This window comes from Micromonospora sp. bgisy143 (assembly GCF_057708145.1).
In genome coordinates this window covers 56,601-98,563 of sequence record NZ_JBYIRN010000024.1, presented here as the reverse complement: position 1 = coordinate 98,563, position 41,963 = coordinate 56,601, and the positions used below count along the sequence as shown (strand labels likewise).

Here is a 41,963-nt window from a genome sequence, read left to right as displayed (position 1 = left end):
CCGGACTCCGCCTCGACTCGACCGCCCTCATGAAACGGGCCCTGGGCACGCCCGTCGGCGCACCCACCGGACGAACGAAGGGGCGGCCCGTAGGACCGCCCCTTGCTCGTCACCAGGTCTGCCTCAGCGGGTGCCGCCCACCCGGGTCTCCACCCGCTGGAGCGCGATCCGGTAGTCGTCGTTGGCCGCGTACATGGCCGCGGCGATCCGCAGGTGCCGCAGCGCGTCGGTGTGCCGGTTCAGCCGCTCCAGCGTCCGGCCCAGGACGTGGTGCGCGTAGTGGTCGCTCGGGTCCCGGTCGACGAGCTCCCGCAGCTGCTCCTCGGCCCGGTTGAGCTGGGCCGACTGGAAGTACGCCCGGGCCAGCAACTGCCGGACGGCCGCGTTGCCGGGTTCGGCGTCCACGATCGGCTCCAGCAGTCGGGCCGCTCCGCTCGGGTCACCGGCTTCGAAGAACATGGTCGCCCGCCGGTAGTCCGCCAGAAGATCCATCTGCCCACCTCCTCGGGTCGCGCCGTCACCTGTTCCGACGCTGGCACAACACTCGGCGTTTGGCGACTGTTCCCCGAGTCGAAATAGGGTCAGGTACGGGCGTCGCGCCGCCCGGCGGACAGCTCCCAGGCCCGGACGCCACCGACGATCCCGGCCGTGTTCGGCACCACCACCACGTCGTCGCCCATCCGGGCGAGCTGCTCCGGCCGGATCAGCCGGGAGTTGCCCCCACCCAGGTAGAGCCGGTCCCACCGGAACACCGGGCGCAGCCCGTCCACCACCTGCCGGATGCGGCGGGACCAGAAGGCGTCGCCGAGCCGCCGCCGCTCCGGCTCACCCACGTACGTGTCGTAGGTCGTCCCCCAGCGGACCGGCGCGTGCGACAGCTCCAGGTGCGGCGCGAGGACGCCCCCGTCGAAGAGGGCGCTGCCCAACCCCGTCCCCAACGTCAACACCAGTTCACAGCCGGTGCCGGCAACCACACCCGCCCCGTGCACCTCGGCGTCGTTGAGCACCAGCGCCGGCACTCCGAACGCGTCGGCCAACGCGCCCCGCGCGTCCCAGCCGGACCACTCGGCCAGCAGGTCCGGGTCGACCCGGGACCGGGGTCCGCTGCGGGTGACGTAGTGCGGGGTCGCCACCACGACCCCGTGTCGGATCATGCCGGGTACGCCGACGGTCAGCCGGTCGGCCGTGGGCAGTCGCCCACCGAGCTCCAGCAGGGTCCGCACGAACAGGGCGGGCGGCAACGGGTACGGGGTCGGCACCCGCAGCGGTCGGGCGCGCATCGTGCCGGCCTCGTCGAGCACCGACGCCTTGATGCCGCCGCCACCGCAGTCGATCGCCAGTGTGGTCACCACGTCATGGAGTCTGCCCGCTGGCGGCCGGTCTCATGCGGGCGGCCCGATAGGCTGCCGTCCTGATGAGCGCCACGATGATCGTCAAGGACCTGGCCGCCGGGCACGGCGACCGCCCCCTCTTCTCCGGGCTGGACCTGGTGGTCGCCCCGGGCGACGTGGTCGGCCTGGTCGGGCCGAACGGGGCCGGCAAGTCGACGCTGCTGCGTACCCTCGCGGGGTTGTTGCCGGTCGAGGCCGGCAGCGTCCGACTCAGCCCGCCCACCGCGACCGTCGGGCACCTGCCGCAGGAGCCGGAGCGGCGGCCGGGCGAGACGGTACGGGAGTTCCTGGCCCGCCGGACCGGGGTGACCGCCGCGCAGGCGGCGCTGGACGCGGCTACCGAGGCGCTGACCGCCGGGACGGCGGGCGCCGACGACGCGTACGGGGACGCGTTGGAGCGCTGGCTCGCCCTGGGCGGCGCGGACCTCGACGAACGCGCCGAACAGGTGAGTGCCGATCTGGGGCTCACGGTCGACCTGGACCACCCGATGACCGGGCTCTCCGGCGGCCAGGCGGCCCGGGCGGGGTTGGCGTCGCTGCTGCTCAGCCGGTACGACGTCTTCCTGCTCGACGAGCCGACGAACGACCTGGACCTGGCCGGGCTGGAGCGGCTGGAGGAGTTCGTCACCGGGCTGCGGGCCGGCACGGTGCTGGTCAGCCACGACCGGGAGTTCCTGACCCGCACGGTGACCCGGGTGCTGGAGCTGGATCTGCCGCAGCAGCAGGTCAACCACTACGGCGGCGGCTACGCGGCCTACCTCGAGGAGCGCGAGGTGGCGCGGCGGCACGCCCGCGCCGACTTCGAGGAGTACGCCGAGACGAAGGCCGGCCTGGAGGCGCGGGCGCGTACCCAGCGCTCCTGGATGGAGAAGGGCGTGAAGAACGCCCGCCGCAAGGCCACCGACAACGACAAGATCGGCCGCAAGTTCCGCAGCGCGGCCACCGAGAAGCAGGCCGCCAAGGCGAAGCAGACCGAGCGCCTGATCGAACGGCTCGAGGTGGTCGAGGAGCCCCGCAAGGAGTGGGAGCTGCGGATGGAGATCGCCGCCGCGCCCCGCGCCGGAGCGGTCGTGGCCACCCTGCGCAACGCGGTGGTACGCCGGGGCGGCTTCACGCTCGGGCCGGTCGACCTCCAGATCGACTGGGCGGACCGGGTGGCGGTGACCGGGGCGAACGGTTCGGGCAAGTCCACCCTGTTGGCGGCGCTGCTGGGTCGGCTGCCGCTGGACGAGGGGACCGCCTCGCTCGGGCCGGGCGTGGTGGTCGGTGAGGTGGACCAGGCGCGCGGGTTGTTCCTCGGCGACGCGCCGCTGATCGACGCGTTCCACGCGGCCGTACCGCAGATGTCGCCGGCGGACGCGCGGACGCTGCTGGCCAAGTTCGGCCTGCGCGCGGCGCACGTCCCGCGGCCGGCGGCGACTCTCTCGCCCGGCGAGCGCACCCGCGCGGCGCTGGCTCTGCTCCAGGGGCGTGGGGTCAACCTGCTGGTGCTGGACGAGCCCACCAACCACCTGGACCTGCCCGCCATCGAACAGCTCGAATCGGCGCTGGCCAGCTACCCCGGAACGCTGCTGCTGGTCACCCACGACCGGCGGATGCTGGCCGCCGTCGAGACCAACCGGCGGCTGCGGGTGGACGCCGGGCGGATCGCCGAGGATTGATCCCGGCGCGCGGCCCGGCGCGGGGTGAGAATGACGCCATGCTCAAGTGGGAGTACGCCCTGCTGGTCCGCCGCCGCCAGGCGGCGACCAACGACCTCGGCTGGGAGGTCGTCTTCGTCTGGTACGGCCCGGACGGCTCGATGGTCGACGTGACGCCGTACGGCGACACGGCGCTGGCCCACCTCAACCGGGCCGGCGACCAGGGCTGGGAACTGGTCGCGATGAGCGAGGACCCGTCGCTGCCCGGCAACCACGAACTGCACCGGTACCACCTCAAGCGGCCGAAGCCCGCCGCTCCCCCGCCCCGCCAGCGGATACGGGGAGGTCGCCGGACGCTGTCGGGCTGACCTACAGCGCTGGACCGGAGCGCGGGTCGTGGACCCGGGCGGCGGCACTCCGATGAGCGTGATGACTCTGCGGCATCTTGATGCCCGACAGTCATCACGCTCGACAGGGTGGATGCCTCCGGACGCCCCAACACGCCCGCCGTCGGTCGCGCGACCGCGAAACGGGGGAATACCGGGCGCGTAGCCGGGTAACGCGCGGCGGGAGGTGGCCCGAATGGTCGCTTTGGCACAGACTCCGCCCTCGGCCGACCGGCTGCGGTTGATCGACGAATCCCTCGCCCAGGCGTGGGCGGACCAGGTCCGGCACGACGACCGGCTACGGAGCCTGGCCGTCGAGGTGCGGTTCGACCGGGGGGTCGCCCACCTCACCGGCGAGGTGGCCGAGCCGGCCGACCTCCGGCTGGTACGGGACCTGGTGGGACGGCTGGCCGGCGTCTACGGCGTCTGGTGCCGGGTCGGCGTCAACGGACGGGCCCCGGTGGTGGTGGACCTGGGCTGCGGCCCGACCAAGCAGTGGTCGGGCAACCTCGGGCTGGACATCTATCCCGCGCCGGGGGTGGACGCGGTGGCGGACCTCTCCGGCTCGCTGCCGCTGGCCGACGACTCGGTGGACGTGCTGTTCGCGGTACACATCCTGGAACACCTGATCGACTTCCTGCCGCTGGTGGACGAGTGCCACCGGGTGCTCCGGCCCGGGGGCGTCCTGCACGTCATGAGCCCGTGGTGGGGGCACGTCAACGCGGTGGCCGACCCGACCCACGTACGGCTGATGGACGTGCAGACCTTCAAGGGGATCTGCCAGCTCCGGCCGCCGGGCACCCCGCGCTGGTACCCGCTGCACGCCGGGTGCGACGGCGCGTCGATCTTCGCCGACCTGACGCCCCTCCCGGCCGACGCCGAGCCCGCGCCGAACTTCCACCTGGCCCGCTTCTTCGACTAGGGCTTGGTGGATTCGCGTAGTTCCAGGCGGTACGCGGCCTTGACCGCGCGGGCGGGGGCAGCGCGGTCACCGTCGAGGCGATCGGCGAGGAGCTCGACGGCCAGCCGGGCGATCTGCTCCTTGTCGGGGGCGACGGTGCTCAGCGTGGGGACCGAGAACCGGCCGTCCTCGATGTCGTCGAAGCCGACCACCGCCACGTCCTCGGGAACCCGCAGACCCGCCTCGTGCAGGGCCCGCAGCGCGCCCAGGGCGAGCGTGTCGTTGAAGCAGAAGACGGCGTCGGGGCGTACCCCCGCGGTGAGCAGGCCGCGCATCGCGGCCGCGCCGTCGGCGCGGTGCCAGGCCGTCGCGGACGCCACGAGGGCTTCGTCGTAGGCCAGGCCGGCAGCCCGCAGCGCCTCGGCGTAGCCGGCCAGGCGGAGGCGCGCGCTGGCGCCCTCGTCGGTACGCTGCGCGCCGATCGCCGCGATCCGGCGGCGGCCGAGCCGGATCAGGTGGTCGGTGATCTCCCGGGCGGCGGTGACGTTGTCGATCACCACGCGATCGGCGGGACCGTGGTCGACGCGCTCGCCGAGCAGCACCATCGGGGTGCCGTCGAGGCTGGCCAGATCCTCCGCCGTGAGCGCCAGCGGGCTGAAGATGAGCCCGTCGATCAGATGGTCGGTGATGCCGGAGGCGACGACACGCTCCTGCTCGCGCCGGCCGCCGGTCTGGTCGATGAGCACGGTCCAGCCGTACGCGGCGGCGGCGGTGACGACGTGCCGGGCGAGTTCGGCGAAGTACGGGATGTCGAGTTCCGGCACCGCCAGGGCGATCACCCCGGTACGCCCTTTGCGCAGGTGACGGGCGGAGAGGTTGGGCCGGTAGTTCAGCTCGGCGATGGCCTCCTCGACCCGGGCCCGGGTGTCCGGACGGACGTGCACATACCCGTTCACCACGTTGGAGACGGTCTTCACCGAGACGCCGGCCCGCTCGGCCACGTCCTTGAGCCTGTGTCGCACCCCGCAACCTCCCCGATGTAACCCAGCGCACCATACCTCGTCATCAGCTCTTTACAACGTTGCCTACAACGTTGTAGAAACGGGGGACACCGGGTGGGCGGTGACTGCGGTCACCCGGTTCCGGCACCCAGGAAAGGTGGCACCCCTTGCGGACCGCGCAGTTGACGATCGATCCGGCCTTCGCGATCGGCCCGGCCGACCGACGTCTCTTCGGCTCGTTCGTCGAGCACATGGGGCGGTGCGTCTACGGCGGCATCTACGAGCCCGGTCACCCCGACGCCGACTCCCGCGGCCTGCGGCGGGACGTCCTGGAGCTGACCCGCGAGCTGGGCGTCTCGGTCGTCCGCTACCCCGGCGGCAACTTCGTCTCCGGCTACCGCTGGGAGGACGGCGTCGGCCCGGTCGGCGACCGGCCGCGCCGGCTCGACCTGGCCTGGAAGACGGTCGAGACCAACGCGTTCGGCCTGCACGAGTTCATGACCTGGGCCGACGAGGCCGGCGTCGAGCCGATGATGGCCGTCAACCTCGGCACCCGCGGCGTGCAGGAGGCACTCGACCTGCTGGAGTACGCCAACCACCCGGGCGGTACGGCCCTGTCGGACCTGCGGCGCAAGAACGGCGCGGAGGACCCCTTCGGCGTACGGCTCTGGTGCCTCGGCAACGAGATGGACGGGCCCTGGCAGGTCGGCCACAAGACCGCCGACGAGTACGGCCGGGTCGCCGCCGAGGCCGCCCGCGCCATGAAGATGATCGACCCGTCGATCAGCCTGGTCGCCTGCGGCAGCTCCAACCGGCGGATGCCCACGTTCGCCGCGTGGGAGGCGACCGTGCTGGAGCACACCTACGAGCACGTCGACTACATCTCGGCGCACACCTACTACGACCCGTCCGACGGCGATCAGGCCAGCATCCTGGCCTCGGCCGTCGACATGGACAACTTCATCACCGAGGTCGTCGCGACCGCCGACCACGTGGCCGCCAAGCAGCGGCACCGCCGCAAGCTGAAGATCTCGTTCGACGAGTGGAACGTCTGGTACGAGTCCCGCCTCCAGGCCGACCTGGACCGGCGGGGCTGGGTCGAGGCGCCCGCGCTGATCGAGGACGACTTCACGGCGGTGGACGCGGTGGTGGTCGGCGACCTGCTGATCACCCTGCTCCGGCACGCCGACCGGGTCGGGGTGGCCGCCCAGGCCCAACTCGCCAACGTGATCGCGCCGATCCGCACTCGCAACGGCGGTCCGGCCTGGCGACAGAGCATCTTCCACCCGTTCGCACTGACCGCCCGGCACGCCCGGGGCACCGTGCTGCGCACCGAGCCGGTGTCGCCGCGCTACGACACGAAGAAGTACGGGGACGTGCCGGTGCTGGACACCGTCGCCGTCCACGACGAGGAGACCGGTGAGCTGACCGTCTTCGCGACGAACCGTGACACGACGGACCTCGCGGTGGACATCGACCTGCGCGGCCTGCCAGGACTGTCCGGTTACTCCTTCCAGAGCATCGCCGCCGGGTCCGACCCGTCGGCGACGAACACCGAGGCCGAGCCCGACCGGGTGACGCCACGGGACATGCCCACCCCCACCCCCGACGGCGGCCGGTGCACCGTGCGCCTGCCCGCCGTGTCCTGGAACGTGCTGCGCTTCGGCCCGGCTCACGCCTGAGGGCGTACCGGGTCCGAGCAGGCACAATTCATACCGTCCCCCTCCAAGGAGAGATAAAGCATGATCCAGAACGACATGAGCCGGCGACGCCTGCTCGGCCTCGGTCTCGGAATCGGCGCGGCGGCCTCGCTGACCCTCGCCGGCTGTGGTGGAGGCGACAGCGCCTCCGGTCCGGCCGCCGGCAACGGCGGCAAGGAGTACACCGGCCCCAAGGTCGACCTGAAGCTGTGGAACGGGTTCACCGGCGGCGACGGCGACATCTTCAAGGCGCTGGTCAACCAGTTCAACACCGAGCACAAGAACATCGCGGTGTCGGTGGCCACGTACCAGTGGGAGGACTACTACAACAAGCTCCCCGGCGCGGCCTCCAGCGGCAACGGCCCGGACATCGCGGTCATGCACATGGACCAGCTCGCCACCTTCGCCGCCCGTGGCGTGATCACCGAGCTGGACGACGTGGCCAAGAACCTGGAGCTCTCCGAGGGAGACTTCGCCCCGACCGTGTGGAAGGGCGGGCTCTACAACAACAAGCGGTACGGCATCCCGCTGGACATGCACCCGCTGGGCTTCTACTACAACAAGGCCGTCATGCAGAAGGCCGGCCTCGACCCGAACAAGCCGCCGGCGACGAAGGACGACTACACGGCGGCCCTGGTCGAGCTGAAGAAGGCCGGCGTGCAGGGCTTCTGGGTCAGCCCGTTCCAGTTCACCGGCGGCATGACCTTCTACTCGGTGCTCAACCAGTGGGGCGCCACGCTCTTCGACGCCGAGGTGACCAAGGCGACCTTCAACTCCGACCCGGCGGTCGAGGCGTGCACCTGGCTGGTCGACATGATCAAGCAGGGCTACTCGCCGGCCAACGTCGGCCAGGACGCCGACTACCTGGCGTTCAAGAGCGGCAAGAACGCCTTCACCTGGAACGGCATCTGGCAGATCAACGACCTCAAGAAGAGCCCCGAGGTGCAGTGGGGCGTCGCGCCGCTCCCGCAGATCGGCAGCAAGCCGGCGGCCTGGGCCAACTCGCACAACTTCACCATCGTGAAGCAGCGGGCCAACGACGCCAACAAGGTCTCCGGCGCGAAGGTCTTCATCAACTGGCTGAGCCAGCACTCGCTGGACTGGGCCAAGGGCGGTCAGGTCCCGGCCCGCAAGGAGGTCCGTGAGGGCGCCGAGTTCAAGGCGCTGCCGGAGATCTCGTCGCTCGCCCCCGAGCTGGAGTACGCGGCCTTCCCGCCGGCCGCCCCGGGCCTGGGCGAGGTCATGACGACCTTCTACAACTCCTTCAACGAAGCCGCGCTGGGCAAGAAGTCGCCCAAGCAGGCGCTCGACGACGGTGTGGCGAAGGCCAACAAGCAGCTCGAGGACAACCGCAAGAAGTACGGGAGCTGATCACCCGTGGCGGACGTGATCGAGGTCGGGGCGGCGCGCGGTGACGCGCCGCCCCCGGCGGCCACCGCAGCCCGCCGGGGCGCCTCGCCGCGCCGGACCGGACGGGCGACGCCATACCTGTTCCTCGCCCCGTACCTGGTCCTGTTCGGGGTCTTCGGCCTGCTGCCGATCGTCCTGGGCCTGTGGCTGAGCGTGCACCAGTGGGACTTCCAGCTCCCCAACCGGCCGTTCGTCGGGTTGGACAACTACAAGCAGCTCTTCTCCAGCGACTCCGCCGTCTACGGCGACTGGTGGCAGAGCGTACGGGCCACCGCGATCTTCACGGTGCTGTCGGTTCCGCTGCTGGTGGTCGTACCCCTGGGGTTGGCTCTGCTGTTGAACCGCTCCTTCCCCGGCCGGACCTTCTTCCGGGCGATCTACTTCGCCCCGTACGTGCTGGGCGTGGCGGTGATCGGCCTGCTCTGGCGGTTCCTGCTCGACGCCAACCTGGGCCTGGTCAACCGGCTCCTGGGCGTGGTCGGGTTGCCGTCGGACACCCCCTGGGTGACGAACATGCCCTGGGCGTGGATCTCCCTGGTCGGGGTGACGGTCTGGTGGACCTCCGGCTTCAACGCGGTGATCTACCTGGCCGGCCTGCAGGACATCTCGCCGGAGCTGTACGAGGCGGCCCGGGTGGACGGCGCGACCGCCTGGCAGCGGTTCCGCAACGTCACCCTGCCCGGCCTGCGGCCCGTCCTGCTCTTCGTGATCACCACGACCGTGCTCGCCTCGGCGAACATGTTCGGCCAGTCCTTCCTGATCACCCAGGGGACGCCCGGCACGGAGACCCGCACGGTGGTGTGGTTCATCGTCGAGGAGGGCCTGCGCAACAACAACGCCGGCCGGGCCGCCGCGATGAGCATCGTGTTCGCCCTGATGCTGGCGGTCGTGAGCATCGCCAACTTCCGCCTCTTCCGCTACCGGGAAGACTGAGGGGACCGCCATGACGACGCCCACGCGGACGACCCGCGGTGCCGCCACCGGCCGGGTCGCGCTCTACGCCACCCTGGTCGCGCTGGCCCTGATCTTCCTGGTCCCGCTGGCGTGGATGGTCATCACCTCGCTGAAGACCTACACCGCCGCCCAGCAGATCCCGCCGAGCTGGCTGCCGAACCCGCTCTCCGGGTACGGCTACCAGCAGATCCTCAACAACTCGGCGAACCCGGTGCTGCGCTGGTTCCTCAACAGCATGGTGGCCGCCACGCTGCACGCGCTGCTGGTGCTGGTGACCGCCTCGATGGCCGCGTACGCCCTGGCCCGACTGAAGTTCGCCGGGCGCGGGGTGAGCTTCGCGCTGATCGTCGGGACGCTGTTCATCCCGCCGACCTCCTTGATCATCCCGAACTTCCTGATCGTCGACCAGCTCAACTGGATCGACACCCTCGCCGTGATCGTGGTGCCCGGCGCGGCCAGCGCGTTCGGGGTCTTCTTCCTGCGGCAGTTCTTCCTGTCGCTGCCGAACGAGTTGGAGGAGGCCGCCACCCTCGACGGCGCCAACCAGTGGCAGATCTTCTACAAGGTGGTGCTGCCGCTCTCCAAGCCGGCGCTGGCCACCCTGGCCGTGCTGTCGTTCCTGACCAACTGGAACGACTTCCTGTGGCCCATCTTCGTGCTGTTCAGCCCGGAGAAGTTGACCCTGCCGCCGGGCCTGGGCCTGCTCCAGGGCTCGTACGTCACGGACTACCCGGTGATCATGGCGGGTGCGGTGCTGGCGAGCCTGCCGGTGCTGATCCTGTTCGTGCTCGCGCAGCGGCACATCATCCAGGGCGTCTCCCGCAGCGGCCTCAAGGGATGACGCGGGCAACCACCCGGCGACGCGGCGCGGCGGCGATCACCCTCGCCGCCGCGCTGCTCGTCGCGGGCTGCACGGACGACTCCGAATCCACCTCCACGAGCGGCGGGAGCGACGCCAGCATGTTCACCAACCCGGTCGTCAAGACCGACGCCCCCGACCCGCAGGCGATCCAGGTGGGCGACACCTGGTACCTGTTCCACACCAACTCGCAGGGCCACAACGTCCCGGTGCGCACCTCCTCGAACCTGGTCGACTGGACGGAGGCCGAGGACGCCCTGCCGACGCTGCCGGACTGGGCGGACCCCGGCAAGACCTGGGCGCCCGAGGTCATCCAGCTCGCGCCGGAGAAGTTCCTGCTCTACTACACGGTCGCCGGCCGCGAGTCCGGTCGCCAGTGCGTCGGGCGGGCGGTGGCCACCGCGCCACAGGGCCCGTACTCCGACGACGCGGCCGGCCCGCTGATCTGCCAGGCCGAGTTGGGCGGGGCGATCGACGCGAGCCCGTTCCGGGACACCGATGGCAGCCTGTGGCTGCTGTGGAAGAACGACGGCAACGCGATCGGCGTGGACACCTGGATCTGGGTCCAGCGCCTCGCCGACGACGGTCTGACCCTGGTCGGTGAGCCGACCAAGCTGCTCAAGCAGACCGAGCCGTGGGAGGGCACCCTGATCGAGGGGCCCTTCTTCCACCGTCAGGACGGTCGGTTGTACCTGTTCTTCGCCGCCAACGCGTACGACCGTGCCGAGTACGCCGAGGGCTACGCGGTCTGCGAGAGTCCCACCGGCCCGTGCGTGAAGGCCACCGAGAATCCGATCCTGAAGAGCACCGACGCCGCCTCCGGTCCCGGGCACGCCTCGATGGTGGTCAAGGACGGCCGGACGTGGCTGCTGTACCACGCCTGGCCGCCCGGCCAGGAGGGCAGCACCGACCCGGGCCGGCAGGTGTGGCTCGACGAGGTGACCTGGGACGACGGCAAGCCGGTGGTCAAGGGTCCGACCGGTACGCCGCAGCCCCGCCCCTGACCTGTTCGTGCCCAGGGGCGCTCGGGCCCCTGGGCACTAACGGTCAGGCGCTCGGCCGGCGCTGCTCCGGCGCAACGGACGATCAGGCGCTCGGCTGGCGCTGCTCCGGCGCTACGGCCGGTTCGTGGCGGGCGAGCCGGTTACGGCGGTAGCCGTAGCCGAAGTAGATGATCGCGCCGAGCAGCATCCAGGCCAGGAACCGCAGCCAGGTCTCCACGGACAGGTTGAGCATCAGGTAGAAGCAGGCGACCGCCGAGACGATCGGCAGCACCGGCGAGAACGGCACCCGGAACGGCCGCTCCAGGTCCGGACGCTTGCGGCGCAGGATCGGCACGGCGATCGAGACCAGCACGAACGCGCAGAGCGCGCCGATGCTGACCAGGTCGGCCAGGGCGGACAGCGGCAGGAAGCCGGCCAGCAGCGCGACCGCGACCGTCATGATCGCCGAGATCCGGTACGGGGTGCCCCAGCGCGGGTGCACCTTCGCGATCGCGGGCGGGATCAGCCCGTCCCGGGCGATGGCGAAGCCGATCCGGCCCATCGCCACCAGGTCGACCAGGATGACGCTGGTCAGGCCGGCGACCGCCGCGATGGAGACGAGTACCGCGGCCCAACCGGCGCCGACCGACTCGAAGGCCGAGGCGATCGGGGCGCCCCGGTCGATCTCGGTGTACGGCACCATGCCGACGACCACCAGCGAGACGCCGATGTAGAGCACGGTGGAGATCAGCAGCGTACCGAGCAGGCCCAGGGTGAGGTCCCGCTTGGGCTTGCGGGTCTCCTCGCCCAGGTTGGCGACGGCCTCGAAGCCGGTGTACGCGAAGAAGACCACCGCCGCGGCGCTGAGCACCCCGACGAAGCCGAAGACCGACGGCTCCAACCCGAACAGCGCCTGGGTGACCGGCTGTTTGATGCCGTCGTCGCCGCTGCCGGCGGGCTCGGCCGGCGGGATGAACGGGGTGAGGTTGGCGGCCTTGACGAAGAACAGGCCGGCGACCACCACGAAGACGCAGATCGCGACCTTGACCAGCACCAGCAGGTTGGTGATCCGGGCCGATTCCCGGATGCCGACGATGGCGACGACGCCGAGGATCAGCACGATGGCGATGGCGCCGACGTTGACCACGCTGCCCTCCTCGCCGAACCACCGGGTCGGCAGGTCGAGCAGTTCGGCCAGGTAACCGGACCAGCCACGGGCCACCACCGCCGCGCCGAGCGCGAACTCCAGGAGCAGGTCCCAGCCGATGATCCAGGCGACGATCTCGCCCATCGTGGCGTACGCGTAGGTGTAGGCGCTGCCGGCGGTCGGCACGCTGGAGGCCAGCTCGGCGTAGCAGAGGGCGGCGAGCAGGGCCACCACGCCGGCGATGGCGAAGGAGATCACCACGCCGGGCCCGGCGCTGTCGCGCGCCTCGATGCCGGTGAGCGTGAAGATGCCGGTGCCGATCACGATGCCGATACCGAAGCCGGTGAGGTCGAGAGCGCCGAGTCGCCTCTTGAGTCCGACTCTGCCGTCGCTGCCGTCCGCCTCACCCTGGGCTATCACGTCCTTGATCGGTTTGGTTCGCAGCACGGACATGCGCTCACCCCTTCACACCGTGCGACCACCACCGTGGCGGCCGGTGACCGGCGTTGCTACCCAGCGGAACGAATGGTCAACCACGAACACTTGCGGCGAGGACGCGATTGTGAAAATTTCCTTCTGTACGCAGATAGGCAGCGGCGAATCTTGCCGCATGCAGATCACATCGGGAGCCCCAACGAAGGGACATACCGCATGAAAGCACTCCGTCTCACCGCCGCCGGCCTGACTGCGGTCCTGCTCGGCTCACTAGCACCCGTTGCCCCCGCGAACGCCTCCGCCTCCTCCTCGACCGCCGCCTGCGTCACCAACCCGGCCACCCCCAAGCGACAGTTCCGGGCCATGTGGATCTCGTCGGTGGTCAACATCGACTGGCCCAGCAAGGCCTCCCAGACCAGCCCGGACCGGATCGCCGCCCAGCAGGCCGAGTACCGCGACCTGCTCGACCTCGCCGAGCGGCTGCACCACAACGCGGTCGTCGTGCAGGTCCGGCCCACGGCGGACGCACTCTGGCCCTCGACGTACGAGCCGTGGTCGGAGTACCTGACCGGGGTCCGCGGCCAGGACCCCGGGTGGGACCCGCTGGCCTTCCTCGTCGCGGAGTCGCACCGGCGCAACCTCGAATTCCACGCCTGGTTCAACCCGTACCGGGTCTCCATGCCGGCGCCCGGCGGCGCCGGCGCCGACCTCGACCAGCTCGCGCCCGGGCATCCGGCCCGGCAGCACCCGGACTGGACCTTCGCGTATCCGCCGGCCGGCGTCGCCGGCAGCCGGCTCTACTACAACCCCGGAATTCCCGAGGTACGCGAGTTCGTCCAGACCGCGATGATGGACGCGGTCCAGCGGTACGACATCGACGGCGTCCACTTCGACGACTACTTCTACCCGTACCCCAGCGGCAGCTACCAGGTGCCCGACGACGCCACCTTCGCGGCGTACAACCGGGGCCTCACCGACCGGGTTGACTGGCGGCGGGACAACATCAACCTGCTGATCCAGGAGATGAACGGCAAGATCAAGGCGGCGAAGCCGTGGGTGAAGTTCGGGGTCAGCCCGTTCGGCATCTGGCGCAACGTCAGCGCCGACCCGCTCGGCTCGGACACCACCGGCAGCCAGTCGTACGACATCATCTCCGCCGACACCCGCAAGTGGATCAAGCAGGAGTGGATCGACTACGTCGTGCCGCAGCTCTACTGGTACATCGGCCAGTACCCGGCGGCCGACTACGCGCGACTCGTGCCGTGGTGGGCCGAGACGGTGCGCGGCACCCGGGTGCAGCTCTACATCGGCCAGGCCGACTACAAGAGCGGCGACCCGGCGTACGGGCCCTACTGGCAGAACCCGCGTGAGCTGTCCGACCACCTGACGCTGAACCGGGCGTACCCCGAGGTGCTGGGCAACGTGCACTTCTCCGCCGTCCAGGTACGCGCCAACCGGCTCGGCGCGACCGACACCTACGCGGCCGAGCACTACTCGCGCCCCGCCCTCGTACCGGCCATGCCCCACCTGCCGGCGAAGCCGCTGCTCCCGCCGGTCGTCACCGGGGTCACCCGGCAGGCCGACGGGGTACGGCTGACCTGGCGTCAACCCGCCGACGGCAAGGGCCCGCTGGGCACCGCCACGTCGTACGCGATCTACCGGTTCGACGGGACCACCCTGCCCGGCCGGTGCGCCACCGCGGACGCCACCGCACTTGTCGACACCGTCCGGGCCACCCCCGGCGGCGCACAGTCCTGGGTGGACACGTCGGCCGAGCCCGGCCGGCGCTACACGTACCAGCTGACCGCGCTGGACCGGACGGCGAACGAGAGCCCGGCCGGGCCGCCGGCCTTCCTGCTGCGCTGACCAGGCCCGTTGAATGCCCCGGGCGCACCCACGCCCGGGGCATTCGTCTGTTTCGACGCATGTCACCGATAGTTGGCGCGGCGCATACCGGGACGCTGATCCGTTGATCGACACTTGTCGACATCCGGTGACCAGCCGGTAACTTCCGTCCCACCGCACACCCCGCGGAGGTAAACCGTGCCCCGACGTCTCGTCACCCTGTTCGCCTCGGGCGCGCTCGCGCTGCTCGCCACCCTCGCCCCCGCCTCCCCCGCCGTAGCCGCCGTCACCCCCGCACAGAAGTTGTCCGTGCTGTCCAGCTGGACCCAGACCAGCGCGTCCAGCTACAACTCCTGGAACAGCGCCCGCCTGAACCGGGCCCCCTGGGCCGAGTACAACTTCGTCTGGTCCACCGACTACTGCTCGTCCAGCCCGGACAATCCGCTCGGCTTCACCTTCAACCTGGGCTGCTACCGGCACGACTTCGGCTACCGCAACTACAAGGCGGTCGGCCAGTTCTCCGCCAACAAGGCCCGCCTCGACAACGCCTTCTACGCGGACCTGAAGCGGGTCTGCGCCACGTACAACGCCGTCGTCCGCCCCGCCTGTTACAGCCTGGCCTGGACCTACTACCAGGCGGTCCACGTCTTCGGCTCGGTAGCCGCCGTCCAACAGTCCGACATCGACCGAGCCGCCCGAATGAAGGCCCAAGCCGAGTCCCAAGCCCGCGCCAACTCCCCCGCCCGCGCCTAACCCGACCCGACCCGACCCCCATCCACCCCGTTGATCATGGAGTTATTGCCCGGTCCACCGGCGTGTCGTGGCAATAACTCCATGATCGCCAAGCGACGACCGGGGGGTTGGGGTGGGGGTGGGGGGGTTAGGCGTGTTCGGTTTTGGTGGCGGGGTGTTGGGGTGGGGTGGGGTGGGACAGGTCGGTGCTGAAGCGGGTCGAGTCCGCGGCCAGGTCCGGGTGTTCCACGTCGAGCGCGAGCGCGACGGCCTCGTCCAGGCTCAACTCGCCACCCTCCCCGTACGCGTCGTCGAACGCCACATCACCCATCATCATCCGCAGCTCCGCCTGCTGGTCGGCCCAATAGCCGCCGTAGATGCCCGGCGTCGCCCGCATGCTCGCCCGGGTGACCTGCGCCGCCCCGAACAGCCGCGCGGCGGTCGACCGGTCCCCACCGAGCGCGCACCGGACCGCGATCGCGTTCAGGGTGTCGCAGGCCCCGCCGTGGTAGCCGTGCCCCATCCGTGAGCGCAACGCCGCGAGCAGGTGCTCGTGCGCGGCGATCACGTCACCCCGGGCCAACGCGACCATCCCGAGCAGCATGTCCACCGAACGCCGGCCCCGCTCGACCGGACGGGCGGCCTCCACCGGACGCGCCGCGCCCAGCAGGTCCGCCGCCTCCTCCAGCGCGCCCCGCCGCCAGAGCAGCTCGGCCAGGCTGAACACCGCGAACAGCGCCTCGCCCACCACGTCCTGCCCGTGCGCCCAGTCGATGACCTCCCGACAGACCCGCTCGGCCTCGAAGAACTGGCCCATGTCCACGAGTGGCGCGGCCCGGCCGGCGAGCACCCGGGCCAGCAGACCGGCGTCACCGGCCTGCCGGGCGGCGGCCTCCGCCCGCTGCGAGTACCGCAACTCCTCAGCGAACTCGCCGTCGGCGCCGGCGTGCAGCGAGTGCATGTGGTACGCCGCCGCCAGCTCCGCGTCCGGGATACGCTCGCCCGTCTCGGCGATCCGTCCGTACAGCCGGAACAGCCAGAGCCGGCCCTCGCGCGCCAGCCCACGCTCGCGCCACCACTGGTCCAGCCCGTTCGTGAGACGCAGACCGGCGCGGGCGCTGCCCCCGGTGGCACACCACCGCAGCGCGGCCCGCAGCTCGTCGGCCAGCGGATCGAGGGTGTAGAGCGACAGCGTCACCGGTCGTCCGTCCGGGCCGAGGTGCGCCCGTTCCAGGGCGTGTGCCGACCAGGCCACGTGCCGGTCCCGGGCGGCCTGTTCCTCACCCGCCTCGGCCAGCCGCCGGGCCGCGTACGCCCGGATCGGGTCGAGCATCCGGTACGAGCTGCCGGCGGCCCGCGGCTCGGCCAACACCATCGACTTGTCCACCAGCACCGACAGCGGATCCAGCGGGTCGTCGCCGAGCAGCCACTCCACCGTCGGCAGGTCCACCGGCCCGGCGAAGACCGCCATCCAGCGCAACAGCCGTGCGGCCCGGGGCCCCAACGTCCGGTACGACCAGGTGACGGTGGCCTGCATGGTCAGGTGTCGTTCGGTGGCCGACCGCTGCACGGCTCTGCTCGCCGGGGTCGGCGGCGGCGTGCCGATCGCCGCGGCCACCAGGTCCACGGTGTCCTGCTGGTTGCCGGACCAGCCGCGCTCCACCGGCGGTGGCTCCGGGTCCTCCCGGCCGGCGTCCAGCGTCCCGAGGACGTCGTCCAGCCGTTCGGCGAGCTGACCCACGGAGAGCACCCGCAGCCGGGCGGCCGCCAACTCGATGGCGAGCGGCAGCCCGTCCAACCGTTGCACCACCCGGCGCAGGTCGGCCGACTCGGCCGGGTCCGGCTGCCGGCCGCCACGGGCCGCCGCCGTCCGGTCCAGCAGCAGCGCGACCGCATCGCTCTCCGCGCCGTCGGCGCGCGGATCGACCGAGAGCGGCGGGATCCGCCACACCACCTCGCCGGGCAGGCTGAACGACTCGCGGCTGGTCGCCAGCACCCGTACGCCGCCCCCGCCGGAGAGCAGCCGCGAGATGACCTCACCGCAGGCGGCCGGTTGCGAGTCGCAGGTGTCCAGCACGACGAGCATCCGGCGGGCCGCCGCGTACTCGACAAGCGTGTCCAGCATCGGGCGGCCCGGCTCGGGCCGCAGCCCGAGCACCGCGGCGATCGCGAACGCCACCAACCCCGGGTCGGTCACCGAGGCGATGTCGACGAACCACACCCCGTCGGGGTACGCCTCGACGACGCCGGCGGCCAACTCCACGGCGAGTCGGGTCTTCCCCGCGCCGCCCGCACCCAGCACCGTGACCAGCCGGTGCCGCTCCACCAGCCGGCCCAGCTCGGCGCGCTCGACCTGGCGCCCGACGAACGAGGTCACCTGGGTCGGCAGGTTGTGCGCGACCGCCTCGGCGGTACGCGGGCGGGGGAACTGTCGCTCCAGCCCGGGAGCGATCAGCTGGAACAGCCGCTCCCGGTCGTCGAAGCCCCGCAGCCGGTGCAGGCCCAGGTCCAGCAGCGTGGCGCCGGGCGGCAGCGGGTCGGCCCGACGGGCCGTGGACGCCGAACACAGCACCTGCCCGCCGTGCGCCGCCGCGGCCACCCGGGCGGCCCGGTGCACCTCGGGGCTGGCGTACTCCCCGTCGCGGGGCTCGGCGTAGCCGGTGTGCAGGCCCATCCGTACCCGGGGCGCGGCCTCGGTGGTCGGCCAGTCGTGGTTGGCCAGGGCTCGCTGGGCGGTCAGGCAGGCCGTCAGTGCCGCCGCCGCGTCGTCGAAGGCCAGGAAGAACGAGTCGCCCTCGGTCAAGAGTTCGGCACCACCGGTGGCGGCCAGGGTGCGACGCAGCAACCGCCGATGCTCGGCGAGCACCGGGCGGTAGTCCGCGCCGAGCAACTGGGCCAGCCGGGTCGAGCCCTCGATGTCGGTGAACACGAAGGTCACCCAACCGCTCGGGAGCTGGATCCGTGGCGACATGCGTGGAACCTCCGCCCGTGACGTCGGGTTCATGCTGCCTGAGTCCGAGCGGTCACGCATCGTGAGAACGGCCGGGCACGTGCCGCCTCAAGGTGCCACTCCAACCCGGTCCCGGCAAGGCCGGTTCACGAGTCTGCCGCCGAAACCGCCGGATCAGCAGCCGCAGGCGCCACCGCAGCAGCCGCCACCGCCGGATGCCGGCGCGGCACCGGCGCCGCGACCGGTGACCGACACCGCCGAGAGCAACTTGACCGTGTCGGCGTGGCCCTGCGGGCAGGTGGCCGGCGCTCCGGCCTCCGCCATCGGACGGTTGACCTCGAAGGTGTCGCCGCAGGCGCGGCATCGGAACTCGTACCGGGGCATGCAACCAGGGTACGTGGACCTGACGTCCGAGGGGACATGAGTGATACTCGACGGGTGGTGGACGGCGAGGACAAGACGCGAGTGCAACCGCTCCGACCGGCCGCGCCGCTGGACGGGCCGCTGGCGGAGTCGGGCGCCGCGCCGGATCCGGTACCCCCGGCCGTGCCTCGCCCGCGTCGGCCCTGGCTGAGCGGCAGCAGTACGGACGCGACGGGCACACCCCCGCCCCCGGACGACGCCGCTCCCCGCTCGACAGTCGACGCTCCGGCCGCTGACCAGCGCGAGGACGCCGCCGACGACATCGCCACGAAGGCGGCCCCCACCACCGATGCCGCCGCCGGTACGGCCACCGCCGGTACGGCCACCGCCGCTGCGGACCGGGCCGAGGGGGGCACCGACAGCCCGGCGCGCGACAACCCCGACGGTGACGTCACGGCGAGGGCCGACACCACGGCCGCCGAGCCCGCGAAGGCCGACCCGGCAACCGCCAGCAGCACGGCCCCCGACACGGCGAAGAGCGACGCCACGGCCCTCGACCCGGCGAAGGCCGGCAGCACGGCCGCCGACGCGGCGAAGGCCGGCACCACCGACGCCGACGCGGCGAAGGCCGGCACCACCGACGCCGATCCGGCGAAGGCGAAGACGGGCGACGCCAAGGCCGACACCGCCAAGACCGGCGACGGGTCGGTCGCGGCGGGCGCCGCCGCCACCGATCTGGCGGCGACCAAGGTGGACGGCGTCGCCGTCGTACCGGCGACGACGCCCGGTCGGCGGCGGCGGGTCCCGTTCGCGCACGCCGTACGGCTGCCACCGCCGCGCCAGGCCGCGGTGACCGCCGCTCGGGCGACCCGCGACTGGTCCCGCCGGCCCAGCGGCCGACTCACCGTGCCCGGGGTCTTCCTGCTCGCCCTGGTCGCCGCGACCGCCGCCGCCGGGGCGCTGCTCGTCCCGGCGACCATCCGCGGGTCCAAGCCGGTGGCCGTCGACGCCTCGGCCGCGCCGACCGTGGCCGTGCCGCCGGCCCTGCCGCTCGACCCACGCCCGACCGGCCCGCTGCCCAGCGGTGCGGTGCCCACGGGCCCGCCGCCCACCGGGGCGTTCCCCACCAGCGTCGTGCCGACCGGGCCGACCATCGCGCCACCTGTCGGCGGTCGTCCCTCGGACGCACTGGCCGGTTGGGCCCAGCAGGTCGGGGCCAAGGTCGGCATCCCGCCGGCCGCCATGCAGGCGTACGGGTACGCGGAACTGATGCTCGCCCAGACCAACCGGAGTTGCGCGTTGAGCTGGACCACGCTGGCCGCGATCGGTCAGGTCGAGTCGGGGCACGGCTCGGCCAACGGCGCGCGGCTGGGCGCCGACGGCAAGGCGTTGCCCCACATCATCGGGCTACCGCTGGACGGCAAGGGTGGCCGGATGCGGATCATCGACACCGACCGCGGGGCGCTCGACAACGACAGCACCTACGACCGGGCGATCGGGCCGATGCAGTTCATCCCGACCACCTGGCAGGAGATCGGGGCCGACGCCGACCGGGACGGGATCAAGGACCCGCACGACCTGGACGACGCGGCGCTGGCGGCCGGCAACTACCTCTGCAAGGGTGGCCGCAACCTCAGCATCCCCGGCGACTGGTGGAACGCGATCCTGTCGTACAACGATGTGCGCCGGTACGCCCAGGACGTCTACAACACCGCTGACCGGTACGGACGGGCCAGCCGCCAGATGTGATCGTCCGCGTACATTGGAGGACCGGACACTTCCCCCTGGCAGCCGTTAGCGGCAAGCTAGACGGGTGATGGTGCGCGAGTGGGACCCCAGGACCGCGTCCTCCGCCGAGATCGCGTCGTTGTTGACCACGCTGAACGCGGTGCTCGCGGCCGATCTGCCGCAGGACCCGCCGTGGCGGGAGACCTCCCTGCGGGAGTATCTGGCCGAGGTGATGCCCGGTGAGCGGCGGATCTCCTGGCTGGCCCAGGCCGAGCCGGGCGACCCCGGCGAGGTCGGCGCCGTCCTCGGGCAGGTTCACGTGCTGCTCCTCGGTGACATCGGGGTGATCGAGGTGCTGGTCCACCCCTCGGTACGACGCAGCGGCCTCGGCCGTGACCTGGTCCTGCGCGCGGCCCGGCGGGTCTATCAGGAGGGCTTCCGGTCGATCGGGGTCGAGGTGGTCGGCGACACGCCGTCGGTGGCCTTCTACGAGTCGCTCGGTTTCACCCGGGAGTACGTGGAGACGCGCAGCGTGCTCGACCTGACCTCGGTGGACTGGGCCGAGTTGACCGAGATGGCCACCGGGATCGGTGCGGGCTACCACCTGGAGTTCTACCCGGGCGGGCCGCCGGACCACCTGATCGAGTCGTACGCGCGGGCCAAGGCCGAGGTGCGCGACGTCGAGGACGGCGAGCTACGGCCCAGCTCCTACGACCCGGAGCGCCTGCGGGACAGCCTGGACACCCTGCACCGACGCGGCATGAAGCCGTACATCGTGCTGGCCCGGCACGAGCAGAGCGGTGAGGTGGCCGGTCTGACCGAGGTCGTGGTGCCCGCGCAGCACCCGACCCGCGCCGACCAGTACGACACGATCGTCGCGCAGGACCACCGGGGTTACGGCATCGACCGGGCGATCAAGGCGCGGATGCTGCTGGAGCTGCGCTCCGCCGAGCCGGAGCTGGCCGAGGTGCAGACCTGGAACGCGCAGGCCAACGAGGCGATGCTCAAGGTCAACGCGGAACTGGGCTACCGGCCCGACCGGGACTGGTGCGAGTACAGCGTCGATGTCGCTGAGCTGGTGCACCGCCTCGATCCACCACGCTGAGGAATTCACGAAAGTGTCCACCAGGGGATGGACGGTGGACAGTGGGGCACCTTAACGTGCGTTGACCCCGTCCACCCATCGTGGAGGCCCTATGCGCCCGCGCCGCACGACAGCCGCGCTCGCGATCGCCACCGCCGCAGTGACCGTCACGGCTCTCGGCGTCACCCCCGGCGCGGCCAGCGCCGCGCCCACCGACCTCTTCATCTCCGAGTACGTCGAAGGCTCGTCGAACAACAAGGCGATCGAGCTGTTCAACGGCACCGGTGCTCCCGTCGACCTCACCGCGGGCGGCTACCAGCTCCTGCTCTACTTCAACGGCGCCACGACGGCGACCACCATCGCGCTGACCGGGACGGTCGCCGCCGGGGACGCCTTCGTCTTCGCCAGCGCCTCGGCCGGGCCGGCGATCCTCGCCCAGGCGGACCAGACCACCGGGGCGAGCCTGTTCAACGGTGACGACGCGATCGTGCTGCGCCGGGGCGCGACCGTGCTCGACTCGATCGGCCAGGTTGGCGTCGACCCGGGCACCGAGTGGGGCACCGGCACGACCAGCACGGCGGACAACACGCTGCGCCGGCTGCCCTCGGTCATCGCGGGCGACACCGATCCGTCGGACGCGTTCGACCCCGCCGCGCAGTGGGCCGGCTTCCCGGTCGACACCTTCGACGGGCTCGGCGCGCACACCGTGGACGGCGGTGGGCCGGTCGACGTCCCGGCCACGGTGACCTGCGGCGACCCGCTGGTCACCGCCTCGGGAACGGCGGCGAGCCGGGAGGTCACCGCCACCGACCCGGACGACGAGATCGTCGACCTGGCGGTGACCGGGGTCAACCCGACGCCGACCAGCGGCTCGATCAGCCGTACCGCGGTCACGCCCGCCGACGCGGTGGGCGGCACGGCCCGCGCCACGGTCAGCGCGAGCGCCGACCTCACCGCCGGGGCGTACACCGTCACCGTGACCGCGACCGATGCGGGCGGTGGCACCGCGAGCTGCGCGCTGGTCGTGCAGGTGACCCGGGAGCTGACCGTCGGGGAGGTGCAGGGTCCGACCACCGACGCCGAGTCCGGCCCCGCCGACCGGTCACCGCTCGCACCGGCGAGCGGCAACGGCACGAGCAGCACGATGTACGACGTCCGTGGCGTGATCACCCAGCGGACGCTGGCCCGTACGTCGGCCGGGGCGGAGCAGAACGGGTTCTTCCTCCAGAGCCGCAGTGGCGACACCGACGGCGACCCGACCAGCTCCGACGGCATCTTCGTCTTCATGGGCACGTTCACCTCGCTGATCGGCGGCTACGTGCCGACCGTCGGCGACGAGGTCGTACTCCGGGCGCGAGTGTCGGAGTACTACAACTTCACCCAGCTCTCCGGGGCGTCGCTGGTCCGCCGGATCGCCACCGGTCTGGACGTGGACACCACGGTCACGGTCGCCGACGCGACGCCGCCGGTCGAGCTGACCGAGGCGCAGCGCTGGTGGGAGCGGCACGAGGGCACCCGGCTGCGGGTACGCGCCGGCAGCGGTGCGGTGAGCGGACGCGACGTCTTCTCGTCCACCGCCGACGCGGAGCTGTGGGTCGTCGACCGGGACGATCCGCTGCTGAACCGGGCCGACCCGTACGCCCGGCGGGTCTTCCGGGACGCGCACCCGCTGGACAACGACCCGACCCGGCGCTTCGACGACGGCAACGGCCAGCGCGTGCTGCTCGGCAGCATGGGGGTGAAGGCGACCGCCGCTGACAGCACAGCGCTGCTCCCGCCGGCCCACACCTTCGACACGCTGCGCGCCGACGCGGTGGGCGGCGTCTACTACTCGTTCGAGAAGTACGGCGTCCAGGTCGAGCGGGCCGAGTTCGACGCCGGGGCCGACCCGTCGAAGAACAACCCGCCGAAGCCCGCCGACCGGTCCCAGGAGGTCGCGGTCGCGACCTACAACGTGGAGAACCTGTACGACTACCGCGACGACCCGTTCGACGGCTGCGACTTCACCGGCAACGCCGGGTGCACGGGTGTCAGCCCACCGTTCGACTACGTGCCGAGCAGCGAGGCGGACTACCGCCAGCACCTGACGTCGCTCGCCGACCAGATCGTCAAGGATCTGCACGCACCGGATCTGATCCTGGTGCAGGAGGCCGAGGACCAGGACATCTGCACGGTCGCCGGAACGGCGCTGGCCTGCGGCGAGACCAACAACGCCGACGGCGCTCCGGACAGCATCCAGGAGTTGGCGCTCGCGGTGGCGGCGGCCGGTGGGCCGGCGTACGCCGCTGCCTACGACCGGACCGGCGCGGACGCCCGCGGGATCACCGCCGCGTTCCTGTACCGCACCGACCGGCTGTCCCTGGCGGCCGCGACGGCGAGCGACCCGCTGTTGGGTGCGGCCCCGACCGTGCAGTACCGCGCCGCCGGTCTGCCGAGCAACGCCGACGTGCAGAACCCCAAGGCGCTCAACGCGGTGTTGCCGTCCGACGTGGACACCTCGACGGGCAAGGACGGGAACAGCGTCTTCACCCGGGCACCGCAGTTGGGCAAGTTCACCGTGGCCGCGGCGCCAGGCTCCACCGAACGGTTCACCCTGTACGCGCTCAGCAACCACTACTCCTCCGGTCCGGACAGCCGGGTCGGGCAGCGGCGGGAGCAGGCGACGTACGGAGCGGCGATCGTCACCGCGATCGAGGCGGCCGACCGGAACGCCCGGGTCGTGTACGGCGGTGACCTGAACGTCTTCCCCCGCCCGGATGATCCCATCGCGACGGGCAGCCAGCCCACCCCGTCGGACCAGCTCGCTCCGCTGTACGAGGCGGGCCTGCACAACCTGTGGGACAACCTGGTGGCGGACGTGCCGGCCTCGGCGTACTCGTACAGCTTCGAGGGGCAGGCGCAGACGCTCGACCACCTGTTCGTCAACGACGCGCTCTACGGCGACCTGGTGCAGGTACGGGCGGCGCACGTCAACGCCGATTGGCCGGCGGAGTTCACCGGTGACGGCTCGCGGGGTTCCAGCGACCACGACCCGCAGGTGGCGAGGTTCCGCTCGCGGGCGTCGTTGACCGTCGCCGACACCACTGTGGTCGAGGGCGACCAGGGCACCCGGCAGATGGTGTTCACCGCCACCGTCTCGCGGCCGCTGTCGCAGCCCGTACTGCTGTGCGCCGCGACCGTCGGTCTCACGGCGCAGGCGGGCTCGGACTTCGACGCGTACGCCGGCTGCAAGGCGCTGGCCGCCGGTGACACCTCGGTGACCTTCCCGGTGACCGTGCGGGGTGATCGGCGGCGCGAGTCGGACGAGACGCTGACCCTGCTGGTGGCCGGCGTGCCCGGCCTGCGGCTGGCCGACCCCCTGGCGGCCGGAACCATCACCAACGACGACTGAACGACGGCGCTGACGGCCCACCGTCCGGTTTCCCGGAGGGTGGGCCGTTCGCGTGTCAGTAGTATTCGTCGATGATCGGTGGCGGTGGCAGGTGCCGATGCTGCGCGACCCGCACCTCCCACTGGCTGCGTCGGCGCCGTGCCTCGCGGTCCGCCGAGCTGCGGTGGTAGGTCTCCGGTGGCCGTGCCAACCCGTAGATGTCCCCCCACCACTCCCCCGGCTCCGGATCGAGGATCGTGTCGAGGTGCGAGGGATAGCGCCGACCCGCACCGTCGTGGACGTCTTCCCGGTCGGCCATCGGCTGGACGATCCGGCCTTCCTGATCCACCACGACCAGGTAGAGGCCGCCCGCGCCGAGCAGGCGTTCCAGTACAGCAAGGCTCGGTGTCAGGCTGCCCGCCTCGACCCGCCCCACCGTCGACGGTGACACCTTGGCGAAGCGGGCCAGCCGAAGTTGGCTCAGCCCGACGATCCGACGTGCGCGGCGCACCAGACCGGCGATGGGGAACCGACCGACGATAGGGCCAGGGGGAAGAGGAGGTTCGAGCGCCGACGCCATCTCACCACCATCACCCGTGTCGGCACCCGACTCAATCCCTGTGGATAAACCTGTGGACAACTGAGGATCGGGCCGGCGCCGCGCCGGCGCCGCGCCGGGCCTGGGCGGCCGGGGCGGCGGGGGCGGCCGGGGCGTGGTTGACCGCCTTTGCTCTGCTTCAACGGACGCAACACTTTTGGGTTCCAAGTGTTGCGTCCGTTGAAGCAGAGCAAAGGGCGCGCGAAGGGGTGTCGGACCTCCTCGGGCCGGTTGTCAGGATGGGTCGCTCAGGGCCAGGGCGGGTCAGAGGTCGCAGAGACGGCGGCCGGAGCCGATGTCGTCAAGCGCCGCGTGCAGGTCGCGGATGCGCCGCTCGGCCTCGGCGGTCAGCCGGTCGTGCAGGCGCTGCCAGTCGGCCGGCTGCGGGTCGGGTGGCAGGGCCGCGAGCAGGTCACGGATCTCGTTGACGGTCAGACCGACGCGCTGGGCCACCCGCGCCACCCTGATCCGGCAGGCCGCGTCGACGTCGAAGCGCCGCTGGTTGCCGCCGGTGCGGGCAGCCGTGATCAGGCCCTGCCGCTCGTAGAACCGCACGGCGGAGCCGCTGACCCCGCTCTCCCGGGCCACCTCGCCGACCGTCAACGTGCCCATCGCCAGTCCCCCGCCGCCATTGACTTCACCATTACTTCAAGTCCTAGCGTCCGAGGCATGACGACGCAGGAGAACACCCGGCCGACCGTCGCCGTGCTCGTCGGGAGCGTCCGGCAACCCCGGCTGGGCCGCTCGATCGCCGACTGGTTCGTCGCGCACGGGAGCCGCCGGGCGGACCTGGACCTGGACCTCGTCGACCTCGCCGAGGTGGCGCTACCGTTCGCCGACACCCCTCCCGGGGGCAACTCGACCAGCCCGATCAGTGCCCGGTTAGCGGCCGCCGACGCGTTCGTGGTGGTGACGCCCGAATACAACCACAGCTTCCCGGCCGCCCTGAAGAACGCCATCGACTGGCACTACCGGGAGTGGGCCCGCAAGCCGGTGGCCTTCGTGTCGTACGGCGCCAACTCCGGCGGCATCCGCGCGGTGGAGCAACTCCGGCTGGTCTTCGCCGAGGTGCAGGCCGCCACGACCCGCTCCGGGGTGGTGCTCCGGGCACCCTGGGAACGCCTCGACGCCGACGGTCGGCTGGTCGACGACGAGCCACTGCGGCAGGCGGCCGACGCCACCCTGAGCGAGCTGGCCTGGTGGGCCGAGGCGCTGCGCACCGCCCGCCGGGTTCGGCCCTGATGGACGCGTCCGCGCGGCGGCTCGGCTGGTACCTGACCCTGGGTGGTCTGCTCGCGGTGATCGACACCACGGTCACCGTGGTGGCCCTGCCGAGGCTGGTCGACGACCTCGACACCGACCTTCCCACGATCGGCTGGGTCACCAGCGGCTACGCGCTCGCCCTGGTCGCGGTGATGCCCACCGCGGCCTGGGCGATCGGCCGCTTCGGCGCCCGCCGCACCTACCTGACCGCGCTGCTGCTGTTCACCGCCGGCTCCGTGTTGGCCGGGGCCGCCTGGAGCGTCGGGTCGCTGATCGCGTTCCGGGTGCTCCAGGGGCTGGGCGGCGGCCTGCTCAACCCGGTCGGGATGGCCGTCGCGCTCGCCGCGGTCCCGCCGCAGCGGCGCGGGCGGATGATGAGCCTGCTCGGCCTTCCGGTGCTGGTCGGACCGCTGATCGGACCGGTGCTGGGTGGGCTGCTGCTCGATCACGCCTCCTGGCGGTGGATCTTCTGGATCAACCTGCCGGTGGGGCTGGTGGCGCTGGTGCTCGGCCGGCTGGTGCTGCCGGTCGCCGACGCGCGACGACCATCGATCCGGCTGGACGTCGTCGGGCTGCTGCTGCTCTGCCCCGGTCTGGCGCTGGCGGTGTACGGCCTCAGCGTCACCGGCGAGCGGGGCGGAGTCGTCACCGCGTCCGTGCTGCTGCCGTTCACGCTCGGCGCCCTGCTGGTGGTCGCCTTCGCCGTGCGGGCCGGCCGGGTCCGGCAGCCCCTGCTGCGCCTGGCCGTGCTGCGCGCGCCGGGGATGACCCCCGGTGCCGCGACGGTGGCCCTCTTCGCCGCCGGATACTTCGGCTCGTTCCTGATCATCCCGGCCTACGTGCAGGTGGTACGCGGTGACTCGGCCACCCTGGCCGGGATGATCGGCATCCCGCAGGCGCTGACCACCGGGCTGACGCTCCAGGTCGCGACCCGGCTCGTCGATCGCGTCTCGGCGCGACGGGTGGTCGGGCTGGGCATCTGCACCGCCGTGGCCGGCACGGTGGCCCGGCTGCTGGTGCTCGACGCCGACACGTCGTACCCGTTGCTGGCCGCGCTGGGGGCGGTCATCGGCCTGGGCATGGGGGCGACGCTGATGCCGACGATGACGGCGGCAAGCCGGTCGCTTCCGCCCGACGACGTACCGTCCGGCTCCACGCTGCTCACCACGGTGTCGCACACCTCGGTCGCGGCCGGCACGGCGCTGATCGCCGCCGTCCTCTCCCTCCTCGTGGACCGGGTGGCCCCGAGCCTGGGTGGCGGGGGCATCACGGCCGCCGGCCGGCTCGACCCGGCCAGCCGGCTCGGGCTCGCGCCGGAACTCGCGCAGGCCACCCGGCTCACGATGGCGGTCTCGGCCGTACTGCTGGCGCTCGCCTGGCTGACCAGCCGACGACTTCCGGCCACCGTCGCGGCTGCCGACGAGGCGGTCACCCCGGCGGAAGCCGCGGAGTCGGTCAGTACCGCTGGCGGAGCAGACCCGCGGCCTCGACCGCCCAGTAGGTGAGGATGATCTGCGCGCCGGCCCGCTTGATCGAGGTGAGGGTCTCCATCATCACCCGCTCCCGGTCGATCCAGCCGTTCGCGGCGGCCGCCTCGACCATCGCGTACTCGCCGGAGACCTGGTAGGCGGCGACCGGGACGTCCACCGCGGCCCGGACCGCCGACACCACGTCGAGGTAGGGCAGCGCCGGCTTGACCATCACCATGTCGGCGCCCTCGGCGACGTCGAGCGCCACCTCGCGCAGCGACTCGCGCAGGTTCGCCGGGTCCTGCTGGTAACTGCGCCGGTCGCCCTCCAGCGCCGACTCCACGGCGTCCCGGAACGGGCCGAAGAACGCCGAGGCGTACTTCACCGCGTACGCCAGCACGGACACGTCCTGGTGTCCGGCGGCGTCGAGCGCCCGGCGTACCACGCCGACCTGGCCGTCCATCATCCCGGACGGCCCGACCACGTGGACCCCGGCGGCGGCCTGGGCCACCGCCATCTCTGCGTACGCGGCCAGCGTGGCGTCGTTGTCGACGTCACCGTCGGGGGCGAGCACCCCGCAGTGCCCGTGCGAGGTGAACTCGTCCAGGCACAGGTCGCTCATCACGACCGTGCTGTCGCCCACCTCGGAGACCACGTCGCGGATGGCGACGTTCAGGATGCCGTCCGGGTCGATGCCGCCGGACCCGGTGGGGTCGCGCCGCTCGGGGACCCCGAAGAGCATGATCCCGCCGACACCGGCCTGCACGGCCTCGGCGGCCGCCTTGCGCAGCGAGTCCCGGGAGTGCTGGAGCACCCCCGGGAGCGACGCGATGGCCCGTGGCTCGGTCAACCCTTCCTTGACGAACATCGGCACGACCAGCTCGGCCGGGTCGACCCGGGTCTCGGACACCAGCCGGCGGATCGCGGGGGTGCGGCGCAGGCGGCGGGGCCGGATCTCGGGGTACGACATGGAAGGGTCCTCTCGAACGACGACTACCGGAACCGCAGAGCGGTCGGCCCCTGCACCTTCGAGCCGCGGCGCTGCTTGGCCGGCATGGCGGCCAGCTTCTCGCGCAACTCGACGGCGTAGGCGGCGAGCGCCTCCACCAGGTCGGGCACCGAGGCGTGCGGCGGCTGGACGTCGACCCGCAGGCCGAACTCCGTCGCGGTCTCCGCCGTCTTGGGCCCAATCACGGCAACAACCGTGCGCGCGTGCGGCTTCCCGGCGATACCGACGAGGTTCCGCACGGTCGAAGAAGACGTGAAGAGCACCGCGTCGAACCCGCCCGACTTGATCGCGTCGCGGATCTCGGCCGGCGGCGGCGCGGCCCGCACCGTCCGGTACGCGGTCACGTCGTCGACCTCCCAGCCGCGCTCGGTGAGCCCGGCGGCGAGCGTCTCGGTGGCGATGTCGGCGCGCGGCAGCAGCACCCGGCCGACCGGGTCGAGGATCTCGTCGTGCGGCGAGAACTCGGCCAGCAGACCCTCGGAGGACTGCTCCCCGGCGGGGATCAGCTCCGGCTGGATGCCGAACGCGCGCACCGCGTCGGCGGTCGCCTCACCGATGCAGGCGATCTTGACGCCGCCGAAGTGCCGGGCGTCCAGGCCGTGCTCGGCGAACTTCTCCCAGACCGCGCGGACCGCGTTCACCGAGGTGAAGATCACCCAGGCGTACCGGCCGTCGACCAGGCCCTTGACCGCCCGCTCCATCTGCGCCGGGGTACGCGGCGGCTCGACCGCGATGGTCGGCACCTCGCACGGGATCGCCCCGTACGCCCGCAGCCGGGCACTCATCACGCCGGCCTGCTCCTTGGTGCGGGGTACCAGCACCTTCCAGCCGTACAGCGGGCGGTTCTCCCACCAGCTCAGCTTGTCCCGCTGGCCCACCCCGACGCCGACGGTGAGCACCACCCGGCCGGTGAAGCCGAGCGCGGCGGCCACGAAGCTGTCCACGGTCGACGTGGTCGTGTACTGGGTCTCGCCGGTGCCGTCGCCGGTCACCGCGACACCGGTGGTGCCGTCGACCCCGGCGGCCAGCAGCCCGTCCCGGACGGCGGCGAGGTCACCGGCGTCCACCGCGAGCGCGAGCGAACCCCGGCCCACGGCGGCGGCCAGCGCTTCGAAGTCCAGCGCGCTGACGTCCTCGACGTCGGCGGCGGTACGCACACCCGGCAGCGGAACCCCCGCGTAGGTGGCCACACCCTCGGCCTGGCCGACGCCGGGCACGACCTCGAAGTGGGCGGCGGTACGGGCGACGGCCTGCACCTCCTTGACCACCGAGTCGTGTCCGAACGGGTCGCCGGCGACCAGGTGCACCGCGTTCAGCCCGGACCGGGCCGCGGAGATCAGCACCTTCGCCACGTCCCCCGGGGCGCCTTCGGCCGGGGTGAACTCGGCGTCGTCCCTGGCCTCGGCGCGCACGGCGACGAGCAGCGACTCCGGGACTCCCCGGTCGTAGATCACCTGGTCGGCGTCGACCAGGGCGTCGTGCGCCCGGCGGGTCAGCAGACCTGGATCGCCGGGGCCCGCCCCGACGAACGCGATACGGCCGACGGGCTTACGGGTGCGGGTCATTCTGTGCTCCCAAATTGCTGGGTCCCCGGGCCGGTGTGTCCTTCGTGGCCGAGGATCGAGTCGGCGCCGAGTTCGAGGAGTTCGGCGGCGAGTGCCTTACCGATCTCCGCCGCGTCGGCGGGCGTTCCGGTGCGGGACAGCCGGAGGTCACGAGTGCCGTCCGGACTGATCACCGCCCCGCGCAGGTAGATCTCATCACCGGTCTCGCCTTCGGCGAGCTCGGCGTAGGCGGCGACGGGTGCGCTGCACCCGGCCTCCAGGGTGGCCAGCAGCGCGCGCTCCGCGATGACCGCGGCGCGCGACGGTGCGTGGTCGAGCGTTCCGAGCAGCTCGACCAGGTCCTGGTCGTCGACCCGGCACTCCACCGCCAGCGCGCCCTGGGCGGGCGCGGGCAGCATCAGCATCGGGTCCAGCGTCTCGGTGATCACGTCGGTCCGGCCGATCCGGGCCAGCCCGGCCCGGGCCAGCACGACGGCGTCGAGGTCGGCATCGGGACCGAGCACCCGCGCCAGGCGGGTGTCGATGTTGCCGCGGATCGGGGTGACCTCCAGTTGCAGGCCGAGAGCGTGCAACTGGGCGATCCGGCGCAGCGCGCCGGTGCCCACGGTGGCGCCGGGCGGCAGCTCGGCGAGCGTCCGACCGTCGCGGGCGACCAGCGCGTCGCGCGGGTCCTGCCGGGGCGGTACCGCCGCGATGTGCAGCCCACCCGCGCCGGCCGTGGGCAGGTCCTTGTACGAGTGCACCGCGAAGTCGATCGTCCCGGCGGTCAGGGCGTCACGCAGCGCGGAGACGAACACGCCGACGCCGAGTCGGTGCACGGGCGCGCTGGAGCGGTCACCGGCGGTGACCACCTCGACCAGCTCGACCGGGCGGCCGGTGGCGGCGGTCACCGCCTCGGCGACATGGCCGGACTGGGCCATGGCCAGGGCGCTGCCCCGGGTACCGAGGCGCAGGGGGGCGGTCATCGCGCACCTCCGGTGGGCGGGACGGGGTCGGTGGCGTCCGCGCCGGGCACCGCATCACCGGCGGCGGACAGCCCGCCGAGCTCGGGGCTGAGCACGTCGGGGACGGTGTCCACCGGCGAGGTCTGCGGCACCTGAAGGTCGAACAGCTCACGCAGCAGGGCGGCGTACTGGTCGCCACCGGGCTCGGCGGCGAGCTGGCGGACCTTGACGGTGGGCTGGTGCAGCAGCCGCTGGACCACCCGGTGCACCGTACGGGCCACCTCGGCGCGCAGGTCGTCGCCGAGGTCGGGACGGCGCTGGGCGAGGCGACGCAGCTCGGTGGCGACGACGTCGTCGGCGCGACCGCGCAGCGCCGCCACGGTGGGCGCCACGTCGGCGCCGCGCAGCCAGGTGAGGAAGCCCTCCACCTCGCCGGTGACGATTCCCTCGACGGCGGCGGCGTCGGCCGCGGCCGGACCGTCGGCGAGCAGTGCCGCCATCCGGTCGATGTCGATCACCTCGACGCCGGCCAGGTCGGCGACGCCCTCCTCGACGTCCCGCGGGACGGCCAGGTCGAGCAGGACCAGCGGGCCCCGGGCCGGGTCGCGCTCGGCGAGCGCGGCCTCGACGACGGTACGGGTGAGGACCGGTTCGGTGGACGCGGTGGCGGCCACTACGATGTCCACTGTGGAGAGCGTGGCGGCCAGCTCGGTCATCGGCGCGGCGCCCGCACCGTACGACTCGGCGAGCCGGACGGCCCGGTCGATGCCCCGATTGGTGACCGTGAGCGGCCCGGCGCCCAGCCGGGAGAGCGTGGCCACCCCGAGCGAGCCCATCGCGCCGGCCCCGATCACCAGGGCCGGACGGCCGGCGAGGTCACCGTCGAGGTGCCCGGCCGCCAACTCCAGCGCGGCGGTGACGACGCTCTGGCCGGCCCGGTCGATGCCGGTCTCGGCGTGGGCCCGCTTGCCGACGCGCAGCGCCTGCTGCATCAGCTCGTGCAGCAGGCGGCCGGCCGAGTCGGCGCCGGTGGCCCAGTGGTACGCGTCGCGCAGCTGGCCGAGGATCTGCGCCTCGCCCACGACCATGGAGTCCAGCCCGGTGGCGACCCGGAAGACGTGGTCCACGGCGGCGGTGTCGTAGTGGACGTACAGGTGGTTGGCGAGCGCCGCCGGGGTGCTGCCGGCCTGCTCGCCCAGGACGGCGCAGATGTCGCCGAGCCCGCCGTGGAAACCGGACACGGCGGCGTACACCTCCACCCGGTTGCAGGTGGAGACGAGTACCGCCTCGCTCACGTACGGCTGAGCGACCAGGCGGTCCAGGGTGCGGGTGAGGTCGGCGGGGGGCACGGCCAGCTGCTCCAGCGTGGCGACCGGGGCGGTCCGGTAGGACGCGCCGACGACGAGCAGTTTCACGTGCCGATCGCCTCCTGGGTGTCGGTGGCCGCGAGCCCGCCGGGCAGGGCGGTGAGAGCGGACCCGCCGGTGGCGGGCAGCGCGGTCAGCGACGCCTTACGGTGCTCGTGGAAGGACAGAATCTGCAGCTCGATGGCGAGGTCGACCTTGCGAACGTCGACCCCCTCCGGAACAGAGAGTACGCACGGCGCGAAGTTGAGGATGCTCGTCACGCCGACCGCGACCAGCTGATCGGCGACCCGCTGGGCGGCCGGTGCCGGGGTGGCGATCACGCCGATCGCGATGGACTCCTCCGCGGCGACCGCCGGCAGGTCGTCGACATGCCGGACAACCAGGCCGTTGATCTCCTCACCGACCCGGGAGGGATCGGCGTCGAGCAGTGCGGCGATCCGGAAGCCCCGGCTGGCGAACCCGTCGTACCCGGCCAGAGCGTGACCGAGATTACCCACCCCGACCAGGGCGACCGCGCGACGCTGTGTGAGCCCGAGCACGTACTCGATCTGCTCGATCAGCAACGCGACGTCGTAGCCCACGCCCCGGGTGCCGTACGAGCCGAGGTGGGAGAGGTCCTTGCGGAGCTTGGCGGAGTTGACTCCGGCGGCCGCCGAGAGACCCTCACTGGAGATCGTTTCGTGGCCGGCGTCGGCGAGGTTGTGCAGCGCGCGCAGGTATTCCGGGAGCCGAGCGACGGTCGCCTCGGGGAGGTCCGGGAGCGCCGGTACGGCACCGGCGCGGCCGGGCGCACCTGGCTGACGGTGCTGACTCATGAGACTCCGTGCGGTGCGATCCTCGGCCAACTCCGCTGGTCGGCCGCTTGTGGACTCCCGCTGGCGACCGAGGTTGCCGGCTGTGCTAGCAGGGCGCGTCGGAACTACAGAGTAGGCGCTTGTGAAGACGTGCACAAATCGCGATCTTGCCGCTCCAGCACGCGACCCCACCCGCCCCTCCATTCCACAAGATCGATTGAGCACTCACCACCCGCGCGATTATTGCTCAATCCCGACTTCTCTGACCAATCCCGCGCCGCCCACCCCGCGCACTGCCCCACCCCCACCCCCACCTGCGCCCCAACCCCGCCCCGCCCCCGCCCGACCCCCGCCCAACTCCCGCGATCTTGCACTTTCTGTCGTCCTATATCGCCCACAGCCGCACAAAGCGTCAACAGCAACTGCAAGATCGACGCGGGAATGGAGGGGGCGCGGGCTCGGGAGGCGGGCACGGTGGGAGAAATGGGGAGGGCACGGTGGGAGACGGGACCGGGCACGGTGGAAGAAAGGGGTGGGGAGGGTGGGGGCAGCACTACCGGGGAGAGACCAGGCTTCGGGATGGGGGGCGGGTCGGCGGCTGCCTAGCCTTTGAGCCATGACCGCCCTTGCCGCCACCAGCGACCGGCAGCCGCTGGCCCGGAGCATCCCCCGCCAACTCTTCGTCGACTCCGGGTACGTGCTGCTCAGCCTGCCCCTGGCAGTGGCCAGCTTCGCCGTCCTCATCGCCGGTCTCGCGGCGGGCCTCGGCCTGATGGTCACCGTGATCGGCCTGCCGATCCTCAGCGGCACCCTGTACGCCGCCCGCGGGCTGGCCGACATCGAGCGCCTGCGGCTGCCCGCCGTGCTCCGGCAGCCCCGGGTCCGACCGCGCTACCGGCTGCCGGAGGCGGGCGCGAGCGCCTGGCGGCGGATCTTCCTGCCGATGCGCGACGCCCAGTCCTGGCTCGACCTGGCGCACGGAATCCTGCGGTTGATCGTGGTGCTGGCCACCTTCGTGGTCACCGTCTCCTGGTGGGTCGTGGCGATCGCCGACTCCCTCTACTGGGCGTACGACTGGGCCCTGCCCCGCCCGTCCGACGGCGAACAGGACCTGGCGCAACTCCTCGGCCTCGGTGACTCGACCACCGCCCGGATCGGGCTGAACACCGCGGTCGGCGTGTTCTTCCTGATCACCCTGCCGATCGTGGTGCGGGGCTGCGCGCTGCTCCAGGCCAGCTTCGGCAAGGCCCTGCTGACCGGGGTGGCCGAGATGCGGGACCGGATCACCGTGCTGGAGGAGCAGAAGCGGGCGGCGGTGTCCGCCGAGGCGTCCGCGCTGCGCCGGCTGGAACGTGACATCCACGACGGCCCGCAGCAGCGGCTGGTCCGGCTCGCGATGGACCTCAACCGCGCCCGGATGCAGCTCGCCTCCGACCCGGAGGAGGCCGGCCGGACCATCGACGAGGCGGTCACCCAGACCCGGGAGACGCTTGCCGAACTGCGGGCGCTGTCACGCGGCATCGCCCCACCGATCCTGGTCGACCGGGGTCTGCCCAGCGCGCTGGCCGCGCTCGCCGGCCGCGGGCTCGTCCCCATCGAACTCCAGGTCGACCAGCAGTTGGGTACGCGGGACGGCCGGCTCGACCCGGCGGTGGAGAACACCGCGTACTTCGTGGTGGCCGAGGCGCTGACCAACATCGCCAAGCACAGCCGGGCCACCGAGGCCACGGTCGCCGTGGCCCGCCAGGGCACCCATCTCGAGGTACGGGTGGGCGACGACGGGCAGGGCGGCGCACACCTGGCCAAGGGGCACGGGCTGGCCGGCATCGCCGACCGGGTGCGGGCGGCCGGGGGTGAGCTGACCGTGATCAGCCCGACCGGCGGGCCCACCGAGATCCGCGCCGAACTTCCGCTGTGAACCACCCGGGAAGCGGCCTCGGCGTGGTAGACACCACACCCATGCGCATCGTGATCGCCGACGACGCCGTCCTGCTCCGGGAAGGGCTGGTACGGCTGCTGACCGAGAGCGGGCACCAGGTGGTGGCCGCCGTCGGGGACGGAGACGCGCTCGTCGAGGCGGTGGTCGAGCACCGGCCCGACGTGTCGATCGTCGACGTCCGGATGCCACCGAGCCACACCGACGAGGGGTTGCGGGCGGCGGTGCGGGCCCGCCAACTGGTGCCTCGTACGCCGATCCTGGTGCTCTCCCAGTACGTCGAGGTGTCGTACGCCGATGATCTGCTCGCCACCACCGGCGGTGCCGGCGGCGGCGGGATCGGCTACCTGCTCAAGGACCGGGTGGCGGCGATCGACGAGTTCCTGGACGCGCTGCGCCGGGTGGCGGCCGGCGGCACGGTGCTCGACCCGGAGGTGGTCGGCCAGCTCTTCGCCCGACGCCGCCGCGACGACCCGCTGCGCGAGTTGACCCCGCGCGAGCGGGAGGTGCTCGCGCTGATGGCCGAGGGCCGGTCGAACACGGCCATCGCCCGCGCCCTGGTGGTGAGCGACGGCGCGGTGGAGAAGCACGTGCGCAACATCTTCACCAAGCTCACCCTCCCGCCGGACACCGAGCAGCACCGGCGGGTGCTGGCCGTCCTCACCTACCTGCGGAACTGACCACCCCGGCGGCCAGCGCCACCGCGTCGGTGAGGGTGTCGGCCACCGGGTGACCGGAGGCGCGCAGCCGGGCCGGGTCGGTGAACCCGCCGGTGTAGAGCACCGCGCGGCCGCCGACGGCGACGGCCGCGTCCGCGTCGTCGATGGAGTCACCGATGAGTACGACCCTGCCGCCGTCCACGCCCAGCTCGGCCAGGTGCTGCCGCAGTGACTCGGCCTTGCGGTCGCCGCCGACCGTGGCCCGCAGCCCGTCGACCCGGGTGAAGTGGCCGGTCAGCCCGTACGTGTGCACCGTGGGCACCAGTTCCTCGTGGAACCACATGGAGAGCAGGCTCTGGCTGCCGTCCCAGGCGGCCATCGCGGTCCGCGCGTCGGCGGCCAGCTCGCAGGTGGTCAACCCGTCGCGGTACGCGTCGTGGAAGATCCGGTCCAGCCGGCCGAACGCCTCGTCGTCCACGGCCTGCCCGAGCACCTCGGCGTAGTAGTCGGCGATCGGCCGGCGGAACCGCGTCCGGTGCTCGTCGGCGGTGACCACCGGCCCGCCCACGCTGGCGAACGCGGCGTTGGTGGCGGCCACCACCAGGCTGAGGTCGTTGAGCAGGGTGCCGTTCCAGTCCCAGACCAGGTGAGGGTGCGCAGGGGTCATCCGAGCACCTTAGGCACCGCTCAGAGCTGGGGCGTGGTCAGGTCCCGCAGCAGCCGGTCCTCCTCCACCCGCCAGTAGCCGTGCTCCTTGCCGTCGAGCATCACCACCGGCAGCCGGTCGCCGTACTCCCGTTCCAACTCCTCGTCGCCGGTGACGTCCCACTCGACCCACTTGTCGCCGGTGACCGCCACCACCCGGTCGAGCGCGGCCTTGGCGTCGTCGCACAGGTGGCAGCCGGGTCGGGTGATCAGGGCGAGCCGGGCGTCAGTGGCCATCGGGTACCTCCGTGCGGGCGTCGTCGGCGGGTGCGGGCGGGCCGGCCGGGGTCGCCGACCGGAGCTGGGTCTTTCGTACCTTGCCGATCGCCGAGTGGGGCAGTGCGTCGACGAACTCGACGGCGGTCGGGCACTTGAACCGGGCCAGGTTCCGTGCGCAGTGTGCGAGCAACTCCTCGCCGCTGACCGACCGCCCCGGCGCCGGTACGACGTACGCCCGCACAGTCTCGCCGGTTCGCGGGTGCGGCACACCCAGTACCGCCGACTCGGCCACCCCGGGGTGCCCGGCGAGCACGAGTTCGACCTCGTGCGGATAGACGTTGAAGCCGTTGACCAGGATCAGGTCGCCGAGTCGGTCGACCAGGAAGAGGTCGCCGTCGGCGTCGGCGTACGCGATGTCGCGGGTCCCCCACCAGCCGTCGGCGTCCGGACCGTCGCGGCCGTCCGGCCAGTAGCCGTCGAAGAGGTTGGGACCGCGGACCACGATCTGCCCCGGATCGGTGCCCGGGCCGGCATCGGAGATGTCCAGCTCGTCCGGGTCGTCGTCGGGGACGGTCTGGCCGTCGCGCCACAGGTCCACCGAGTCCGGGCCGACCAGGCGCAGGTGGACGCCGGGCAGCGGCCGGCCGATCGAGCCGGCCTTGGCCACCGGTCCGACCAGGGTGGACGTGAGCACCGGCGCGGTCTCGGTGAGGCCGTAGCCGACGTGCACCGAGTGGCCGGTGACCTCGGTGAAGCGCGCCGCGACCGCGGGTTCCAGCGGTGCCGCGCCGCACACCGCGACCCGTACCGACGCGGTCGCCGCGCGGGCCGCCGGGGCATCGGCCCAGGCCAGGAACATCGACGGTACGCCGACCAGCACGCTGACCCGGTGCCGGGCGATTTCGGCGAGCGCCGCCGTCGGGTCCGGCTCGTCGAGCAGCACACCGGTGGCGCCATGGTGGACGACGGCGCCGAGCGCCGAGTTGAGCCCGTACGCGTGGAACAGCGGCAGGGCCAGCAGCACCGTGTCGTCCGGGCCGACGACCGGCGGCTCGATGGCGTCGACCTGCTCCTGGTTGGCCAGGAGCGCGCGGTGCGAGAGCATCGCGCCCTTCGGCCGGCCGGCGGTGCCGGAGGTGTAGAGCAGTACGGCGAGGTCGTCCCCGCCCCGGCGGGCCCGGGGGTCCGGCCCGGGTTGCCCACCGGTCGGCGGGGTCTCGTGTACGGCGGTGAGCGCGGGCAGGTCGGCGGCCGCCTCGGCGACCAGGCCACGGACGCGCTCGGTGCCGATCAGCAGCGACGCGCCGGAGTCGGCCAGCACGTGCCGCAGTTCCGGGGCGGTGAAGGCGGGGTTGACCGGCACCGCGATCAGCCCGGCCCGCAGCGCGCCGAGCCAACCGATCACGAAGTCGGGAGTGTTGGGCAGCGCGATCGCGACCCGGGGCGGCTGGGCGCCCGACTCGGTGGCCGCAACGGCGGCGGCGAGGCCGTACGCGGCGGCGGTCACGGCGGCGTCCAGTTCGGACCAGCTCACCCGTCGGTCCCGCCAGTACAGCGCGGGCCGGTCGCCGTGGTCGAGAGCCGCCCGACGGACGCGGTCGGCGAGGTTCGGCGGCGGGTCCGCCGGCAAGTCCTGCACGGTGGTCGAGTCTGGCACAGCGGCGGTCGACTGGCCACGCCCGACGAGCGCCGCGCGAGGGGCGTACCGCGTCCCGTCAACGGGACACCACCCGTGCCGTCGGTGCTCCGATCGAGTCCGGCTGATGGGACGTGCGGCGCGCCCGGGCAGCGGTTCGGCCACCCCGGTCCAGCGGGTGGCGAGGACGGCTCGCCCGATCGGTTGAGATCGCGTCCGACCTGGGGATCCATCCTGGAACAACGGGTCGGTCGAAAGTCAAACGCACACGACGGACAACCGGTCCGCCACCGGTGCGACACAGCGGGAAATACTTCCGCCCTGTGTAACGGACTTGCCACGCGCGGGTGACGTTGGCCCTATTATCACTCGGGTCGGCTCACCCCATTTGCCGTGAGTCGACACCCCTCAGCCCGAGGAGGCCCCCGTGCCTGTGAGCGCATTGGACCAGCACCTCAAGGGGAACTGCCGCCCGTCGGCACACCCCGGAACAGTCCTGCCCGACCGGCTGCCCGGCCGGTCCGCACCGACGACCCGCAAACCGGCCCGCCCGGCCACCAACGGGACGGGGGCGGCGCGATGACCACCTTCGGATACGCGGAACGCCCCGTCGGCCTGACCGGTCAGACGCCCCGTTCGCAGGTCAACGAACGCCCGGCGGCCCGCACGCCGCTGAACGATCCGCACGCCGCGCTGCGCGGAGAGGGCCCCGCCCAGCGGACCCGCAACCGCCCGCACACCAACGAGCCTCCGCCGAGACCGGCGGTCCCCGGTGGCAACGCGATGCCGACCGGCGGTCGGGTCGCCGCACCGGCCCGACCGACCATGCCGTCGCAGGGCCGCCGGGCCGGCGACGCCCCGGCTGCGGCCACCGACCCGTCGGCGGGCGAGACGGCGGTGATCCCGGCGGTGCCGGCCGCCGCGCCGACCACACCGACCGGCTTTCCGAGCCGCCCGGACCCGTCCGACCCGGCCACCGAGGTCTGGACGCTCGTCGAGCGGGCGCAGGCCGGCGAGTCCGAGGCGTTCGGTCTCATCTACGACAGGTACGTGGACACCGTCTTCCGGTTCGTCTACTTTCGCGTCGGTAACCGCCAGCTCGCCGAGGACCTGACGTCGGACACGTTCCTGCGCGCCCTCAAGCGGATCGGCAGCTTCACCTGGCAGGGCCGTGATCTCGGCGCCTGGCTGGTGACCATCGCCCGCAACCTGGTCGCGGACCACTTCAAGTCCGGCCGGTACCGGCTGGAGGTCACCACGGGCGACGTGCTGGACGCCGACCGGGAGGACCGCGGCCCCGAGGGCAGCCCGGAAGCCGCAGTGGTCGAGCACATCACCAACGTCGCCCTGCTCACCGCCGTCAAGCAGCTCAACCCGGAGCAGCAGGAGTGCATCGTGCTCCGGTTCCTGCAGGGCTTCTCGGTGGCCGAGACGGCCCGTGCCATGGGCAAGAACGAGGGTGCCATCAAGGCTCTCCAGTACCGGGCCGTCCGCGCCCTGGCGCGGCTGCTGCCCGACGGTTTCCAACCGTGATCCGCTAGCCGTCCTGAGCGGCGTCGATCACTGTCTGCGCAGCTCAGGATAGGTCTCGCTCGGTGACGCCGATCACTTTCTGTGATTTCCGCCCCGCCCGGCCCGTAACCCGTGCCCGGCCCGCCGCGTTTCTCCGGGTGCGACCGGTGGATGTCCCGGCAGGGCCGGGGCACCGAGGTCCGCCCGGCACGCCGGACGGCGCCTCAGCTCCGTGGTGTCACAACGCCGCCCGGTCGCCGGAGACCACGGCGGCCGACCGGCCGTGACCAGCGAGAGGAGGTGCCTGCGGTGGACAACGACCTCTTCTCCCGCCGGCGTGCCGAGCGCTTCGCGCAACTTCTCGACGAGGCCAACGGCGGCCGGCGGCACCACGTGCGGTCCCGGGTGGACAGCCAGCTGGCGCCGCTCGTCGCGGTGGGTCAGCGGATCAGCGCCGATCCACCCACCGTCGAGGTGGATCCCGACTTCCGCACCGGCCTGCGGGCGATGCTGCTCGCCACCGCCGAGCGCGAGGGGATGGGCAGCACCCCGGCCACCGCCGAACCGGCCGCCCCGCGTGCCGCCGCCACCGGCCGTGGCTCGCTGCTGCCGGCGGTCACCGCCCGGCGGGCCCGTGCCCGGGGCGCGATCCTGGTCGGCATCGCCGCCGGCGCCATCGCCGTCTCCGGCATCTCCGCCGCCAGCGAGAACGCCGTTCCCGGCGACGCGCTCTACGGCATGAAGCGGTCCACCGAGCGGGCGCAACTCGCCCTGGCCAGCTCGGACATCAGCCGTGGTCAGCTCTTCCTGGACTTCGCCCGGACCCGGCTCGGCGAGGCGGCAGAGCTGCGCGGTGACCGGATCGGCTACAGCGCCGTCCTCGACGACATGGACGCCGACACCCGCCAGGGCATCCGCCTGCTCACCGCCGCCGCCGTGCAGCGCGCCGAGCCGGCCAGTCTGGACACCGTCAACACGTTCGTCGCCAGCCAGCGACGGGCGGTGAGCGCGCTGCTCGACGGCGCGGGCCGGGCCGACCGGGAGCGGACCCGACGGTCGCTGGCCCTGCTGGACAGCATCCGGGAACGGTCGGACGCGGTACGCGCCGCAATCGCGTGCGGCCTCCCCGCGCCGACCGGCAGCGACACGCTCGGCCCCACCCCGAGCACCTGCCCCGGCGACCGCTGACCGCTACCTGGGACCCGCACGACCGGCCGCGCACGTTTCCCGTGCCCGGCCGGTCGATCGTGCGCTCCGGATACCCTCGCTGAAGGCATCGTCGTAGCTGCTGAAGGGGGAAGTCGCGTGGCGCGCAGCCGCAAGGTGACGGTCAGCACCGACGCCCGTGGGCACACCGCAGGGTGGGCGGAGACCGACCTGGCTTCGGTCACCCCGCCCGCACCGGACC

36 protein-coding genes (1 of these 36 only partly in view) are annotated in these 41,963 nt (G+C 72.4%); 20 read left to right on the top strand and 16 right to left on the bottom strand.

Annotated features, from left to right (window positions below; translation table 11 throughout):
• Positions 1 to 123 precede the first annotated feature (123 nt).
• Together AC3EN4_RS24550 and AC3EN4_RS24545 are read right to left on the bottom strand one after the other, a co-directional pair.
• Positions 124 to 492 (bottom strand): tetratricopeptide repeat protein, encoded by a 369-nt coding sequence (locus AC3EN4_RS24550; RefSeq protein WP_421473316.1) that lies wholly within the window; start codon positions 490 to 492, stop codon positions 124 to 126.
• Positions 493 to 581: 89 nt separating this feature from the next.
• Positions 582 to 1,352: an ROK family protein gene (locus tag AC3EN4_RS24545; RefSeq protein ID WP_422737055.1), complete on the bottom strand. Its 771-nt coding sequence runs from the start codon at positions 1,350 to 1,352 to the stop codon at positions 582 to 584.
• Between the two features lie 62 nt (positions 1,353 to 1,414).
• On the opposite strand from AC3EN4_RS24545, the gene AC3EN4_RS24540 reads away from it, so the two are divergent.
• From AC3EN4_RS24540 to AC3EN4_RS24530, 3 genes are all read left to right on the top strand, one after another.
• Positions 1,415 to 3,052: an ABC-F family ATP-binding cassette domain-containing protein gene (locus AC3EN4_RS24540; protein ID WP_435208108.1), complete on the top strand. Its 1,638-nt coding sequence runs from the start codon at positions 1,415 to 1,417 to the stop codon at positions 3,050 to 3,052.
• A gap of 38 nt (positions 3,053 to 3,090) precedes the next feature.
• On the top strand, positions 3,091 to 3,399 hold the full coding sequence (locus tag AC3EN4_RS24535; RefSeq protein WP_422737057.1) for a hypothetical protein: 309 nt from the start codon (positions 3,091 to 3,093) through the stop codon (positions 3,397 to 3,399).
• Positions 3,400 to 3,613: 214 nt separating this feature from the next.
• Positions 3,614 to 4,339 carry a methyltransferase domain-containing protein gene (locus AC3EN4_RS24530; RefSeq protein ID WP_435208106.1) on the top strand — a complete coding sequence of 242 codons (726 nt, stop codon included), beginning with the start codon at positions 3,614 to 3,616 and terminating at the stop codon, positions 4,337 to 4,339.
• On the opposite strand, the gene AC3EN4_RS24525 is transcribed toward AC3EN4_RS24530, so the two are convergent.
• Positions 4,336 to 5,340 carry a LacI family DNA-binding transcriptional regulator gene (locus tag AC3EN4_RS24525; protein ID WP_422737059.1) on the bottom strand — a complete coding sequence of 335 codons (1,005 nt, stop codon included), beginning with the start codon at positions 5,338 to 5,340 and terminating at the stop codon, positions 4,336 to 4,338. The genes AC3EN4_RS24530 and AC3EN4_RS24525 overlap by 4 nt on opposite strands.
• A gap of 146 nt (positions 5,341 to 5,486) precedes the next feature.
• Here AC3EN4_RS24525 and arfA point away from each other — a divergent pair, with 146 nt between their 5' ends.
• From arfA to AC3EN4_RS24500, 5 genes are read left to right on the top strand one after another with little or no spacing between them, the layout of a single operon-like run.
• A complete protein-coding gene (gene arfA, locus AC3EN4_RS24520) occupies positions 5,487 to 7,001 on the top strand; it encodes an arabinosylfuranosidase ArfA (protein WP_435208103.1) in 1,515 nt (504 codons plus the stop codon).
• Positions 7,002 to 7,061: 60 nt separating this feature from the next.
• Positions 7,062 to 8,390, top strand: coding sequence for an ABC transporter substrate-binding protein (locus AC3EN4_RS24515; RefSeq protein ID WP_435208102.1), 1,329 nt, complete (start codon positions 7,062 to 7,064; stop codon positions 8,388 to 8,390).
• A gap of 6 nt (positions 8,391 to 8,396) precedes the next feature.
• Positions 8,397 to 9,362: a carbohydrate ABC transporter permease gene (locus tag AC3EN4_RS24510; RefSeq protein ID WP_435208100.1), complete on the top strand. Its 966-nt coding sequence runs from the start codon at positions 8,397 to 8,399 to the stop codon at positions 9,360 to 9,362.
• Positions 9,363 to 9,372: 10 nt separating this feature from the next.
• Positions 9,373 to 10,224, top strand: a complete 852-nt coding sequence (locus AC3EN4_RS24505) for a carbohydrate ABC transporter permease (protein ID WP_435208099.1) — start codon at positions 9,373 to 9,375, stop codon at positions 10,222 to 10,224.
• On the top strand, positions 10,221 to 11,246 hold the full coding sequence (locus AC3EN4_RS24500) for a glycoside hydrolase family 43 protein (protein ID WP_435208097.1): 1,026 nt from the start codon (positions 10,221 to 10,223) through the stop codon (positions 11,244 to 11,246). The genes AC3EN4_RS24505 and AC3EN4_RS24500 overlap by 4 nt, the downstream gene beginning before the upstream one ends.
• Positions 11,247 to 11,328: 82 nt before the next feature.
• On the opposite strand, the gene AC3EN4_RS24495 is transcribed toward AC3EN4_RS24500, so the two are convergent.
• A complete protein-coding gene (locus AC3EN4_RS24495; RefSeq protein WP_435208095.1) occupies positions 11,329 to 12,825 on the bottom strand; it encodes an amino acid permease in 1,497 nt (498 codons plus the stop codon).
• Positions 12,826 to 13,023: 198 nt separating this feature from the next.
• On the opposite strand from AC3EN4_RS24495, the gene AC3EN4_RS24490 reads away from it, so the two are divergent.
• Both AC3EN4_RS24490 and AC3EN4_RS24485 read left to right on the top strand, forming a co-directional pair.
• Positions 13,024 to 14,673: a glycoside hydrolase family 10-like protein gene (locus tag AC3EN4_RS24490; protein WP_435208093.1), complete on the top strand. Its 1,650-nt coding sequence runs from the start codon at positions 13,024 to 13,026 to the stop codon at positions 14,671 to 14,673.
• 177 nt (positions 14,674 to 14,850) lie between these two features.
• Positions 14,851 to 15,405, top strand: coding sequence for a phospholipase (locus AC3EN4_RS24485; RefSeq protein WP_435208092.1), 555 nt, complete (start codon positions 14,851 to 14,853; stop codon positions 15,403 to 15,405).
• A 127-nt stretch (positions 15,406 to 15,532) separates the two neighbouring features.
• Here AC3EN4_RS24485 and AC3EN4_RS24480 read toward each other — a convergent pair whose 3' ends face one another.
• Positions 15,533 to 18,355 (bottom strand): ATP-binding protein, encoded by a 2,823-nt coding sequence (locus AC3EN4_RS24480; protein WP_435208090.1) that lies wholly within the window; start codon positions 18,353 to 18,355, stop codon positions 15,533 to 15,535.
• Positions 18,356 to 18,508: 153 nt separating this feature from the next.
• On the bottom strand, positions 18,509 to 18,718 hold the full coding sequence (locus tag AC3EN4_RS24475) for an FmdB family zinc ribbon protein (protein WP_422737064.1): 210 nt from the start codon (positions 18,716 to 18,718) through the stop codon (positions 18,509 to 18,511).
• Between the two features lie 714 nt (positions 18,719 to 19,432).
• Here AC3EN4_RS24475 and AC3EN4_RS24470 point away from each other — a divergent pair.
• The 3 genes from AC3EN4_RS24470 to AC3EN4_RS24460 all read left to right on the top strand — a co-directional run bounded on the left by AC3EN4_RS24470 (position 19,433) and on the right by AC3EN4_RS24460 (position 24,900).
• The gene (locus AC3EN4_RS24470) at positions 19,433 to 20,446 is read left to right on the top strand and encodes a lytic transglycosylase domain-containing protein (protein ID WP_435208122.1); all 1,014 of its coding nucleotides are present in this window, start codon (positions 19,433 to 19,435) and stop codon (positions 20,444 to 20,446) included.
• A gap of 67 nt (positions 20,447 to 20,513) precedes the next feature.
• Positions 20,514 to 21,530 carry a GNAT family N-acetyltransferase gene (locus AC3EN4_RS24465; RefSeq protein ID WP_435208120.1) on the top strand — a complete coding sequence of 339 codons (1,017 nt, stop codon included), beginning with the start codon at positions 20,514 to 20,516 and terminating at the stop codon, positions 21,528 to 21,530.
• Between the two features lie 91 nt (positions 21,531 to 21,621).
• The gene (locus AC3EN4_RS24460; protein WP_435208088.1) at positions 21,622 to 24,900 is read left to right on the top strand and encodes a lamin tail domain-containing protein; all 3,279 of its coding nucleotides are present in this window, start codon (positions 21,622 to 21,624) and stop codon (positions 24,898 to 24,900) included.
• A 55-nt stretch (positions 24,901 to 24,955) separates the two neighbouring features.
• On the opposite strand, the gene AC3EN4_RS24455 is transcribed toward AC3EN4_RS24460, so the two are convergent.
• Both AC3EN4_RS24455 and AC3EN4_RS24450 read right to left on the bottom strand, forming a co-directional pair.
• A complete protein-coding gene (locus AC3EN4_RS24455; RefSeq protein WP_435208086.1) occupies positions 24,956 to 25,390 on the bottom strand; it encodes a helix-turn-helix domain-containing protein in 435 nt (144 codons plus the stop codon).
• A gap of 351 nt (positions 25,391 to 25,741) precedes the next feature.
• Complete coding sequence (locus AC3EN4_RS24450) at positions 25,742 to 26,089, bottom strand: MerR family transcriptional regulator (RefSeq protein WP_435208084.1); 348 nt, start codon at positions 26,087 to 26,089, stop codon at positions 25,742 to 25,744.
• A 57-nt stretch (positions 26,090 to 26,146) separates the two neighbouring features.
• Here AC3EN4_RS24450 and AC3EN4_RS24445 point away from each other — a divergent pair, with 57 nt between their 5' ends.
• Entirely contained in the window at positions 26,147 to 26,719 is a 573-nt protein-coding gene (locus AC3EN4_RS24445) for an NADPH-dependent FMN reductase (protein WP_435208082.1), read from the top strand.
• Positions 26,719 to 28,245 (top strand): DHA2 family efflux MFS transporter permease subunit, encoded by a 1,527-nt coding sequence (locus AC3EN4_RS24440; RefSeq protein ID WP_435208080.1) that lies wholly within the window; start codon positions 26,719 to 26,721, stop codon positions 28,243 to 28,245. The genes AC3EN4_RS24445 and AC3EN4_RS24440 overlap by 1 nt, the downstream gene beginning before the upstream one ends.
• On the opposite strand, the gene hemB is transcribed toward AC3EN4_RS24440, so the two are convergent.
• From hemB to AC3EN4_RS24415, 5 genes are read right to left on the bottom strand one after another with little or no spacing between them, the layout of a single operon-like run.
• A complete protein-coding gene (gene hemB, locus AC3EN4_RS24435; protein ID WP_435208078.1) occupies positions 28,196 to 29,179 on the bottom strand; it encodes a porphobilinogen synthase in 984 nt (327 codons plus the stop codon). The genes AC3EN4_RS24440 and hemB overlap by 50 nt on opposite strands.
• Positions 29,180 to 29,202: 23 nt before the next feature.
• Positions 29,203 to 30,783: a bifunctional uroporphyrinogen-III C-methyltransferase/uroporphyrinogen-III synthase gene (locus tag AC3EN4_RS24430; RefSeq protein WP_422737072.1), complete on the bottom strand. Its 1,581-nt coding sequence runs from the start codon at positions 30,781 to 30,783 to the stop codon at positions 29,203 to 29,205.
• Positions 30,780 to 31,748 carry a hydroxymethylbilane synthase gene (gene hemC / locus AC3EN4_RS24425; protein WP_422737073.1) on the bottom strand — a complete coding sequence of 323 codons (969 nt, stop codon included), beginning with the start codon at positions 31,746 to 31,748 and terminating at the stop codon, positions 30,780 to 30,782. The genes AC3EN4_RS24430 and hemC overlap by 4 nt, the downstream gene beginning before the upstream one ends.
• Positions 31,745 to 33,142, bottom strand: a complete 1,398-nt coding sequence (locus AC3EN4_RS24420; protein ID WP_435208075.1) for a glutamyl-tRNA reductase — start codon at positions 33,140 to 33,142, stop codon at positions 31,745 to 31,747. The genes hemC and AC3EN4_RS24420 overlap by 4 nt, the downstream gene beginning before the upstream one ends.
• Positions 33,139 to 33,909 (bottom strand): redox-sensing transcriptional repressor Rex, encoded by a 771-nt coding sequence (locus AC3EN4_RS24415; RefSeq protein WP_435208073.1) that lies wholly within the window; start codon positions 33,907 to 33,909, stop codon positions 33,139 to 33,141. Before AC3EN4_RS24415 ends, AC3EN4_RS24420 begins: the two co-directional genes overlap by 4 nt.
• A gap of 595 nt (positions 33,910 to 34,504) precedes the next feature.
• Here AC3EN4_RS24415 and AC3EN4_RS24410 point away from each other — a divergent pair.
• Both AC3EN4_RS24410 and AC3EN4_RS24405 read left to right on the top strand, forming a co-directional pair.
• Entirely contained in the window at positions 34,505 to 35,806 is a 1,302-nt protein-coding gene (locus AC3EN4_RS24410; protein ID WP_435208071.1) for a sensor histidine kinase, read from the top strand.
• Positions 35,807 to 35,847: 41 nt separating this feature from the next.
• A complete protein-coding gene (locus AC3EN4_RS24405) occupies positions 35,848 to 36,504 on the top strand; it encodes a response regulator (RefSeq protein ID WP_422737077.1) in 657 nt (218 codons plus the stop codon).
• Here the strand turns inward: AC3EN4_RS24405 and AC3EN4_RS24400 are convergent.
• From AC3EN4_RS24400 to AC3EN4_RS24390, 3 genes are read right to left on the bottom strand one after another with little or no spacing between them, the layout of a single operon-like run.
• Positions 36,485 to 37,150 (bottom strand): HAD family hydrolase, encoded by a 666-nt coding sequence (locus AC3EN4_RS24400; protein WP_435208069.1) that lies wholly within the window; start codon positions 37,148 to 37,150, stop codon positions 36,485 to 36,487. The two genes, AC3EN4_RS24405 and AC3EN4_RS24400, sit on opposite strands and share 20 nt — an antisense overlap.
• A 20-nt stretch (positions 37,151 to 37,170) precedes the next feature.
• The gene (locus AC3EN4_RS24395; protein WP_355050810.1) at positions 37,171 to 37,425 is read right to left on the bottom strand and encodes a glutaredoxin family protein; all 255 of its coding nucleotides are present in this window, start codon (positions 37,423 to 37,425) and stop codon (positions 37,171 to 37,173) included.
• Entirely contained in the window at positions 37,415 to 39,046 is a 1,632-nt protein-coding gene (locus tag AC3EN4_RS24390; protein ID WP_435208067.1) for an AMP-binding protein, read from the bottom strand. Before AC3EN4_RS24390 ends, AC3EN4_RS24395 begins: the two co-directional genes overlap by 11 nt.
• Before the next feature lie 576 nt (positions 39,047 to 39,622).
• Between AC3EN4_RS24390 and AC3EN4_RS24385 the strand changes: the two genes are divergently transcribed.
• From AC3EN4_RS24385 to AC3EN4_RS24375, 3 genes are all read left to right on the top strand, one after another.
• Entirely contained in the window at positions 39,623 to 40,576 is a 954-nt protein-coding gene (locus AC3EN4_RS24385; protein WP_435208066.1) for an ECF subfamily RNA polymerase sigma factor, BldN family, read from the top strand.
• Positions 40,577 to 40,864: 288 nt separating this feature from the next.
• Positions 40,865 to 41,743, top strand: a complete 879-nt coding sequence (locus AC3EN4_RS24380; RefSeq protein ID WP_435208064.1) for a DUF5667 domain-containing protein — start codon at positions 40,865 to 40,867, stop codon at positions 41,741 to 41,743.
• 87 nt (positions 41,744 to 41,830) lie between these two features.
• Positions 41,831 to 41,963, top strand: partial view of an HAD family hydrolase gene (locus AC3EN4_RS24375; RefSeq protein WP_435208118.1) — the 5' end (the start) only. The gene runs 773 nt beyond the window's last position; the window shows 133 of its 906 coding nt (coding positions 1–133); the start codon lies at positions 41,831 to 41,833; its stop codon lies beyond the right edge, outside the window.

What these genes read in the sequence shown, in the direction of transcription:
- AC3EN4_RS24550 (WP_421473316.1), bottom strand. Translation starts at nt 492, where the DNA reads ATGGATCTTCTGGCGGACTACCGGCGGGCGACCATGTTCTTCGAAGCC.
- AC3EN4_RS24540 (WP_435208108.1), top strand. Translation starts at nt 1,415, where the DNA reads ATGAGCGCCACGATGATCGTCAAGGACCTGGCCGCCGGGCACGGCGAC.
- AC3EN4_RS24535 (WP_422737057.1), top strand. Translation starts at nt 3,091, where the DNA reads ATGCTCAAGTGGGAGTACGCCCTGCTGGTCCGCCGCCGCCAGGCGGCG.
- AC3EN4_RS24530 (WP_435208106.1), top strand. Translation starts at nt 3,614, where the DNA reads ATGGTCGCTTTGGCACAGACTCCGCCCTCGGCCGACCGGCTGCGGTTG.
- AC3EN4_RS24515 (WP_435208102.1), top strand. Translation starts at nt 7,062, where the DNA reads ATGATCCAGAACGACATGAGCCGGCGACGCCTGCTCGGCCTCGGTCTC.
- AC3EN4_RS24505 (WP_435208099.1), top strand. Translation starts at nt 9,373, where the DNA reads ATGACGACGCCCACGCGGACGACCCGCGGTGCCGCCACCGGCCGGGTC.
- AC3EN4_RS24500 (WP_435208097.1), top strand. Translation starts at nt 10,221, where the DNA reads ATGACGCGGGCAACCACCCGGCGACGCGGCGCGGCGGCGATCACCCTC.
- AC3EN4_RS24495 (WP_435208095.1), bottom strand. Translation starts at nt 12,825, where the DNA reads ATGTCCGTGCTGCGAACCAAACCGATCAAGGACGTGATAGCCCAGGGT.
- AC3EN4_RS24490 (WP_435208093.1), top strand. Translation starts at nt 13,024, where the DNA reads ATGAAAGCACTCCGTCTCACCGCCGCCGGCCTGACTGCGGTCCTGCTC.
- AC3EN4_RS24480 (WP_435208090.1), bottom strand. Translation starts at nt 18,355, where the DNA reads ATGTCGCCACGGATCCAGCTCCCGAGCGGTTGGGTGACCTTCGTGTTC.
- AC3EN4_RS24475 (WP_422737064.1), bottom strand. Translation starts at nt 18,718, where the DNA reads ATGCCCCGGTACGAGTTCCGATGCCGCGCCTGCGGCGACACCTTCGAG.
- AC3EN4_RS24465 (WP_435208120.1), top strand. Translation starts at nt 20,514, where the DNA reads ATGGTGCGCGAGTGGGACCCCAGGACCGCGTCCTCCGCCGAGATCGCG.
- AC3EN4_RS24460 (WP_435208088.1), top strand. Translation starts at nt 21,622, where the DNA reads ATGCGCCCGCGCCGCACGACAGCCGCGCTCGCGATCGCCACCGCCGCA.
- AC3EN4_RS24450 (WP_435208084.1), bottom strand. Translation starts at nt 26,089, where the DNA reads ATGGGCACGTTGACGGTCGGCGAGGTGGCCCGGGAGAGCGGGGTCAGC.
- AC3EN4_RS24445 (WP_435208082.1), top strand. Translation starts at nt 26,147, where the DNA reads ATGACGACGCAGGAGAACACCCGGCCGACCGTCGCCGTGCTCGTCGGG.
- AC3EN4_RS24440 (WP_435208080.1), top strand. Translation starts at nt 26,719, where the DNA reads ATGGACGCGTCCGCGCGGCGGCTCGGCTGGTACCTGACCCTGGGTGGT.
- hemB (WP_435208078.1), bottom strand. Translation starts at nt 29,179, where the DNA reads ATGTCGTACCCCGAGATCCGGCCCCGCCGCCTGCGCCGCACCCCCGCG.
- AC3EN4_RS24430 (WP_422737072.1), bottom strand. Translation starts at nt 30,783, where the DNA reads ATGACCCGCACCCGTAAGCCCGTCGGCCGTATCGCGTTCGTCGGGGCG.
- hemC (WP_422737073.1), bottom strand. Translation starts at nt 31,748, where the DNA reads ATGACCGCCCCCCTGCGCCTCGGTACCCGGGGCAGCGCCCTGGCCATG.
- AC3EN4_RS24415 (WP_435208073.1), bottom strand. Translation starts at nt 33,909, where the DNA reads ATGAGTCAGCACCGTCAGCCAGGTGCGCCCGGCCGCGCCGGTGCCGTA.
- AC3EN4_RS24410 (WP_435208071.1), top strand. Translation starts at nt 34,505, where the DNA reads ATGACCGCCCTTGCCGCCACCAGCGACCGGCAGCCGCTGGCCCGGAGC.
- AC3EN4_RS24405 (WP_422737077.1), top strand. Translation starts at nt 35,848, where the DNA reads ATGCGCATCGTGATCGCCGACGACGCCGTCCTGCTCCGGGAAGGGCTG.
- AC3EN4_RS24400 (WP_435208069.1), bottom strand. Translation starts at nt 37,150, where the DNA reads ATGACCCCTGCGCACCCTCACCTGGTCTGGGACTGGAACGGCACCCTG.
- AC3EN4_RS24395 (WP_355050810.1), bottom strand. Translation starts at nt 37,425, where the DNA reads ATGGCCACTGACGCCCGGCTCGCCCTGATCACCCGACCCGGCTGCCAC.
- AC3EN4_RS24385 (WP_435208066.1), top strand. Translation starts at nt 39,623, where the DNA reads ATGACCACCTTCGGATACGCGGAACGCCCCGTCGGCCTGACCGGTCAG.